This is a genomic window from Methylophaga nitratireducenticrescens (genome assembly GCF_000260985.4).
Classification (GTDB): Bacteria; Pseudomonadota; Gammaproteobacteria; order Nitrosococcales; family Methylophagaceae; genus Methylophaga; species Methylophaga nitratireducenticrescens.
The window spans coordinates 2711029-2767948 of record NC_017857.3 but is presented as its reverse complement, the minus strand read 5'-3'; the positions used below and the strand labels follow the sequence as shown (position 1 = coordinate 2767948).

The window sequence follows — 56920 nt, the reverse complement described above, 5'->3', positions numbered from 1 at the left end:
GCACCTGAATTCAATGAAGAATTTCAGGCGTTCCTGGATAATCTGGGCTACGTCCACTGGTTGGAAACCGACAACCCGGCCTATGATTTGTTTTTAAAGTGATCAATCGGTCAACGTAGTGGTGTCGCTGATCAATTGAATCTGGCCATTAACATCAACCGAGACTTTATTGCTGCCAGCTTCAAGTGCTACAGGTGCACTTTTGCTGCTCATATCGGCGGACATCATCATGCTACTTTCCATGCGATGAACCGGCGCATAGCCGCTGGTATTAACGGACATATTAACCAGGCGATAACCCGGTTCATCAAATTGCTGTTGAATTAACGATGCTTTATTACGAAACTTGCTGATAGCCTGTTTCATCAATTCGTTCTGGGTGGATTCAATTAATTCGTCAGATAATGAAAATTCCATTGATTGCACTGTGCCCAGAGATTGAATCTCACCCAATAATTCGCTCATCTGATTGAAATCGTGACTGTGTAAGCGAATTTGCTGGCTTACCTGCCAGGAGACGATCTGACTGTCTTTATACATCGGGCGGGTTTGGTAACCGATGGTTTGAGATTTGACCGCATCAAAATCTTTGATTTTTGCCAGTAACTGATTGCTGCGTTGATTGACCTGCTGGCCCAATTTAGCCGGATCCGTGCCATTAAGCATTACCTGAATCACACTGCTTACCTTATCATTTGCCACTTCGATAGCGGCTGTTGCATTGAGATTGATTAGGTTAAAGTTTAATTCTGTCTCAGCTGCAGCAGACGCGGAATAAAACAACATGACAACAATAAAAAAAGTGTTTTTCATAAAGTGATGGTTCCTGTGAGAAGTGAATTGAAGTGTTATTCGGCTTGCTGTCGGTGCAGCTTGATTGCTAAATTAGCAGGATTTGACTGACACTGTCAGCGGATTACCGCACAAAAATTATTTTAACATTGAGGATAGACATGAAAGCTGAACAAAAAATTCTGCCTGATTCTGATAGGTTGATCGAAGCCGCTGCCGAACATTTTGTGGTCACCGCCCGTTCAGCAATCGCCAAAAGGGGCGTATTTTATGTTGCGCTTGCCGGTGGTTCGACACCCAAAGGGCTGTATCAGAAACTGGCCACTTCACCTTATATTGAACAGATAGACTGGGCGCGGGTACAGATATTTTTTGGTGATGAGCGCTGTGTCCCTGCCACCCACGATGACAGCAACTTTAAAATGGCCAGACTGGCAATGCTGGATCATTTACCTATCCCGACTGAGAATGTACATCGCATGCCTACCGAAAGTGGCGATGCTGCTGAAGTTGCAACTCGTTATGCCAATACCATCAAAATGGTTATGGAAGATAATCCTTTTGATTTGGTGCTCCTCGGCTTAGGCCCTGATGGTCATATTGCTTCACTGTTTCCGGAGACTCCCGCACTGGACGTTACCGATACGCTGACAACCAGTCTGTTTGTGGAGAAATTTCAATCCTGGCGCGTAACATTGACCTATCCGGTAATCAATTCAGCCAGACAGGTGATTGTGTTTATCGCCGGTGAAGCGAAAGCAGATATTGTCAGAGATATTACCAGTGAGGCGGTATCAGGCTTACCGGTTCAGCGGCTCGCGCCGACAGGTGATTATTACTGGTTTATGGATCAGGCTGCCGCGGCATAATAATATGCAAACCCTGTTAGCTGCAGATATCGGCGGCACCAAAACCTTGTTGCAACTCAGTCATCTTGATGGTGAGGTTATCCTGCAACAACGATTAGAGAATGATGATTACGCAGATTTTGAAAGTCTGCTGACAGTTTTTTTCGCTAGTGTAGCCGTCGATTTTCTGCCAGTCAGTAGTGCATGTTTTGCCGTGGCAGCACCGTTGAGTGGATGCCGTGTGCAACTGACGAATCGACCCTGGATTATCGATAGCGATAAGCTGCAGCAGCAGTTTCCACTTGCTGATCTTTGCCTGGTCAATGACTTTGCCGCGGTTGGTCATGGTATCGGTGAACTTGAAGAAAACGATCTCATTGTGCTGCAGCAAGGTAAGCCGGAAGCCAAATCATTACGAGCAGTCATTGGTGCGGGTACCGGGTTGGGGCAGGCTATTCTGTCACCTCTGCATAAAAGCTGGCGGGTATGGCCAACAGAAGGCGGGCATACCGACTTTGCTGCTCAGGACATCCAGCAGCAAGCCTTATTGAATAAACTATTTGAACAATTTGAGCATGTCTCCTACGAGCGGGTATTATCCGGCTCCGGCCTGGTTATGCTGTACCAGTTTATTGCCGACCAGCAAGGTAATAACACTACGTTGAATTTAACGGCAGAACAGATAAGTCAGTCTGCTCTGCAAAAAACAGATCCTGCGGCAGTAAAAGCCATGCAGTTATTTATGCAGATTTACGGAGCTCAGGCGGGTAATCTGGCGCTGACGACCTTGCCCAGAGCCGGAATTTTTATCGCAGGGGGGATTGCAGTAAAGAATCTGGCCTTATTTGAACAGGGCTTTTTCATGCAGTCTTTTCTGGCGAAGGGCAGGATGCGTGGGGTGCTGGAGCAGATACCGGTGTATTTGATCAACAATCCTGATGTGGGACTCCTTGGAGCACGTTTGTTGGCTCGAAAAGCGTTGTATAATGTTGACCATGACCGATAAAAAAAATCACATTATGGTGAACGTTGAAACCACATACCTGGATCATGAATCTGATCCGGCCAGAGCAAGATATCTTTTTGCCTATACTATTACCATTACCAATGAGGGCGATACGCCAGCGCGGTTATTATCACGTTACTGGAAAATCACTGGCGGCGATGGTCATGAACAGGAAGTGGAAGGTGATGGCGTGGTTGGTCAGCACCCTTATCTGGCGCCAACAGAAACATTTACCTATACCAGTGCGGCCATGCTGGATACTCCCGTGGGTATGATGCAGGGCCATTACAATATGATGGATGACAGTGGCAGCCGTTTTGCGGTTGATATCCCGGCATTCACGCTGGCTGCCCCGCAAAAGCTGCATTAATAACCCGGCTTATAAACAGTTTCCAATTGAACCTGCTGCGCATATACGCCCATCGATCCAGATAGCTTTGTCCAATTTCGTATTTTGCAAATCACTGCCTCCCAGTTTGGCATCACGTAAATTGGCAAAACTCAAATCACTGTCGGATAAATTACTGTAAGACAAATCAGCCTGTTGCAGATTGGCTCCTTTCAAATTAGCCCCCTGAAAATTGGTATAACTCAGGTTACTGAGCGGTAAATCTGCATAGCTTAAATCAGCCTCCACCAAATCGGCATTCATCATATTCGACATGGCGAGTCCGCTGTTGCGCAGGTTGGCTCCCGTTAACGTGGCTGAAGGGATATCCATGCCGGGTTTCAGACAGTTTTCCCAATTCACCAAGGGGGCTGGAGCAGCTTCGCAATCAGCTTCAGAAATATTCGAAGGAGTTGGAAATGAAATCGCCCCTATAAATACACCCGTTAAAATCACACTGATAATAAATATCGGCCAAAAACGGGCAGGTCGTTCAGGCTTGAGTCTTTCTAATAATTGACTGCGCTGTTGGCGCTGCTGAATTAAAAAGTCCGGTTCCTGTTTACGTCGCTGTTGCCGGCGCATTTCACGTTCAGCTTCGGTAAGCGGCTGTTCATTACGTCTATCAAAACCATCACGTTCATCAAGGGGTAATGGTGGGGGAATGACGGGTTCAGCAGATTCCAGTTCGATAATATCGCCCAACGGCTGCCAATATTTCTGATCGGTGCTGACTTCTGTTTGAGCATTGATTCTGCCTAACTGCATATTACTTTTCAGCAAGGCCTTTGTGAAAGGGCCACTGATGGTCTTATCCTGGCGTGTATACCATTTTGTACTGAATTTATTCATTGACCGGTCTTTGGCAACAAGTAGGTTGCTATACTAGCATTGTGTTTAATGCTGGGTGAATTCATGCAAATACCTCAGACCTCACAGGCTGCTCAGGTCACTGTTACGGAAACTGCAAGTCGCACACTGCCACTTTCCCCCGGCCAGGTTGCGCAAGCGGTGGTGGTCTCAGCCGGTAAAGCAGGTGAAAATGTCGATATCCAGCTGGCAGGAAAAATCGTCACCATTCAGGCTGGTGTGGATTTGCAACGTGGTCAGACTATCGAGCTACAGCGGTCTGATAGCGGTGATAAAGCGGCGCTTAAACTGATTTCGGTGGCAGCCGTCCCTCCCATACCAACCGATCTGCGACCGGGGCAAACACTGTTGGCTGAGGTCGTTAAGTTGCTGCCCCAGCAATCCATCTTGCTGGCGCTGCAGCAAACCGGAAAGTTATCTGTTCCCCTGGAATTGGATATCAGCAGACTAAGTTCCAGCTTTAAACCCGGTCAGCAGCTTTTAGTGCAGATTCTGAGTAACTCGCCATTGAGTGTGGCGTTACAAACTCCCAATCAGACTTCTTCAGAAACCATGGTTTCCCAACAACGTCGGTTAATGCCAATGGTTTTAGCTCAGCCACCGCAACTACAGAATGTTATTAATGCGTTACCTGAATTGAAAAACATGGTGCCGGTGCAAAATGCTGTGAGCCAACTTTGGCAAAATATCCGGGAATTACAGACCGTCCAGCAACCTGCAAATTTACAGCAGGCCATTCAACAGTCTGGCGTATTTCTGGAACGACAGTTACTGCAACCCAATCCGAGTTTAACTGGAGACTTTAAAGCCAATTTGCTGAAACTGGCTGCAGCGCTGGAAGGGCAGATCCGGCAGACAGCAAATGGTCAAATCAATGCTCAGAATCTTCCGCCTGAGATTCGTACCGCACTGATAAATCTGCTCAATCAGCCGGCGGCTTTACAGCAACTGCCATCACATATTACCAATGCTTTACTGGCTGGCGGGCAGACGCCAGCGCAGCTGCTGACCACACTTTTGGCCGGACAAGGTTCAGTTGGCGGGACTGTCACAACAAATCAACCGATGAGTTCTGCAAATACACCTGTTCAACAAATTGCTCAGAATGCCCAATTTCAGGCTGGTGTTACCGAGTTGGCCAGATTGCAGGTGTTATTGCGTGAAGTGGAAACCGCGCTTGCCAGAGTGCAGATGAACCAACTGAACATGGTAAGGGAGGCGGATAGCCCAACCCAACAGCAGGTCTGGTTAATGGATTTGCCACTACGGGACAAACAACAGTTACAGTGGATGCAGTTACAGTTTCAGCAGGGGGGCAAGCAGAACCAGCAAGATGAAGAACAATGGCAGGTCACACTGAATCTGGAAACGCAAAACCTTGGTAAACTTCGGGCATCGATAGGCTTGCAATCAAGTGTCGTCAGTGTGGCATTAACGGCAGAAGATCCCATTGCGGTAGCCTTGCTGGAGGAAAATATCGATTTATTACGTGAAAAATTAGCGGCACTTGATCTACAGGTGCAGCAATTAAGTTGTCACTGTGCCCCGGTGAAATGGTTAACGCCGCTGACGCAGACAGCCAACTCAGATGCATTACTGGATATTTCGGTATGAAACAGCAATCGCAGCCACTACGAGCAATTGCATTGCATTATGATGGTGATAATGCACCGACAGTGACCGCCAGCGGTGAAGGCGATATTGCCGCTGAAATTATCCGCATTGCCAAACAGCACAATATTCCGCTTCGTGAAGATGCAGCGTTAGCGGACATGCTTAAAGATATGCAGCTGGGTGAAGCGATACCCGAAGCTTTATATCGGGTAATCGCTGAAGTGATTGCCTATGCCTATATTGTTTCAGGAAAGTTTCCCAAAGAAAAAGATTAAATTCCTTTTTCAATCATCTCTATCGAACCATTATTATGGAGGTGACAAACGCTTTAATTTTGTTATTACTTTATAAATCGCATTATAAAAATCAGATTAAGTATTGATTTTAAAATATAAAACCGCTATTTTCATCGGCATGTATCTCCAAAACCGGTCAAAAGTAACCGCATACAGAACAGATGAATAAACTGCTAACAATTGAGTCACAGGTGTCAAAGACATCCGAGCAGAGCCTGACGGCGCCAGTATCTGCTGCGGAAGTTAATGATTTACTGGCGGCACGAATTCTGGTTAGCGGGACACGCGTTTCTGATCTGGCTTTTCTGCAAACCATGTTGTCACTTAGTGGCTTTACTAACATCACCAGTGCCAATGGTTCAGAAAAGCTGATGCAAGTACTGCGCAATAACATCAATGATGACCAATGTGATATTGATTTAATTATTCTGGATTGTCGTTTGGGTGAATGTAATGCTCGTGAACTGCGACTGAAACTGGATCAGTTTGATGAATGGCGGCGCATTCCGGTTATCGCCCTAACCGAAAAATCCCAGTGGAACCATAACCAGTTATTGACTGATTTGGGACATGGGGTGACTTCGCTTTTATATCGCCCGCTTACTGCTGAGTCATTGCCGCCTGCAGTAATGACAGCGCTGGCTTCCAAGCGCGAACGCGATCATTACTATCTCCGCCAACAACAGATTGAAGATGAAAATGCTCAATTAAGAGTGATGGAAGCCCGACTACAATTTTCGGTAAATCATGATGATTTGACAGGGCTGGCGAATCGGCGACGCTTGGAGCAAGCACTTGAAATCACCTTAACGCAGGTTAGAAATTTTCATACCAGTAGTGCTGTTTTTTATATTGATCTGGATAGTTTTAAAGTCCTCAATGATGCTGAGGGGCATGAGGCCGGTGATAGTTTATTGGTACAGGTTGCGAATTCGTTGCGGGGCTTTTTTAAAGTTCGCGACACGCTTGTCCGAATAGGTTCTGATGAATTTGCGGTATTAGTCGACACTATCGATCCAGAAACTGCTGTGGCCCGCGCAGAAGGTTTACGAGATTTGTTTGATGGCTACAGTTTTACGTTCCATGATCATCAATATCATTTATCTGCCAGTATCGGTGTTAAATGTATTTCCGAAGCGGATGCATCGACGGTAGGTGAAATTCTTTCTCATGCTAATCAGGCCTGTTATACCGCCAAAAAACGTGGACGGAATCGTGTTCATGTCTACAGTCCTTCTGATCGCGAAATGTATGTGTTAAGACATAGTGTTGAGTGGGCACCCAGAATTCGTGCTGCATTAAAACAAGAGAATTTTATTCTTGAATTCCAACCTATTTACTCGCTCAAAGAAAAAAAAATCAACCATTATGAGTGTTTAATCCGCATGCGGGGGCAGGGGGATAAACTGTACTATCCGCAGGATTTTATTCCAGTCGCTGAGGCAATGGGATTGATACACCAAATTGATTTATGGGTGGTCAATCATGCATTTGAATTGCTAAGACACATACCAAGTGATACAGCATTGGCAGTTAATTTATCGGGCAATATTTTCCTCGATCAGAATTTATATCCTCTGGTGGAACGCAAACTGCTGGAAACCGGTGCCGATCCTTCACGTCTGGTGTTTGAAATTACTGAGACGTCAGCCATATCCAATTTTGAACAAACCAAACAGATGGTGGATCGTCTGCGACATTTGGGGTGCCGTTTCGCACTGGATGACTTTGGTGCCGGTTTCAACTCTTACAGCTATTTAAAACATTTCCCGGTAGATATATTGAAAATTGATGGTGGGTTTATCACCAATTTACATAATGATCCTGTCGATCAATTATTGGTGAAATCGATGATTGATATTTCACACAGTCTCGGCAAAAAAACGGTAGCTGAGTTTGTTGAAGACAGGGAAACGCTGAAGATGTTGCAGGAATTCGGTGTGGACTTTGTGCAGGGATATTTGATTGGTAAGCCGCAACGGGCGCTACCTAATAAATCATAGCTTTAGTCATACCCACAAAAAGATAAACAAGCCTTAGTGTAAATCGGTTACGGACTGACGCTGCGCCCCATGCAAACGGGTAATCAACAACGCTTCTTCCTCACTCAGGTTGCAATTATCAATCAGCTGATTGATATCAACCCCTTTTCTTGCCAGACGAATGGCATGCTCATAACTTTGTTGTTGAGGCTGTCCCAAATCCATACTGTTTTGCTGCTCACGTATCTTCATCAGGGTTTGTTCAAAGCGAACAATTCGTTCATCCGAACCTACTGCAGCACTGCATAAAGCAGATAACTGTTGTTGCAGAGTACTGATTTGGCTGGCCTGGGAGCGGCTCAATCGATAGAAACGGTAGCTGGTGAAAAGTAGAACAATCCCAAGCAATCCCACTAAACTGTATAAGCCATATAACATCATGATATATCTCCTGAGATATCACACATATTCATCAATAATGCCGGTTTTTGGTGGCCGTTTTGGCTGTTTATTTTCTTTTTCATTATCGTCGGCATGATTATCGTCCTGCTCGTTCTGTTTATGGCGGCGTTTTTCATCTGCAGGAACATCCACTCTTGTTGTAGGAACAAGTGGTTGAGCAGGATGAATTTCGTCAGCCATGTCACATCAGAAACTGGCGATATCAGCGATTTCGTCATCGTTCAGCAGTTTATTGACGTCAACCAGAATCAATAATGTTTTATCGCGGTTGCATACGCCTTGAATAAAACGCGAACTATCGTCACTGCTGACATTAGGTGCAGTGTCAATTTCTGATTGATGTAAATAAACGACTTCAGCGACGCTGTCGACTAACATGCCAATAACGTTACCACTGACTTCGGCAATAATAATGCGCGAATCTTCGTCAGCTTCGCGGGAAGGCAGACCAAACCGTTTGCGAGTATCAATGACGGTCACCACATTACCGCGCAGATTGATGATGCCCAGCACATAATCAGGTGCTCCAGGTACTGGAGCTATTTCAGTTGGGCGCAATACTTCCTGAACCTGCATCACATTGATGCCATAGACTTCCTGTTCCAAATGGTAGGTAACCCATTGCAGAATAGGATCATCTCCGGCCTGATTATCTTGCTCGCTCATGGTTTTTCCTTATTCAAAAAATTGACCAAGTTTAATGCCAATTTTATGACGCTATTTTTATATATTCATCAAAGCACAGTCTGTGCCAATTTTACTTGTTATCGTAGTATTTTTAACAGTTCGGGTAACGAAATAATACTACTCAGTGGAGACATTAACATACCCGCCAGCCAGGGTCTCTGACCTGGTTCACGCCGCCAACGCACATTATCACCCTCAAGCTTGACCACATGACGTATCGCAGAGACGGCCAATCCCAATTGTTTATTATCTATTAATAATATGTATCGGTTGTTATCTGAATTACTTGATTGATTGGTGATCAATGTTGTCAAATCAATCACTTGGGTATGTTGTTGAGGTCGGCTCAGGGTACCAACAACATAGCTTGGATGGCCGGGAATTTGCGATAAACCATGCTCTGGCCAGTTTTCAATGCCATCCAGTTCATCCAGACTCAATGCAAGCTGCATTCCGGCCACCTCAAATAATAATGCCTGCATATGTTTGTCAGGCGAATTTTCGATGCTGGCGAAGCTTTCGGCTTCGGCAACAGGAAGTGTCTGGTCTATTTCAGCAGCTACCTGTTCAAGTGTTTCTGGTTCACTGTCCAGCAATAGCTCCTGCAGATAAGCTGCTAACGCCTGTTTTGGTTCTTTTATCTGTGTTGGCTTAGACATTCTTATCTGACTTTGCCACTGCTGCGGGTTTGGTGAGTTTTTTCATTAGACGTTCATATGCCATGCTGCCCCGACTTTCAGGATTGAGTGCAGGCAGGGGGATGCCTGATTTGCTGGCATCACGAAATTGCGTATCAATCGGAATCGCATCCTGCCAAAGATTATCTTCATAGTCTTTTTGCATTTTTTGTAATGTCTGGGTACCAGCCCGAGTACGACGATCATACATGGTCGGCACAATCAAATAGGGCAATTTGTGCTGACGGGAATGGTTGATCAAGTGCAGAGTGTGCAACATGCGTTCTAGCCCTTTTAAGGCCAGAAATTCAGTCTGGACCGGTATTAACAGCTCATCACATGCAGCCAGTGCATTCACCATCAACACCCCCAGCATTGGAGGGCAGTCAATCAGTACATATTCAAAACGGTCTTTAAGTTGCTGTAGAGTTTTTTGTATCACTAAACCTTTGCCACTTTGAATGCCCAGTTGGCGATCCAACGTTGCCATCGCAGTGGCAGCCGGTAATATGTACATATTTTCCTGACTGGTTTTCTTCAGCGTTTTGAATATGGCATTCAGTGGTTGTTGTTCTGCGTGTTGGAATAAGGTGTAGATACTGTTTTCGATATTGTCCGGATCAAAACCAAAATAGGTTGTTAATGATCCATGTGGATCCATATCCAGCAGCAACGTCGAATGGCCCTTCAACGCCAGATGGCTGGCCAGACTCACCACCGTAGTGGTCTTGCCTACGCCACCTTTCTGATTGGCAATCGCCCAGACCGTCATAGAGATGCTTCACCATTATCGGCGGGCACCATCAACGGCGATGACAAGGTGTCAGTAATGGGACTACTTGAGTTTTCTGGCTCTGTCGCAGAGCGATTAAATTGATCAAACACTTCAAGTGTCCTCCGACTTTCCGAGCTGCCCAGAATAACCAGAACAACCCGACGGTTTTTTTGACGGCCCAATTCCGTTTCATTATCGGCTATCGGTTTGAACTCTCCATAACCAATAGCTGACATTCGCCCCGGCTCAATGCCAAAACGATCCAGTAAATTCACAACGCTGGCGGCCCTTGCTGCAGACAACTCCCAGTTTGACGGAAATCGTGGCGTATTGATCGGCTGATCATCAGTAAACCCCTCTACCTGCAGAGGGTTGGCAACGGGTGAAAGTACATCTGCAATCTGACCAATCACAGGCACGGCTTCACGTGCCAAACGCGCATCCCCGCTGGCAAACAGAAAATTGGAATTGATTTCCACCTCCAGCCAGTCTTCAGTTTGTTTGATGCTGACATCTTCGTTGGTAATCAAATCGGCCAGTGCACTGCTGAGTTGCTGCGAAATATCATTAATCGTTCGTATGCTCTGTTCGGAAACTGGTGGTCGTTCCTGGGGAAGTTCCGGTAATTCAATTTCAAAGTCGGGAAGTTCTGGTTTACCCGGTGAAGCTACTCGTTCGCCTTGTCCGCGGCTGACTTCACCAATCTGAATGGGGTCCTCACTGCGGGTTGGTTGTGAGAAAACGCTTTCCAGCGTCTCTGATAACACCCTATATTTACCTTCATTAACTGAAGAAATGGAATACATCACCACAAAAAAGGCAAACAGCAGGGTGATAAAGTCAGCATAGGAAACCAGCCAGCGTTCATGGTTTTCGTGTTCTTCATGACGCTTTCTCCGAGCCATAGAATTAACCCAGATATGCCTGCAGACGGCTTTCGATATTGCGTGGATTGTCACCATCAGCCACACTGATCAAGCCATCAATTAACATCATTTGTAATTGTGTACGGCGTTGCACCAACGTCTTGAGTTTGTTCCCTATTGGTAAAAACAATAGGTTAGCCAGCCCGACACCATAAATGGTGGCAACAAAAGCAACGGCAATGCCTGAACCAAGTGAGGAAGGATCTGCCAGATTTCCCATGACATGAATTAACCCTAACACCGCACCAATGATACCGATGGTGGGTGAATAACCTCCCATGGCTTCATAGACTTTAGCGGCCTGCAGATCATTGTTCTCCATGATATCGAGATCTGTCTCCAGAATTTCACGAATGATTTCCGGCTCAGCACCATCCGCAATGAGTTGCAGCCCTTTTTGGGTAAAGATATCGGTTTCTTCCATGGCTATGGCCTCAAGGCGAAGTAACCCCTCACGCCGGGCGATTTGATTCCAGTCAAGAATCTTTTCCAGTAAACGTTTGGCCGATTGCTGGGGGGGCTTGAATATCCACACGGTCATTTTCAATGCACGCAGGAATGTATTCATCGGCGTCTGTAGCATGACGGCTCCCAGTGTACCGCCTAATACAATTAATAATGCCACCGCATTAAGAATAGTATCGAGATGGCCCCCTTCCAGATACTGACCGACAATAATGGCACCAAACCCAATCAGTAAACCCAGAATGCTAAGGATATCCATAGCTTATTTAAGTGCCGTCAGTAGTTTGCCGATTTCAGCTAGGCTAAGAATTTTATCAGCTACACCTGCCTTGGCGACGGCCATTGGCATACCATATATGGTACTGGACTGTTGATCCTGAGCCCACACGGTTGAGCCTTTCTGATGCATTTTTATTGCCCCATCACAACCATCAGCCCCCATACCGGTGAGGATTACCGTCAAGGTCTGTGCTGGGCAAATCTGAGCAACTGATTCCAGTGTGACATCAATACAGGGGCGATATGTGGCATTTTCGGCACCAGCCTCAACCTGCAGATAAAGCTGTCCTCGACGACCTTTAAGCAGTAATTGTTGTCCGCCTGGAGCAAGGTAAGCTACTCCCGGTTTTAATGAATCATTTTGCTGAGCTTCTTTAATTTTGATCCGGCACTGTGAATTCAACCGTTCAGCAAAGGAGGGGGTGAATGTCGCAGGCATATGTTGCAATAGAAGGATCGGAAACGGAAATTCCGCTGGTAGTTGAGACAGTACATTCTGCAAGGCCACCGGACCACCGGTTGATGTGCCGATAACCACCAGTTCAATTTTTTGCTTCTCAGGTGGTGTTCCGCTTACTGGTGGTGCTGATGTTTTGATGATGGATTTATGTTTTTCAGGATTTGAGTGCGTCGCTAGAAAATTAATACGGTCACATAATTTTTGCCGAGCACTGGCTTTGTCCTGAGCCAGATCCTCAAACCGTTTTGGCAGAAAGTCCATAGCCCCGGCATCTAATGCCTCTAGTGTGGCCTTGGCGCCATCCGTGGTCCAGGTGGAAAGCATGAGTACTGGAGTAGGACGGCGGCGCATGATTTTTTTAACTGCTCCAATGCCATCCAGTAAAGGCATTTCCAAATCCATGGTAATAACATCGGGTCTGTAGCGAGATACCAGTTCGACGGCTTCCACTCCATCAGCGGCACTGGCGATAACTTCAAGCCGTGGATCGGCATTAATAATTTCAGTCAGTCGCCGGCGGAAAAATGCTGAATCATCAACAATCAGTACCTTAACAGTCACAAATATCCTTAATAATTTCGATGTGCGTAGGTATTCATTAACTCTGGAAAATCAAGAATCAGTGCAATACGTCCATCTCCCGTTATGGTCGCTCCTGCAAAGCCTTTGGTGCCATGTAGCAAGGCGCCAAGGGGTTTAATAACCACTTCCTCCTGTCCAATTAACTGGTCAACAACGAACCCCACTTTCCGTGTACCGACATTGACAATAACGACGTGTTCTGTCGTTGCTTTAGGGTCTGCAGTATTATTTTTATTGAGCCATTTACGTAAATAAAATAATGGAAGTGCTTTATTTCTTACAATAACTGTTTGTTGACCATCAACGGTATTGGTTTTATTCAGATCCAGATTAAAAATTTCATTCACGCTGACCAGAGGAAATGCAAATATTTGATTGCCGAGCATCACCATCAAGGTGGGCATGATCGCCAGAGTTAATGGAACTTTGATTGAAAGAGTTGTGCCTTTGCCTATTTCCGATTGAATATCAATGACACCATTGAGTTTGGAGATACTGGTCTTGACCACGTCCATACCGACACCGCGACCGGAGATATCAGAAATATCCTGTTTCATCGAAAAGCCTGGTGCAAATATCAATGCAAAACATTCCGATTCGGTCAGACGTGAGGCAGCTTCTTCATCCATCATGCCTTTTTCAACGGCTTTGCGGCGTAATACTTCAGGGTTCATTCCGGCACCATCATCTGAAATAGTCAACAGAATATGGTCACCTTCCTGAGCAGCGGCGAGCACGATTTGTCCTTGTTTCGGTTTGCCTGCAGCTTCACGGGCATCGGGCATTTCAACACCATGATCGACTGCATTACGAACCAGATGCACCAACGGATCGGCCAGAGCTTCTACCAAATTTTTATCCAAATCAGTTTCTTCGCCGCGTAATTCAAGATTGATGTCTTTTTTCAGGCTGCGAGCCAAATCACGTACCACACGAGGGAAGCGGCCGAATACCTTTTTGATCGGTTGCATTCGCGTTTTCATGACCGCGGTTTGCAGGTCACCGGTCACTACGGCCAGATTATTAACGGCTTTGGCCATTTCCTCATTTTCAAAGGCCGCTTCAAGCGTATTAATACGATTTCGCACCAGAACCAGTTCGCCTACCATATTCATGATGTCGTCCAGTCGGGACGTATCGACGCGTACACTGGTCTCTGCTGGAGCTTTCGCTGCTTGCGGTGCAGCTGCAGCAGCTGCTGGTTTTACCGCTGTTACCACATCCTCATCGTCAGCAGTTTTCGGTGAAGATTCAGGTTCTGCGGGACTGACAGGTTTAGCGGCTTCGGCAGCAGGTTTTACTGCGGGCGGAGGCGTGGTTTTAGGCGCTGGTTTCTTTCCCTGTAATTCATCCAGAAGTGCTTCAAATTCTTCTTCTGAGATTTCATCATCACCAGGGGATTTGGCTGGTTCAGCTTTAGGCGGATCTTCAGGTGGGGTAATGCCCGGAGCTGCATTTCCATGCAATTGGTCCAGTAGTGCCTCAAATTCGTCATCCGTTATGTCATCACTGGCCACATTGTTTTCAGCAGACGGTGGGCTCACTTCTGGTTCAGGCTCTGGTTCTGCAGCAGCAGGCGGCGCTTCACCAGATAAATAAGCTGCCAGTTGATCGATTATGATCGGATCAGCTGCCGTTGGATAGGAGCCGGCTTTGACCTCAGCAAACATACTGTTAAGAATATCCAGTACTTTGAGAAACGTATCCATCATGTCTGCATCAACCAGGCGTTCGCCCTGACGCAGCAGGTTAAATACATCCTCGCCTTTATGACACAGGTTTACCATAGCTTCGAGACTTAAAAATCCAGCGCCACCTTTAATCGTGTGAAAGCCCCGAAAAATGGAGTTAAGTAAATCTTTATCCTGTGGCTGTGTTTCCAGAGCAACCAATTGCTCATTCAAGCCATCCAGTATTTCTTCTGCCTCAACCAGAAAATCCTGCAGAATTTCATCATCTGTATCTAAGGCCATGCTCCTGTCCTTCTAAAAACCAAGACTGGATAACAAATCATCCACATCATCCTGGTTGTTGACCACATTCGGTTTATTTTTAGCATTTATCTGCGGTCCTTCTGCTTTTAATGGATCGACTTGTTTCGTTTCTCCACTTTGCTGAGATTGTCCTGCCACCTTAACCAGTTTTACCAGATTTTTTACCAGATTGTTTTCAACTTCTTCGACCAGTCCAATGACCTGGCGTAAAACTTGTCCGGTTAAGTCCTGAAAGCCCTGTGCCAGCGTCATTTCAGATAAGTTATTGTGGATCTCCCCAGCATGCGTATTCACCACAGGTAAGTAAGCTTCAATTTCCCGGCTCAAATCACGGAATTCTGTTGCTGACATCTCCCGATTTCGAAAGCGTTGCCAGCTTTCATTGAGCTTAGCGGCAGTTTGTTTCAATTCATTAGCCAAAGGCAGGGTTTTATCGATATAACCTAATGTTTTGTGTGCCGCTTCTTCAGTGGTTTGAATAACGTAGTTCAGACGATCCCGGGTATCCGGCATATCGTTGTGCGTCAGATCGACCAGTCGGGCATCTACTTTGAAATTATTTAATGCTTCGTGCAGCTCACGAGTCAATTTGCCAATTTGCTGAAATAATGCACTTTCGCGAGCATTGGTGAGTGCCATTAATTCAGTTTTAATACGATCTTCGTCATCCTGCTCAATCGCATTAATAAGGGCCCGGGCGGCTTCTAGTTGTTCTGCTTTATTCAGAGCTTCCATAAATTCCTTTCCAGCGGATTATTGTGCGTTAATTCGTTCGAATATTTTTTCGATTTTTTCTTTTAATGTTGCAGCGGTGAAGGGTTTAACAATATAACCATTGACGCCAGCCTGGGCAGCTTCAATGATTTGTTCCCGTTTTGTTTCGGCAGTAACCATTAACACGGGTAAAGTCGCTAATTTGGGATCGGCTCGCACAGTTTTGAGCAAGTCAATTCCTTGCATTCCGGGCATATTCCAGTCGGTTACCAGGAAATCGATACCACCTGCGTTTAATATGGGCAGGGCGGTTAAACCATCATCTGCTTCAATGGTGTTATTGAAGCCAAGATCACGTAATAGATTTTTGATAATCCGTCGCATTGTAGAAAAGTCATCCACAATAAGGATTTTCATATTTTTATCCAAGGTATACCTCCCAAAATTACTGCATCCAATCGCGAAGTTTACTACGCAATCTCACCACGGTTTGTGTGTGGATCTGACTAACACGTGACTCACTGACGCCGAGTACTTCACCAATTTCTTTTAAGTTTAATTCTTCATTATAATATAGGCTCATTAATAGCCGCTCACGTTCGGGCAGACCGTCTATCGCTTCTGCAAGAGCGCGTTCAAAATTGTTATTCTCGGTGATTTCAGCGGGGCCGACATCATCACTACCGAAAGAGTCACCATCGGTCAGTTGATTATCCGTCATATCATCCAGACTGAATACCTGGTGTCCTGATGCATCCTGTAATTGCTGGTGGTACTGATCAAGTGTCATTTCCAATGCATCAGCCACCTCTAAATCCATTGGTGAACGGCCAAGTTGCTGTTCTAGCTGGTGCATGACTTCAGCAATTTCACGAGCTTTGCGGTGTACCGAACGCGGTGCCCAATCATTGCGCCGAATTTCATCAAGCATCGCACCACGGATACGAATACCCGCATAGGTTTCGAAGCTGGCGCCCTGGCTGGCTTTATACTGGTGGGAAGCGTCCAGCAGGCCAATCATGCCGGCCTGGATTAAATCATTTACTTCAACAGTGTGGGGTAAGCGGGCCACCAGATGATAAGCGATACGTTTAACCAGGCCGCCATGCTGTTCAATCAGCTGATGCTGAGTGAGTTCCGATATTTGGCTGGAATACATGCTTACTCCAATCATCCTAACCTGCTTCCAGACTGGCCTGTATCAGACGTTCAACAAAGAATTCCATATTTCCCCTCGGTTGTTTGGCGACTGGCCAGTAATCGATTTTTTTTGCCAGATGCTGAAATGCCGTAGCAGATTTACTGCGTGGTAAAAACTCGACCACTGAACGTTGCTTTTTCACTGCCCGACGAAGATCTTCATCAAAAGGCACAATTCCCATAAAATTTAACGTTACATCCAAAAAGCGATCGCAAACCAGTGAGATTTTATCGAATAATTCACGACCTTCCTGAATACTGCGTCCCATATTGGCAATAATATGGAATCGTTCAACCCCATGTTCACGACTCAGTAATTTGATTAATGCATAGGCATCAGTAATTGAGGCAGGTTCATCACAGACAACAACGATGACTTCCTGCGCCGCTTTGGTAAAACTGACGACGCTGTCAGCAATACCTGCTGCGCTGTCGATAAGCAGGATATCAATGTGATCATCCAGTTCACTGAAAGCTTGAATCATACCTGCATGTTCAGCCGGGCTGAGTTCAGCCATTTTCTTTACGCCGGAAGCCGCCGGAATAATCTGTAGTCCTGACGGTCCATCGACCATAATTTCTTTCAGGCTTTTATCTCCCTCCAGAACATGCAATAGATTGAATTGCGGGTGTAAGCCAAGCATCACATCGATATTGGCCAAACCCAGGTCAGCGTCGAGTAGAACGACTTTTTTCCCTTGAGTAGCAAGTGCCACACCAATATTCACTGTCACATTGGTTTTACCCACACCACCTTTACCACTGGCAATAGCGATTACTTTTACCGGCTTCGGAATGTGAGTCATTTTTCGCAGACCACTTGCTTGGTCCAGGGGTGCATCAGCCATAAGCGGCAAAACCTCCGTAACTGGATACTGTATGAGGATCCAGTGCTTGTTGTTCAGATTGCATCAACTCGCTGGCCTGATTCACCAAACTGTTAGGTCGTGCCAGACCGAGATCTTCAGGTACTTGCTGACCATCGCAGATATAGGCCAAAGGCAGTTGATGACGAATTATTGCAGAGATCGCGCCTCCCAGACTGCTGCTTTCATCCGTTTTAGTCAGAATGCATCCGCTTAATTTAAGGTGCGAAAACGCCTTAATGATATCATTCAGAGCAGAATTTTGGGTGGTTGCAGACAGCGTGAGGAAATGTCGGATGCGGGGAGAATGCTGAGTTAACATAGCTATTTTTTGTGTTAATTGCATATCACGCGGATTCATACCTGCAGTATCGATCAGTATAAAGCGCCGATCAAGCATATCGTTCAGTGCTTCACCAAGTTCCTGATGGTTTCGTGCGACACGTAAAGACACTCCCAATATACGGGCATAACTTCGCAGTTGCTCCTGACCGCCGATTCGGTAGCAGTCAGTGGTAATCAGGCCCACTTGGCGTGCACCATGTTTCAATGCACAACGCGCCGCCAGTTTGGCAATGGTCGTGGTTTTACCGACACCAGTCGGCCCGACCAGCGCCATAATGCCGCCTTTTTCAATAATGTCCTGATCTGATAATGGGATCTGCGCAGCCAGTTTGCCTAATGATTGACGCCAGGCAGTTTCCAGATCATCAATTCCCTGACTGGCTGTAACCAATTGTTTCGCGAGTTCAACATCTGTTCCCATGCGCATATGCCGTTGCAAAACCTGCATCTGGGTTGGACTTTGTCTTGCCATATCCTTCCAGGTTAAATCAGATAGCTGGTTTTGCAGCATATCCCGCAGACTGGCAATTTCCTTGCGCATCTGAACCAGAGTGGGTTCCTGCGACCAGATATTTTGTTGTGGGGCAACGTAAGCAGGAGCTTGCGGTTGAACAGGATCGATTTCAATTTTGGGTTCTTCTGTGACGGCTGCGGGACGGGGAACATTATTCTGACGACGGAATTGCGTCTCATCGTAATCTGTAGCCGCCACAATCTCTACGCCACCATCAACGCGAGTATTAGAGAGGATAACGGCATCCGGACCCAGTACTTCACGTACTTCGCGGATAGCCTGACGTACATCTGCCGCCTGGAAACGTTTAATTTTCATCACATCACCTTCTTGTTATCGACCCACATTTGCCACAATGCGTATTTGTTTATCATCTGGTATCTCGTTGTAGGAAAGCACATGCAGTCCTGGAATTGCGTGACGGATAAAACGGGAAATCCAACCCCTTAAACCCGTCTGAACCACCAAAATCGCCGACTCACCCGACATTTCCTGTCGTTGAGCTGCTTCTTGCAGATTTTTATGCATATTCTCTGCGAGTCCCGGTTCCAGACTTGCGTCACCTTCTCCAGATGCCTGTAATGTTTTTAGCAATATCTGTTCCAGCTCTGGATCCAATGTGATGATAGGCAGGTCTGGCTGAGTGCCATTAATGTGCTGCACGATGGAATGGGCCAGCGCCATACGTGTCGCAGCGGTGATTGCCTCAGGATCTGGGTTGCGAGCTGCCTGTTCGGCAATGGCCTCGCTGATGGTGCGGATATCACGAATCGGAATGTTTTCCTGCAGCAGGTTTTGCAGCACTTTTTGCACCGTACCTAATGGGACGGTATCGGGTACCAGACCTTCCACCAGTTTTGGCGCTGTTTTGGCAAGATTGTCCAGCAGGTGCTGAACTTCTTCACGGCCCAGTAAATCATGCGCATGATTCTGCAGGATTTTACTTAGATGTGTAGCAACAACTGTGTCGACATCGACGACGGTATAACCCTGTGCCTGGGCGTGTTCCCGCTGGCTGGGTTCAATCCAGATGGCATCCAGACCAAAGGCGGGGTCCTTGGTACGAATACCCTCTAATTGAGCAAAGACCTGGCCGGGATTGATTGCCAGCATGCGATCCGGATAGACCTCGGCTTCACCAAAGGTCACACCAAATAAGGTGACTTGATACGCGGTGGGTGATAAATCCAGATTATCGCGGATATGCACCGGTGGAATTAAGAAGCCCATTTCCTGTGAAATCTTTTTGCGAATGCCTTTGATGCGATTCATCAATTGACCGCCCTGATTTTTGTCTACCAGTGGGATTAAGCGATAACCGACTTCCAGTCCAATCGGATCAACCGGACTTAAATCATCCCAACTCAGTTCACGTTGCTCTCGATTTGCTTCCTGTTGTGGCGGTGGAGTTGCCGCAAGTGTGGCGGCTTTTTGACGCTGTGCTATCAACCAGGCGCTGCCTGCACCGGCACCGGCTAACAGTAAAAACGGGACATTTGGCATACCGGGAATTAAACCCATTCCGCCGATAATGCCTGAGGTAATGGCCAGGGTTTTGGGTTCTTTCAATAACTGGGAGAAAATCTGCTCACCAATATCCTGATCAGCGGTAGAGCGAGTGACCAGCAAGCCAGCAGCGGCGGCAAGCAGTAATGACGGTATCTGAGCTACCAGACCATCACCTATCGTCAGCAGAGTATAGTTATGTGCTGCGTCAGAAAAGCTCAGGCTATGTTGCAGAACACCAATAACAAAACCACCGATAATATTGATAAACAGAATCAGGATCCCGGCAATCGCATCACCGCGAACAAATTTACTGGCACCATCCATAGAACCGTAAAAATCTGATTCCTGCATGATTTCTTCGCGACGACGGCGGGCTTCATCCTGATCAATCAATCCTGCATTCAAATCAGCATCAATTGCCATTTGTTTACCGGGCATTGAATCCAGGGTAAAACGGGCACTAACTTCAGCAATACGCGTAGCACCTTTGGTGACGACCACGAAGTTGATAATAACCAGAATGGCGAAAACGACCAGACCTACCGCATAGTTACCGCCAATAACAAACTCACCAAATGCTTCGATAACCTGTCCGGCGGCAGCTGTCCCGGTGTGTCCTTCAAGCAGAACAATACGGGTAGAAGCGACATTCAAAGCAAGTCTTAGCAGAGTTGCTAACAGCAGGATGGTTGGGAATGCAGCGAACTGTAAGGGTTTTCTCACATAAACACTGGCCAGGACGATGGTCAGTGATAAGGCGATATTAAAGCTGAATAACATATCCAGCATAAACGCAGGGAGGGGAATGACCACCATGGCCAACAATGCCACCAGGAACATTGGTGTCGCGACATTACCGTTTAACACTCCACCTAAACGGCTTGTCAGGCTTGTATTCTCCATTGACTACTCATCTCGTTTAAATTCATCCGGAATTGGCAAGTCTTCCGTATTGAGATTTGGCTTATTACCGCCCGTATTTTTATAACGTCTCAATTGGAAGACAAACGCCAATATCTGAGCTACTGCAATATATAGACCAGATGGAATTTCCTGACCGATTTCCGTGCTGTAATAAACGGCTCGGGTCAGCGGAGGAGCAGAGATAATGGGCACTTCGTGGTGATCAGCGACCATTCTGATTTGTTGCGCCATCAGATCGGTGCCTTTAGCCAGGACAACAGGGGCGCCAGATTTGGATTGGTCGTAACGCAGAGCCACTGCATAATGAGTCGGGTTGGTAATGATAACGTCGGCTTCGGGTACATCCTGCATCATGCGTTGTTGTGATAACTGGATCTGCATTCTGCGAATTCGGCCTTTGACTTCCGGGCTACCTTCAGTTTCTTTATTTTCGTCTTTAAGTTCCTGTTTTGTCATGCGTAATTGTTTAGTGTGATTCCACAGCTGGAAAGGCACATCAATCAACGCAATCAAAATCAGACTGGCACAGATCGCTAAAAATCCCCAGAGCACAATGAATCCCAGCTCTGTCATGGCCACTTCAACTTCCTGCCGTCCCAGTGTCAATAATCGGTCACGCAGGCTCCACAGAATTAAGGTGCCTATGCTGCCCACAAGTAAAAACTTGCCTAGCGCTTTACCAAGTTCAACCAGACCCTGAGTGCCAAAAATACGCTTAAGACCACGAAGCGGGCTCATCTTTTCCGGTTTGACGCCCATGGCCTGCGTGGAGAAGTTCCAGCCGCCAATCAATGCCGGGGCTGCTAATGCAGCTATCAGCGTAATCGCCAGAAAACTACCGACATCAACAGCCATGATTTTCAAGGCGACAATCAGCTGCTGCGCCATCATATGCGGATCCATGATCAACTTGCGATTCAGCGAAAAGGATTGGGTCATTACCTCGCCGAGACTGCTGACCAGATTTCCACCCACAAACAGCATCGCCACCGCACTGGAAATCAATACCACTACTGTGCTTAATTCCTGGGATCGGGGGACCTGACCCTTCTCCCGTGCTTCATCAAGGCGTTTACCCGAGGGGTCTTCGGTGCGTTCCTGACCGCTATCCTGTTCAGCCATTGTTCAATACCAGCATTCGTGTCATTTGCAGCATTTGATCCGAAAAGTCGACCAGATGATTGCCGACAGCGGGCAGGGTGATATAAATGATCACAAAACCCAACCCGATGGTCAGTGGAAAACCGATAGAAAATGGGCTGATTTGCGGGGCAGCTCGCGACAAAATCCCAAACGCCAGATTGACCATCATTAAAGAGCCAATAGCTGGTAAGGCAATAATAACGCCGGCGGCATACATCCAGCTGGCCAGGCCGGCGATATCACGAAAACTTTCGATTGAAATACCTCCAGCACCAATTGGCAACGTGATAAAGCTCTCCGCCATCACCTGGATCAGCACTAAATGCCCATTAATACTGAGAAACATCAGCGTGATGAAGATTAGATAAAACTGACTGATTACCGGCACCGTAGTGCCATTCTGAGGATCGACCATTGAGGCAAAACCAAGCCCCATCTGCATCGCAATAATCTGACCGGCGACGATGAAGGCATTCATCAATAGTTGCAACATAAACCCCATGCAAATGCCAATCATCACCTCTTGAGCAATAAGCAGGATGCCTTCACCACTGAGCGGCGAGAATACCGGGGTTGGCGTATTGATGGTTGGAACCACCACGAATGTAATGGCCAGAGCAATGATCAGTCTGGTACGAACATTGACAAAATTACTGCTAAAAATCGGTGCAACCATCAGCATGCCGCCAATTCGAAATAGCGGCAGAATATACGCACCGAGCATCGCACTGATTTCTGCGATCGACAGATTCATCGCTAACCTATCAGGTAGGGAATGTTTTCAAACAGTCGAACGGTATAATTGGTGACCAGACTCAACATCCATGGGCCGGCTACCATCAATACCAGAATCGTCACCAGCAATTTCGGAATGAAACTTAACGTCTGTTCATTGATAGAGGTAGCCGCCTGAAACATGCTCACTATCAAACCGGCGATTAATGCCGGAATTAATATCACAATAATCAGCAAAGTAATCACTTCGAGAGTTTGCTGCATGACAGTTAAGACGGTTTCAGGAGTCATGGCTAGATATAAAAGCTGGAAGCCAGCGTTCCCATTAACAATGCCCAGCCATCAATCAACACAAATAACATCAGTTTAAAGGGCAGAGAGATCAACATGGGTGACAACATCATCATACCCATTGCCATCAGAACCGAAGCGACGACCAGGTCAATAATCAAAAATGGTACGAAAATCAAAAAGCCGATTTGAAAAGCAGTTTTTAACTCGCTGGTCACAAAGGCTGGCAGCAGCAGGCTGAAAGGTACGTCGTCAGGGCTTTCAATGGCGGAATAACCACCAATTTCAGCAAATAAAGCAATATCACTTTCTCTGGTCTGAGCCAGCATAAACTCACGAAAGGGTTGACTGACCTGTTCAATAGCAGCAGTAGCTTCGATATCGCCGTCCATATATGGCTGGACGCCATTTTCATAAGCTGTGCTGAACACTGGAGACATGATAAAAAAGGTCAGAAACAGCGCCAGACCAATCATAATCTGATTGGAAGGCGTGGACTGCACGCCCATTGCCTGACGTAAAATCGCCAATACAATAATGATCCGGGTAAATGAGGTCATCATTAACAATGCTGCCGGCAACAGCGTCAGTACCGTCATCAGTGCCAGGATCTGTAAGGTCAGCGAATAACTTTGTGAGCCATCTTCGCCAGTAGACAAGGTCAATGCCGGAATACCGGGCTCGGCTAAAACCAGTCCTGGCAGCAGTATCAGTAATAAAAACAGGCCCATGCTACGCATTATTTATTGCCCCGTTGCTGCATCATCTGTTTCAGCCGATCAGCAAATGACTCACCCTCAGCGGGTTGGGAAATTTCACGAATAGGAAGAGGTTCGGATAGCGTATGCAAAGTGCTGATATGTTGAGCAGTGACACCAATTAAAAGCTGTTGTTCACCCACTTGTATCAACACAGCTTTTTCCCGCGTACCCAAAGAGAGCGAGCCTAAAACCTTTAACTGGCCATTATGAGCTGCATGAAAAAATTGACTGCGTTTAAGCATCCAGCCTAAAAACACAATTATCGCCAGCACCACAACCAAACCAAAAATCGTCTGTAAGAGCGTACTGGCATTGACCGGTGTGGAACTCATGGTTTCCGCGTTGACCAATAGTGGAAACAACGCAACAGAGTTCACCGAAATGACTTGCCAATATTTCATCGCAGTTTTTTAATCCGCTCTGCGGCGCTGATAACATCGGTTAAACGTATACCGAATTTGTCGTTCACCACGACTACCTCACCATGGGCAATCAAGGTGTCGTTTACTAATACGTCCATCGGTTCGCCCGCCAGCCGATCCAGTTCAACTACCGAACCCTGACTTAATTGCAGTAAATTACGGATGCTGATTCGAGTACGGCCAATTTCCATAGAAATGGTCACCGGAATATCCAGAACCATGTCCAGATCTACATCGGTACGTGGTTTACCTTCATCATCCAGTTTATTCAGTGGAGCAGGGCTGGGCTGGGCCGCTGAGGATTCAGCATCGGCCTGCTCTTCAAGCGCCGCTGCCCAGTCATCCTGGCCGCTATCGTCATCGACCTGTTCTTCAAGTGCAGCCGCCCATTCGTCAGCCAGATCCTGATCGGATTGTTTTGTATCTTCACTCATGATTTTTTAGCCTTTGTCAGCTGGTAACTCGGTGTATTGTCTTTGGGATGTTCAATAATTGAGGTGATTTTCAACGCTGCTTTTTCATTATGCTCACCATAGCTTGCACGGAATATCGGGATATTTTCTACCATTGTGGTCACCGTTTTGGGCATGCTGATAGGAATAATGTCACCCACTTTTAAAGAACGGACGGCTTCCAATGTAAGTTTGGTTTGTGCCAGTGTTGCAGATAAGGTGACATCCGCTAGCATCAGCTCTTCACGCATGGATTTGGCCCAGCGACCATCATCAGCCGAGCGATCACTTTGCAGGCCGGTATCGAGTAACTCGCAAATCGGTTCCAGCATCGAGTAGGGCAAGGTGATATGTAAATCACCGCCGCCGCCATCCAGTTCAATGTGGAAAGTCGAAATGACCACCACTTCGCTGGGACTGACAATATTGGCAAATTGTGGATTTACTTCATGACTGACAAATTCAAATTGAACCGGCATCACTGGTGACCAGGCTTCGGTTAAGTCGGTAAAACACAAATTCAGCACCATTCGAATGACGCGTAACTCGGTTGCAGTGAATTCCCGGCCTTCTATACGTGCCTGAAACCGGCCTTCACCGCCAAAGTAATTATCCAGAATGGTAAACACCAATTTGGGTTCAAAGACGATAAGTCCGGTGCCACGTAATGGTTGTAGCTGAATCAGATTCAGACTGGTCGGAACAAACAATGTATGAACGTATTCAGAGAACTTCATCACCTGAACGCCACCCACCGAAATCTCAGCGGACCGGCGCAGCATATTAAACAGATTAATTCGTAAATAGCGGGCGAAACGTTCGTTGATCATTTCCAGCGTCGGCATGCGACCACGAATAATGCGTTCTTCGTTACCGAAGTCATAACGCCGTGGTTTGCCGAATTCATCCAGCTCAGGCTTTTCCTGCTGAATATCATCACCGCCAAGACCATTTAGCAGTGCGTCGACTTCATCCTGTGACAATATATCGTGAACGGCCATAACTATTGCATTACCAAACTGGTGAAATAAACCGCTTCAAGCCCGGTGATATCACTATCCTGCTGTTTAAGGAAACTATTAATGGTTTCCAGTGATTCCTGCTGTAAAGCCTGTGTGCCCTCAGTCGTACTGAGATCGTCATAATTTTGACTGTAAAACAACATCAGCAATTCATGAACCAGTGCGGGTTCATGTAAAGCAAACAGATCAATGGATGCCTGATCACGTGCCATCACTTTCATCTTGATTTGCAGATAGCGGACCCTATCATTGCTTTGCTCTGAGAAATTGACAATAAAGGGGGCTGTCACTTCATGATAAACCGGAGTGGCTTTCTCTACAGCTACCTCGGCATCCTCTGTTGACTCATCCGAGGCTGCATCTTTAGACAGCCACCAGTAAACACCTGCACCTATGACAGATAACAGCACTACAATCCCAATAATCATGATGATTTTGGTTTTTTTGCTCATGCCTTGTTTGAGTTCGATATCTTTTTGTATTTCAGCCATGTTGTCTATGTCCTATCGATAAATTGTTCAAAGCAAATACCGTGCCTGTTCATTGCCATAGAAAGGTATTGAAATACACTGCTTCAAGATTACTGTTACCTGTTTCTTCTTCAAAAATAGCCTTGAGTCGTTCATAGGCTTCATCTTGGAGCTGGCTGCGGCCTTCGAGACTTTTGACTGTTTGCATGTCCTGTTCAGCGAAGAGGATTCGCAGCGTATCCTGAATCATTGGCAGGTTGCTTTCAGCACTGGTCAGAATGGCAGGATCGCTTGATTTTAACGCTACCTTGATCTGCAGATATCGCGCCTGCTCATCACTTTGTCGTAAAAAATTAATGGTAAAGGGCTCATCAATAACGTAATACAACGATTGATTCGGCTGGCCACCACCCGCATAACTTACAAAGCTGGTAAAACTGAGTAATACGACTGTTAATGCGTTCAGCAGATTTTTCATGACTTGGTATACTCCTTTGCGGAATAAGCTGGTTAGATAAGCGACTGATTATGACAAGCTTGAGTAACACGTGAAAGGGGAAAAATTGTCTAATAATGAACCAAAACAAACTCGGGTATCGGGAACAAGCAAAAAAGATTTCTGGCTGACCCTACCTCAGTACTGTTTGCCGCAACACTTATTATCACGACTGATGCACCGAATCTGTCGATTAACCATACCCTGGTTCAAGAATCGAATAATCTCAATCATTATTCGCCAGTACAAGGTGGATATGACGGAAGCGGTAAATCCAGATATTAATTCGTATCAACATTTCAATGCTTTTTTTACCCGAAAAATCAAAGCCGAAACCAGACCAATTGCTGTTGGTAATGATGTGATTGTGTCACCAGTTGATGGCTGTATCAGTCAATTAGGTTTTATTGAAAAAGGTAGAATTGTACAGGCCAAAGGCCATGATTATTCAACATTGGAGCTATTAGGTGGCGATCCAGCATTAGCGGCACAGTTTGATGGTGGACAATTTGCGACAATTTATCTGTCGCCGCGTGATTATCATCGAATCCATATGCCTGTGTCAGGAAAGCTGATGCGTATGCGTTATATACCGGGTAAATTATTTTCGGTTAATCCACTTACTGTTCGCGGTGTACCGCGATTGTTTGCCAGAAATGAACGGGTTGTCACGGTTTTTGAAACAGATTCTGGACCGATGGCTTTAATTCTGGTTGGCGCTATTTTTGTTGGCAGTATGGAAACGGTATGGCATGAAGGAGAGATCACTCCTCCGTATACCAAAGGTATTCTCGATTGGCATTATGCTGATGCTCATATTCGTCTTAATAAAGGCGAAGAAATGGGGCGTTTTAATATGGGGTCAACCGTGGTTTTATTACTTCCACCGGATGCACCAACCTGGACAGATAAATGGAAAGCTGAGATGAAGATAAAACTCGGTCAGGCATTAACCTGACAGGTTTAGTTGTTTAATCTAATGACCCAAAAAAACCGGACGACGTCCGGTTTTTTTGGTTAGCATTCAAAAGCTAGACATTATTGCGCCATGCGTGACATGGATTGTCCTGCAGTCGTTTAACTTCTTCAGGACCCCAGGTACCCGCTTTGTAGGTATGTACAAAATTCTGCTCTTCAGCCCATTTTTCTAGAATCGGATCAACGACTTTCCAGGCCAGATTGACTTCATCGGCACGCAGAAACAATGAACGATCTCCTTGAATGGCATCCAGAATCAAGGCTTCATAAGCGTCAAGCTTGTGTTTGATATCATCTGTTTCCATTGTTTCCAGACCAACAGTATGCGCTTTCATTTCCAGACCGGGTTGTTTGGCCTGTAACTCGATACGTAACGTATTGTCTGGTTGCAGACCCATGACAATCCAGTTGGCATGGCTGTCACCTACTTTGGTGTCCTTGAATAATTCCAATGGTGGTTTTTTAAAGCGGATAGCGATCATCGCTTTGGATTCCGGCATACATTTACCGGTACGTAAATAGAAAGGCACACCATGCCAGCGCCAGTTATCAATATAGACTTTCATCGCAGCATAAGTTTCGGTCACACTGCCTGCTGGTGCATCATCTTCTTCCAGATAACCTTTGACCGGTTTGCCATTGATTTCACCTGCCGCATATTGGCCGCGGAAAGCATGTTGATCAACAATATCTTTCGTGATTGGACGAATTGATTTCAGCACTTTTACCTTTTCATCGCGTAATGATTCATCATCCATATCTGCCGGTGGTTCCATTGCGACCAATGCCATCACTTGCAATAAGTGACTTTGAATCATGTCACGTAAAGCGCCTGAACCATCATAGTAGCCAGCGCGACCACCAACCCCTTGCTGCTCGGCATGGGTGATTTGCACGTGATCGATGTATTTATGATTCCACAATGGTTCTAACAACAAATTGGCAAAACGGAAAACAAAAATATTCTGAACCGTGCCTTTACCCAGGTAATGATCAATCCGGTAAGTCTGTTCTTCAGTAAAGTTTTTGCGCAGGATACGTTCCAGTTCAGCAGCACTTTTCTGATCATAACCAAACGGTTTTTCGACCACCAGATGACGCCAGCCATCAGTTTCCTGATTTAACCCAACGGCAGAAAGCTGATCGCCCACTACGCTGAACAGAGAAGGACTGATTGAGAGATAAAAAACAATATTTTGAGAGAAATTATTTTCAGGAGTAGTAATCAGTTCTTTCAGTTCAAGATAGCTGGATGCTTCGTTGATATCACATTTGAAATAATGCACTTTCTCTAAAAAGGTTTGCAGTAGAGCATTATCAATACCACCACGAACTCGAGGAGTAACGTATTCTGTGACCAGATCCTGCCATTCCTGCTGGGTGCTTTCTTTGCGGCCCATACAGATGATGCGAGTGTCTTCTGTCAGACGATTTTCCGCTTGAAGGTGATACAAGGCCGGAAGCAGTTTTTTCTGGGATAGATCGCCGGTGGCGCCGAAGATAACAATAGTACAAGGTTGCATGGTTTCTCCCGTTACAAGGCTGTGACTATGCCTTTGAGCGTATATAATTGGGTAATTGTACAATTTTGGGAGAGCATAGTGCGAAAAATTCTGTTTGCCAGCAGTGAAGTGCATCCGTTGATAAAAACTGGTGGGTTGGCGGATGTCTCAGCCAGTCTGCCATTGGCCCTTTCACAGATGCAGCAGGATATTCGTATTATCATGCCGGCATATCGTGCCACACTGCAGCAATTAGGCGAATGTCCGCTGATTGCCACGGTAAAACTGGAGGGCTATCATCAGCCTATCCATCTTTTGCAAGCACAATTACCGGAGAGTGATGTTGCCGTTTTGCTGGTGGATTCTCCTGAACATTTTGATCGTGATGGCGGACCTTATTGCGATACACAAGGGGGAGACTGGGCAGATAATGCGGCGCGTTTTGCGTTATTTTGCCGCGCAGTTGTAGCAGTAGCCACTAATCAGGCAGGATTAGACTGGCAACCTGATGTAGTGCACTGTAATGACTGGCAGACAGGTCTGATCCCGGCGTTACTCAGTTTGGAAAAGCCGCGCCCGGCTACTGTTTTCACCATTCACAACATGGCCTACCAGGGGGTGTTTTCCCGTGAAGTCTTTGAGATGCTCGATTTGCCTGAAGCGTTATGGCAGATTGAGGGCATTGAATTTTACGGCATGATGTCGTTTATGAAAGGTGGCCTGGTTTATGCTGACCACATCACCAGCGTCAGTCCCACCTATGCGCAGGAAATCTGTCATTACGAATACGGTTATGGCCTGGAAGGTTTACTGGCCTTGCGTTCAGAACAATCACGACTCAGTGGTATCGTGAATGGTATTGATACTCAGGAATGGAATCCGCAAACCGATAAATTCATCAGCCATCATTACAGTATTAAAAATCTGCGACCCAAATCGCTCAATAAAAAAGCATTGCAGCAACATTTCTTTCTTCCCGAATCAGCTGAAACATTGATGTTTGGCATGATTAGTCGGCTGGTGTCGCAAAAAGGTGTTGATCTCACGATTGATGCGATTCATCGTCTGCTGGCAGAAGGCAAAGACATCCAATTGGTTTGTCTGGGAAGTGGCGAAGCCGGATTTGAACAGGATTTGCGTGTTCTACGCGCCAGATTTCCTGACAGGGTGGGTATTCAATTTGGTTATGATGAAGCATTGGCGCATAAAATTGAGGCGGGTGTTGATGCGTTTTTGATGCCATCACGATTTGAGCCCTGTGGGTTAAACCAAATGTATAGCCTGCGCTATGGTACGTTACCTGTCGTCAGAAACACCGGTGGCCTGGCCGACACAGTAGTCGATGCTAGCGAAGAAAATCGTAAGCAGATGTTGGCAACAGGCTTTAAATTTACCAAGCCCACTGTCAAGGATTTGTACGATACTCTGTTAAAAGTAAATGAATTATTTTCACATCCCCGGTTATGGCGACGGATGATGCTGACTGCAATGGTGCAGGATTTTAGTTGGATAAATAGCGCGCAAGCCTATTTGCACCTTTATCAGCAATTAGTGGATAACTCATGACAACACGGCAAGTTGATTTCAGTAGCGCTGTGGCGCTTGAATTACTTACGGACAAAGATTTACGTTCACACGTCCGTTTTCTGGTGAATTTATTGGGCGAAGTCATCGCTGAACAGTCCGGGCCTGAGGTTTATCAGGTGATTGAGCAGTTACGCAAAGGATTTATCCGACTGCGTAAGGAAGATGATGTCGAGCTGCGTCAAACTCTCAAGGATAAAATTGAATCGTTGGATGAACTGACATTACGTGAAGTTATCCGCGCTTTTAATCTGTATTTCAGTCTGGTCAACACTGCTGAAGAAGCCTATCACCACCACAATCGACAAATTCAGCTGCGCAACGGCGGAAATCTCTGGCATGGTTCGTTTCTGGATACTCTGACTCAGTTCAAAAATGAAGGAGTGTTAGTCAAACAGTTACAGGATTTGCTGGAAAAACTGGTCTTTATGCCGGTATTTACCGCCCATCCGACAGAATCCAAACGACGCACCGTGATGGAAATGTTACGTCGTGTGTTTTTGCTTGATGAGAAACTGACTGAAGGTCTCATAACACCGTTTGATCAACAGCAGATTCGTAACCAGTTGAAACGTCAAATCCAGCTGCTCTGGTCAACTGATGAAGTAAGAGCGGTTAAACCATCGGTACGCGATGAAATCAAAAACGGCTTGTATTATTTCAATGTCAGTCTGTTTGATGCGGTGCCACGCACTTATCGTAACTTTGAGAATGCTCTGCGACGGGTTTATGGTGATGAACTGGATCCGGAAACACCGATTGTGGTGCCGGATTATTTACGTTTTGGTTCATGGATTGGTGGCGACCGTGATGGCAATCCATTTGTCACTGCACAAACAACGGAAATGGCGATAGCGCTGCAAAAGCGCACGGTAATTCGACGTTATCTGGAAGATGTGACCAAACTCAGTTTTATTCTGACGCAGTCGCAGCCACTCTGCGAGATCAATACTGATCTGGCTACCGATATCGAACAGAGCGAACAACGTTTTGCCGGAGCATTTTCAACCAATCCGCAACGGTTTATTAATGAGCCATACCGACGCAAGCTTTATATGATGCGCTATCGGCTCAAAGATAATCTGGCGGTTCTGGAAGAATTCTTCCGCCCGGATCTGCAAATTGAAAGTCTCGGAGTGGCTTATCATAACGAAGATGAATTTCTGGCAGATTTGTATCTGATACATAAATCACTGGTGGATAATGGTGATATCGCGATAGCTGCCGCGGAACTCACTGATCTGATTCGGCTGGTCAAAACCTTTGGGTTTTATCTTTATAATCTCGATATCCGTCAGGAATCGTCAAAGCATACCGATGCGGTGGGCGAGATATTAGCGCTTACCGGCCTCAATCGCCATTATCTGCAAATGGATGAAGCCGAGCGTCAGACGTTGTTAACGGATTTACTGGCGGCCCCAAGATTGCCAGAAATTTACGGCGATTTGCAGCCAGACTCGCTGGAAATTCTCAATGTATTCAGATTAATCGCCCGACTGCGGGTAGAGGTCAGTGAAAAAGCATTTGGTAATTATGTGATTTCCATGACCCATCAGGCCAGCCATATTCTGGAAGTGATGCTGCTGGCCCGGTTTGCCGACTTAATCGGCCAGGATGAACATGGCTGGTTTTGCCATATCCGGGTAGCACCATTATTCGAAACCATTGAGGATTTGGAACATATCGAGCCGGTAATGTCTGCTTTGCTGGAGAACAGTCAGTACCGCACCTTGCTGAGTACTTCCGGCAATATGCAGGAAGTCATGCTGGGCTATTCGGATTCCTGTAAGGATGGTGGCATTCTGGCATCAGCATGGAATTTATATCAGGCGCAGAAAACCGTCAGTCGACTGTCAGAACAATATGCGATTGGCTGCCGGATGTTTCATGGGCGTGGTGGCACAATCGGCCGTGGCGGTGGCCCGACGCATGATGCGATTCTGGCTCAACCGGTCGATACAGTACACGGTCAGATCAAATTTACCGAACAGGGCGAAGTGCTGTCATTTAAATACGGTAATACTGAAACCGCGGCCTATGAATTAGGTATGGGGGTCTCAGCATTGATTAAAGCCAGCAGGGGACTGGTAACTGATTCGGCTCAGGAAAAACCCGAATACCTTTCTATCATGCAGCAATTGGCACAGTTGGGTGAACAACAATATCGCCAATTGACTGAGCAGACACCCGGCTTTCTCGACTATTTCTACGAAGCCTGTCCAATCAGTGAAATCGGTTTGATGAATATTGGCTCACGGCCTTCACATCGTAAGATCGCCGATCGATCCAAGTCCTCCGTCAGAGCAATTGGCTGGGTGTTTGCCTGGGCACAATCAAGACATACCCTGCCAGGCTGGTATGGAGTTGGCAGTGCGATTGCCACGTGGATTTCTGACGATCCTGAAAGACGTCAAATACTGCAAAAAATGTATTTTGAATGGCCGTTTTTCCGGGCAATGGTCAGTAATACACAGATGTCTCTTTCCAAGGCCGATATGGATATCGCGGCAGAATATGCAGATTTGTGTATCGATAAACTGCAGGCGCAACAGGTACTTTCTGTTATACGTACTGAATATCAGCAAACAGCCAGTCAATTATTACAGCTGACAGGAGCTGAGACGCTAATGGCAGAAAATCCGCAATTAGCCTTGTCTTTACGAAGAAGGCAGGCTTATCTGGATCCTCTGAATCATATCCAATTACTGTTATTGAAACGTTATCGGCATGGCGACTACAGTGATGCGGAAACGGCCAAATGGCGCGATCCGTTGTTGCGCAGCATCAGTGCTATTTCACAGGGAATGCGTAATACCGGTTAATCGTCTTTAACGGCACGATCTTTTTTGGGAATATAACGCGGCTTATCTTCCTTGCTTTTAGAGCGTGCCTTGTTAGCCTTGGCCTTAGGCGCAAGCCCCTTCAATTTACGGATGGGCAAGCCGTGGCCAAGGTGATATTCAATGCGTTCCAGATTTTTTATATCATGCGGTTCGACCAGATTAATCGCTGTGCCATGTTTATCTGCCCGACCGGTACGGCCAATACGATGAATATAGTTATCACCGCGAAATGGCAGATCGTAGTTTATGACATGAGTAATATCCGCTACATCCAGACCCCGGGCAGCAACATCGGTGGCTACCGTGACCTTGATTTGGCCGGCGCGGAATTTACGAATCCGTTCACGGCGTACAGATTGATCAAAATCACCATGTAACAGCTGAGCAGAGATATTCTGTGACTGTAACCAGTCGCAGACTTCTTCAGCACGAATTTTTTTATTACAGAATACTAAGGCGCGTTGGCAGGCCGGTGCGTTGATAAATGCCAGTAATAAAGCCTGTTTATGTTCACGGTTATCAGCCAGGTAAACCTGCTGAGTAACATTCTCTGCCAGTTGATTGGCCGCATTAATATGAATTTCCTGCGGGTCGGTAAGCAATTCGTCAGCAAAAATTCTGACACCACTGCCTGCCAAGGTTGCCGAGAACAGTCCGGCCTGGAATTTGGATTTAATCGCAGCGAGCGCCATCAGCACATCCGGTCCCTGTCCCATATCGAGCATGCGATCGGCTTCGTCAATAATGACCAGTTCAACTGCTGATAAATCGACTGATTCATCATTCACCAGACTTAACAGACGACCGGGCGTAGCGATAATAATGTCGCATTGAGCAGTAGCATGCTGGACCTGTGCCCAGGGCGAGGCACCGCCGGTCAACATGGCGATGGTTGGTTTAAAGGCTTTACCGAGTTGATGAAACACATGCTGGATCTGAAATGCCAGTTCGCGGGTGGGAGCGAGGATCAGAATACGAGCCTGATCGTGTTTATGGCGTTCATCATTGAGGCGTTGCAGGATTGGTAGGATAAAGGCCGCAGTTTTCCCGGTACCGGTAGCGGCACAGGCCAATACGTCCTGACCGGCCAATAATGCTGGGATCGCCAATTGCTGGACCTCAGTCGGTTTTTCAAAACCACTGTCGCGCACAGCAGCAATCAATTCATCATCAAGGAATAAATCGTCAAATGTCATGGTGTTTATCTTATCAGTCGAAAGCGCCTGCGGGATCACAACAGGCAAAGAAGTGGCGGGCAATATAACACACTATGAAAAGTAACTCTGAACAAGCCCTAGGTCGTTAACACCAGCAAACAGCCAGCAATCATCACCACGCAGGCCGCTAATCGGCGAATAATATGTTTTTCATGAAAAATCCGGTAGCCGAGAAACACCTGTAACACCATACTGAGTTGGAATAACGCCAGCGAATAGGCCACCAGTAATTGCGAAAAAATCAGCATGGTGGTGTATTGCATCAAAAAAATAAAACCACCTAGCCACAGAAAATGACTCCGATGTTCTCTGGCTGCTTGCCAATCCATTTGCCAGCGTTTGCCACCAAACCAGTAATACAGACCAATCGATAATGGCAGGCCAAATAAACACCAATACACGGTGGTTGCCAAAGCACCCCCACTCAATACGGCATTTTTAAGCGGCAAGGTGCCAATGGAAAATAACAATATGGATAAAAATCGATATTGCACGCCGCGTTGCATGAATAATTGCGACAGTCGGTTTGCAGATGCTGTTGTAGCGGGTGGGAATAACAAAAAACTGCCAAGCAGAATGATTATAACGCCGCTGAGCCCCTGAAAACTGGGTACTTCGCCCAGAAAGATCAGCGCGAGGATCATTGAAATTACAACTTTATAAGCGTTAAGCGGGCCGAAAACAGATAAATCGGTTTTGGATAATGACAAAACCAGAAATAAGGTGCCCGCCATATCCAGCAGGGCAGCCAGTAAAATATTGATCCAGAAGCTATGATCAATAGCGTTATATTCCACCAGTATTAATAATGGCAGACTGATGCAGGCCAGAACGAGATAGGACAGCATCACAATAAACAGTGAATGCAGACCTTTGTGAGTAAACTGTTTTTGGAAAACGTTAGCCGCGGCGGAGGAAAATACCCGCCCAAGGACGATCAGTAGTTCCATTACTCAGCAGAGTTTAATGGCAGATAATTATTTTCAGCGTTGGTTTGATAAGCATTAAACATCTGGTATTGGGCATCCTGATCAAAACTGAAGACGATAAAATGATCCTTGCGTGAGCCCATTTCCATGCCTGGTGTGCCGACTGGCATCTGCGGAACCGACAAACCTTCGATATGAGCAGGTTGATCGATCAGTAATTGCTTAATATCATCAGCCGGCACATGCCCTTCGATCACATAATCATTAATAACGGCAGTATGACAGGAGGCCATGTTATTGGGCACGCCCAGTTTTTGTTTAATTGTCGCCATATCATTACTGATCTCATCAATCACCTCAAATTGATGTTTTTCGAGATGCTCAATCCATTTATGGCAGCACTGACAATTGGCGTCACGGTATACGGTAATCGTTTGTAGTTTTTCCAATTGTAGACGAGCCTGATCCCATTCGCTGGCGTGGAGAGTAGAGGCTAAAGCCAGACTTAGCAGTAAAGTCAGGCCAAAATTTAGCATTTTATTAAGGGCACTCAATCATAATCTCCTGATCCTGGCTGTTTTTCTCGACATATTCCAAAGCCCACAATGTCGACTTATTATTTTCAACATCAATCATCTGCGGCAATTCAACACAATTGATGCCTTGGCTTTTAAATTGATCGATTTCAGCTTCTGTCAGCAGTTTAGGGTTATGCCAGATCGCCGAAATATCATCACTGATTTCAGCCTGAAAAGCTTCCAGACCCTCACGAGTAAAAATAATAAGTACCATGTTTATGGGATATCCAAATAGGCTTTTTCAGAAATAGTCGCCCAATCTTCATCTTGTTCACGGAAGTTTTTATAGGCTTGATGAACACGATTGAATTTGGGATTGTCAGCAGCTTCTTCTGCCAGAGTCTGTTCAGTAATTTGTTTGAGTGTGTTCAATACATCCGCTGGGAAGGGAACGATATTGATGTCTTCGCGCTCGCGTAACTCTGCCAGTGCAGCCACATTCTTCTGTTCCATTTCAGATGCCATTAACAGATTTTCTGCTTTAGCTGCATTTTCGATAATAGCTTGCAAATCAGGTGGCAATAAATCCCAGGCACGTTTATTGATGCTGAGCTCCAGCACAGCGCCTGGTTCCTGCCAGCCCGGATAATAATAAAATTTGGCTGCGCGATGCAGACCCAGACGCTGATCGTGGTAGGGCGCAATCCACTCAGTGGCGTCAATGGTATTGCGTTCCAGCGCGGTATAAACTTCGCTGCCAGCAAGCAAAATGGGATTACCACCGGCTTTGGCGAAAACTTTGCCTCCTAAGCCGGGGATACGCATTTTTAAGCCTTGCAAATCCTCCATCGAATTGATTTCTTTATTAAACCAACCCCCCATTTGAATGCCGGTATTGCCTAACGGAAAAGGCACAATATTGTAGGGCTCATAGACTTCACGCCATAAATCCAGTCCACCACCATGATATAACCAGGCATTCATGCCTCGTGGGGTCATGCCAAATGGGACGGTAGAGAAAAACTGTGCTTCAGGGACTTTACCTGCCCAGTAATAGGCGCTGCCATGGCCCATTTCAACGGTCCCCTGGGAAACGGCGTCAAAAGTCTGCAAAGCCGGAATCAATTCACCACCGGCAAATACTTTAACCTTGAGGCGACCATTGGACATGGCTTCCAGATTGGCAGCAAAGCGTTCAGCCCCTTCCTGAAGCACTGGGAAACCTGGTGGCCAGGCGGTCACCATTTTCCATCGATAGATTTTACTGGTATCAATTTCTTCTTTGAACGGGCCAGTGTCATCAGGACCACAGGCGGAGAGTAAGCAGATGCTTACCAGCAATGCCACGCGTCGTATAAATACGGATAAATGCATTATCGTTTTCCTGAATTACAAGGTTTCAAGTTTGGCATAGGCCAAGACCAGCCATTTACTTCCGGCTTGTTTGAAATTCACATGGACCCGAGCGTGACTGCCATTGCCTTCAGTGTCAATAATCACCCCTTGCCCAAATTTCTGATGCATCACCTGTTGCCCGGTTCTGAAACCGTTATCATCAGCTGATTGTGATCGACTGGCAAGTGCCGTCAGACCCGACGCAGCCATATTCTGTGGAGAACGTACCTGATGAACTCGTTCAGCAGGGATTTCACTTAAAAAGCGCGAAGGGCGGGGATGCATTTCCTGCCCATACAAATAGCGTGATTCGGTATACAACAGATAGAGTGTTTTACGGGCCCGGGTCATGCCGACATAACAAAGACGGCGCTCTTCAGCCAGCCGCAGTGGGTCATCCGCTGATTTCTGGCCGGGGAAAAGGCCTTCTTCCATCCCCACCATAAAGACGATGGGAAATTCCAGACCTTTGGCGGAATGCAGGGTCATTAACTGCACGCAATCCTGCCATTGATCACCCTGATTTTCGCCAGCTTCCAAAGCGGCGTGCGCAAGAAAAGCATCCAGTAACGGCATCTCTTCTTCATCGTCAGCGCGCATAAATTCCCGGCTGGCATTAATCAGTTCGTCCATGTTTTCAATACGACCCTGACCTTTTTCGGTTTTATCCTTGGCGAAGTGCGTGCGTAGCCCACTTTCATCAATCACTAATGCCGTGAGCTCATGTAACGACATAGTGTCGTCTTCTGGTGTTAATGAATCGATCAATGTCAGAAAAGCCGACAAAGCATTGGCTGCGCGTGCAGGTAATATTTTTTGCTGCAGAAAATCCACGGCAGATTGCCACATGGTCTGGTTGGTTTCGCGGGCATGTTGACGCAACTGGGTTAATGTTGCTGCTCCAATACCTCTGGTAGGCGTGTTCACTACCCGTTCAAATGCCGCATCATCACGTCGATTACTGATTAGCCTGAGATATGACAATACATCCTTGATTTCAGCACGTTCAAAGAACCGTAGACCGCCATAAACCCGATAGGGCACAGCCGACTGCATCAAGGCTTCTTCAATGACCCGTGACTGAGCGTTGGAACGATACAGCACGGCAACATCACTGCGCTGACCACCCTGATTCATCCAGTTACGTACTTCCTGCACCAGGTAGGCGGCTTCATCGCGTTCGTTATAAGCGTTATAAAGCTGGATAGGCTCACCATCGGCATCTTCGGTCCACAGCTCCTTGCCAAGACGTTCACTGTTATTCGCGATAACCGCATTGGCGACGGCCAAAATATTGCCGGTAGAACGATAGTTTTGCTCCAACCTTACGGTGCTAGCATCGGGATAATCTTTATGAAATTTCTGGATATTCTCGATTTTGGCGCCGCGCCAGCCGTAAATTGACTGATCATCGTCACCGACAATAAACAGATGTCCAGTTTGACCGGCCAGCACTCTTATCCAGGCATACTGAATGGTATTGGTATCCTGAAACTCATCGACCAAGATCTGCGAAAAACGTTGTTGATAATGCGCCAGAATATCAGGGCGTTTCAGCCACAATTCATGGCTGCGCAGCAGTAACTCGCCAAAATCGACCACTCCGGCACGTTCACAGGCTTGCTCATAAGCCAGATAAATTGCCAGCATGTTTTGTGAATAGGGATCTTCCCCGGCTTGCAGATGTGCGGCACGAAGACCTTCATCTTTCTGGCCGTTGATATACCACTGAGCCTGCTTGGGGGGCCACTGAGCTTCGTCCAGTGACATGCCACGGATAATGCGTTTGATCATGCGTAATTGATCATCGCTGTCGAGGATCTGGAAACCTTGCGGCAACCCAGCCTCTTGCCAATGGGAACGCAGTAAGCGGTGCGCCAGACCATGGAAGGTACCAACCCACATACCGCCAATAGGATAGCCGAGCATCTGTTCAATACGCCCACGCATTTCTGCGGCAGCTTTATTGGTGAAAGTAACAGCAAGGATGTTTGCCGGTGATAAGGCTTCTGCCTGAATCAGCCAGGCAATTCGATGTACCAGAACACGTGTTTTACCACTTCCTGCACCAGCAAGAATGCGCGTATGCCCCAGCGGTGCGGCAACAGCTTCACGTTGTGGTTTGTTCAGATCATCAAGTAGTTCAGATACATCCATTAGTTTCGTAACATTTCGGAGTGGTGGCCCGGAAAAGCATCAGCTGGAAATAATATGCGATGCAGTGGGTTAAGGCATCTATAGATACAACTATCCCCACAGATAGTGGGGATAGCATTGCATTATGGATTTAGATGTTGCTGTCGAGAAACGCAGCCAATTGTGATTTGGTCAAAGCGCCGACTTTAGTGGCTTCCACTTCACCATCTTTAAACAGCATCAATGTCGGGATACCACGAATACCATAACGAGGTGGGGTATCTGGATTTTCATCGATGTTCAGTTTGCAGACTTTCAATTTTCCTGCATATTCAGCGCCAATTTCTTCCAGCACCGGCGCAATCATTTTGCATGGACCGCACCATTCAGCCCAGTAATCAACCAATACAGGCATATCAGACTGTAGAACCAGGCTGTCAAAGTCGCCATCGGTCACATTTGTGACGTTTTCGCTCATGTTTTATCTCCAGTGGTATCTAAAGTATTGGACCGCTATACTCGCAAGCCAACATTGAGTAACATTTTTTCTTATCAGTAAAGGTAATGCAAGTATTTATATGAGTGCTCACCTCACCGACACGGCATTTTCATCGCTGCCACTCCATCCGCTCCTGCAGAAAGGCTTGCAGCAAGCCGGTTTTGAATTTTGCACGCCAATTCAGGCTCAGTCTTTACCTTTATTGCTGGCAAACCACGATGTCGCGGGTCAGGCACAAACAGGCACCGGAAAAACCATCGCCTTTTTATTAGCCACATTTCAACGCTTATTAGCGAATCAGGATGCGCAAAAATCGACTTCAAAGCAACCTCGCGCGTTAATATTGGCACCCACTCGGGAATTGGCAATTCAGATTGTAAAAGATGCTGAATTACTAAACAGTCATGCCGGATTGCGCATTGTGATCGCGCATGGCGGTAAAGATTATCAACGTCAACGTGATGCAATCGATGACGGTTGTGATGTTTTGATTGGTACACCGGGACGTCTGCTGGATTTCCATAAACAACGGGTGTTTAACCTTAATAAAATTGAAGCAGTGGTGCTGGATGAAGCAGACCGAATGTTTGATCTGGGCTTTATTAAAGACGTGAGATTTTTCCTGCGCCGCTTACCCAGTCCTGAAAAGCGTTTAGGCATGCTCTTTTCTGCCACACTTAGTTATAAAGTGACTGAGCTGGCTTACGAACATATGAATAATCCGGAGAAAGTGCAGGTCGAGCCGGAAAAAATGATGGGTGATCGGATTGAAGAATGGGTTTATTACCCTTCAAATGAAGAAAAAATACCGTTACTGCTGGCATTAATAAAGCGAATTCAACCAGTCCGTAGCATTGTTTTTGTCAACACAAAACAAGTCGCCGAGCGGGTATGGGGCTATCTGGAAGGTAACGGCTACAAAGCCGCTTTATTATCTGGCGATGTACCGCAGAAAAAACGTGAAAGCCTGTTAAAACATTTCCAGGATGGTGAGTTTCCGTATCTGGTGGCAACCGATGTGGCCGCTCGTGGGTTACATATTCCTGAAGTCAGTCATGTGTTCAACTTTGATTTACCGCAGGATGCTGAAGACTATGTGCATCGTACGGGGAGAACTGCGCGGGCGGGTGCCAGTGGTATCGCCATTAGTCTGGCCTGTGAGGAATATGCGTTTTCGTTGCCAGATATAGAGCACTATATCAAACATAAATTGCCAGTAGCGCAAAGCACTGATGAGCAGTTGGAAACACCTCAGCCCAGAATCAAAGCTGAACGAAATCCGGCCCCACGCCATAAAAATAAAGCTCGTGGAGATAAAAGCCATAACAATCGTCCACGCGACGGCAAGCGTAATAATGGCCACAATAAACCGGTAACTTCGGATGCAAATCAATAGTAACCTACCGGTACTTTTTACTCCGACAAAACCACCGGATGAGTCGTCTGTTCGACTCCCAGTGGGGCTGGATAAACAATCTGATTTCAATAATGTAAATCGCCAGCCTGTTATCAGCCGTCCGGTCATTGGGGTAACCAATGAAAATGATAGTCAACAAGCACGTTATATTCGTAATTTCAGTCTGACTAATCGTGAAACTGAGCGTGAGGATACTGTCCAGAACAGATTGCCAGCCCAAGTACAGGCCTACTTGCAGGTTGAGGCCCTTAGGGATGTTCCGACTCAGGAGAGATTATTTGATGCAATGGCTTAAGCTTGTCCTGCTTTGCAGTGTTTTCGGTTTATTTTCAGCTTGCGCGGCCAATTCGAGTGACGGTCCACCCAACCTTTCCAGCTTTGCCAAAAGTAACATTGATGATGTGATCGAACTGCATCAGCAACGGGTTATGCAGGATTTGAAAACGTTAACTATCAAACTTTATCAACGCAATCCCAATCAGCGTCATGATCGTCATATGCGCACACTGGAAGACAGCGTAGCCAGATTATTTATGTATCCGGCGGATGTCGGTTTTGCCAAATGGGATGGGTTTGAACCGACCGAGATTATACGTCTGGCTCTGACGGATGATTATGATGGAGACAGAGTACTGGCCTTTACTGTGGGCATGCGGCGGATGTTAATGGCGTCGTACAACAATCAGTCAGAATTTTATTATCTGTCATCTATTGATCAGCAAAAACTTTATAACAGCGCACGAAATATCGAAATTGCGGCGTGGATGCTGGCGGAAAAGCGTGATGCAAAAGGTAAGCGGTTATTACTCAGTGACAGCCTGCAGGATGAGTCCAGGAACTTGAGTTTTCAACGTATTATTGGTGGCATGATCGCGACTCAGGATAATATTTCCGCCATCATTGCACAGAAAAACGGCCGATTAGTAAAAACGGTGGTGGTGCAAGCGGCCTCGATGATGTTTTTACCCATCTGACAACTTATTTTGCGCCAATCGCCTGCAGCATAATACGTTTTTTCAACCACTGAGATTTGTTGACCTGCTTCATTCCGGCTGTTCTCAACCAGCTGACAGGTGTAGCAGACTGGGTAAACAGTCGATGAAAACCATCCATACTGAACTGCATCAGCAGATTTTCCGCTAAACGACGGCGTTGATATTTTTTTAACGTATGCAAACTGCCAATCTGACGTTGATGCTGTACTGCCCAGGCAAGGGTTTCTGCCAACGCCCTGGCATCCTGCAGACCTATATTCACACCTTGTCCGGCTAATGGGTGAATGGTGTGCGCCGCATCACCCAGTAAGGCAAACCCGGGTTTCACATATTCTCGGGCATGCGCTAATGCCAGCGGGAAGCTGGCTCGTTCAGAAACCAGCTCAACTTTGCCCAGTTGATGATCAAATGCTTCAGCCAGTCTCAATTCAAAACTGTTTTTGTTGAGCGCTTTAAGTTGTTCTGCCTGCTCAGTTGGTAAGGACCAGACGATCGAGCACAAATGTGTATCATTTAATGGTAAAAAGGCGAGTGGGCCACCGGGTAAAAAACGCTGCCAGGCGGTTTTCTGATGCGGCTGTTCAGTATGTATTGTCGCGACCAGGCCATGTTGGTGGTAAGCCCAGCCCCGGCTGTTAATACCGGCTTGCTCGCGTAATAAGGAATGTGATCCATCGGCAGCTACAATGAGGTCAGCGGTTAAAACTTTGCCATTTTTCAGAGTGATTTGACCAGTCTGATAATGTTGTGGATTTTCGGGACAGATTAAATCAATTTGCTGATGGTTGGCGGCTAAAGCGATTGCCTGATGCTGAATAAGCTGATTTTCAACAATATGGCCAAGATAGTCGATGCCGATTTCAGCTGCCGAGAATTGCAGAACACTATCGGCTGTCTCCCAAACCTGCATTTTTTCAAAGGGACCCAGTCGAGAGGTATACAGATTTTGCCAAACATTTATCTCTGTCAGGATTCGCTGGCTTGAAGGGTTAATCGCACTGACACGTTGCGATGGAGCATCATCAACCGCCAGTTGTTCTGTTTGATGCGCTTCAACTAAGGCAATCTTTAAATCAGTTTGCTTTGCCAGTAACAGGGCAAAGGTGGCGCCGACCATGCCACCACCGACAATAATTACCTCATAGTGGTTTTTCATAATGGCAGTCCCCGACTAAGTCTGGACTGTTTTCCGCTAAGTCCCATGCTTGTTTTAGCCAGCTGATTTTTTAATCTCGGCAGTCCATTAAGTAACGCAAGACTGAGCGAACGACCATGTCCAAGCAGAAAATGGTTATTGCTGAAGGTATTCACAAGGAAATCCGTAGCATTGACCACTTTATCCTGATCCTGTTGCTGCCAGTTGGAATAATCCTGTAACAGACTGGCATGACCACAGTCTTCAGGACGGGCGGCGATCAACTCTGCCAGGACCGCTGCATCACGTAATCCAAGATTAAAGCCCTGCCCGGCAATGGGGTGCAGACTGTGAGCTGCATTGCCAATTAACACGACTCGATTTTGGACAGGCTGATTGGTTTGCATTAATCCTAATGGGTAGCTGCTTCGCTGACCGATTTTTTCAAAATGTCCGAGCCGGTAGCCAAAGGCTTTTTGCAGCTGTTCAGCAAATTGCTGTTCGTTACTTAATAACAGGGCCTGTTCTTCACCTGTTTTCACCGTCCATACCAAACTGCAACGACCCTCGGACATCGGCAATAAGGCTAACGGGCCATGTTCAGTAAATCGTTCGTAAGCCCAGTTTTGATGGGCTCGTTCAGGTATTACATTTGCAGTGATGGCGGTTTGTTGATATTCACGCTGCCAACTGGTTAAACCCAACAGGTTGCGAATGGTGGAAAATTGGCCATCGGCACCGACCAGTAATCTGGTTGTGAGTTGCTGGCCATCAGATAAATTTACACTGACCGATGTCGCGTTTTGCTCCAGGCTGTTAACGTGAATCGGTGTCAGAATGCTTAGCGTTGGGTGTTGCTGTAATGCCTGATTTAATTGAATACCCAGATGTTTTGCAGTCATCACCTGACCTAATGCCGGCACTTTTTCTGTTTGGGCATTAAGACGTGTTACGCCAAAATGCCCCCGATCTGAAATATGAATGCCGTGAATCGGCGTGGCTTTATCAGCCAGTTGAGACCAAAGTTGCATGGTTTCAAAAATGCGTTGGGAGCCATAAGACAAGGCAATACCGCGATCATCAAAACCGGGTTGATGATGCTCCAGCAGATCCTGAGCTTCTACCAAAGCAATGCGTAAACCGATATTTTGTAGTGCAAGGGCCAAGCTCGAGCCTACCATGCCCGCGCCAACTATCAGTAAATCAAAATCGGTTTTCACGATATTAGTGACCTCCAGCCATCAGGGCTTCAATATCGTTAATTTCTTTCGGCGCGCCAGCAGATAATACTTCGTGACCCTCTTTGGTCACCAGCACATCATCTTCAATACGAATCCCAGTGAAATGCCATTTTTTATCAATATGCTCCGGATCGCGAATATACAAACCAGGCTCGACGGTCAGCACCATGCCGGGCTCCAATAAGCGCCAAGTATCACCAATTTTATAATCGCCGACATCATGCACATCCATTCCCAGCCAGTGGCCGGTACGGTGCATATAGAATTCACGATAAGCCTGATCCTCAATTAACTGATCAACATTTCCCTGCAGCAAACCAAGTTTGACCAGGCCTTCCGTGAGAACCTGCACAGCCACTTCGTGCGGTTGATTCCAGTGGTTTCCGGGTTTGACTGCCTCAATAGCGGCATATTGCGCATCCAGCACGATTTGATACAACTCCCGCTGGGCCGGCGTAAATTTGCCATTCACCGGGAAGGTCCGAGTGATATCTGCGGCATAACATTGGTATTCGGCACCGGCATCAATTAACAACAGATCATTGTTTTTCAATTTACTGTTGTTTTCGATGTAATGCAGAATGCAGGCATTTTCACCGCCACCGACAATAGAAGGGTAGGCCGGACTGCGGCAGCCATGTTTCATAAATTCATGAATCAGTTCCGCTTCGACTTCATATTCGAACTTACCCGGTTCAGTGAACTGCATCGCCCGGATATGCGCTTTGGTTGACGCCTCGGCCGCATAGCGCATGTTCTTGACTTCCTGGCTGCTCTTAAACAGTCGTAACTCATTGAGGCAATGTTCCAGTTCGATGATTTCAGTAGGTGAGTGTTTGCCGGAGCGGGAGGCCTGACGAAGATGATTTAGCCAGCCGACCATATGCTGATCAAATGCAGGCTGGTTGCCCATGGTGTAATAGACTTTTTCCTTGTCTTCCATCAAGCCCGGCAAAATATCATCCAGATCGGCGATAGGGTAAGAATCATCTGCGTCATATAACGCAATGGCACCTTCCTGACCGGCACGATAACCATCCCAGATTTCCTTATCGAGATCGCGTTCCCGGCAGAACAGGATGAATTCGCCGTGTTCCCGTCCCGGGATCAATACCAAGACTGACTCTGGCTCATCAAAACCACACAGGTAATGAAAATTACTGTCACTGCGAAATGGAAAATCGACATCGCGGTTACGTGGATGAACCACGGCGTTCGGTAACACGGCAATACTGTCCGGACCCATGATTTCCATCAATCTCTGGCGCCGTTTGGCGAATTCTTTTTTAGTCATTAATGCTCAATTATCTTGTCTTCGGGAGTCGTCGGATTTAACTCACCATAAAGCAGGAACAGGCCCATTCGGAGATATTCCACTAATTCTTCGTAGTTATTATCGTCATCGTCACTGGGCTGCAATTCAATATCATCAACCTGACTGATTTGTAACACATCTGTCAGATATTCCTGACAATCTGCCGGCAGTTCAGTTTCGTTGGTCAGACCAGAAACACCCAACCCGTAAACCAGACCCTGAGACCAATCGCTTAAAGCAGCAAGCCGTGAGCCCAACGGCGCGTCATCATCCGGCAGTTCCAACTGAAAATCGAAATCAAGGCTGTTAAGGGACTGCATCGTTTCGTCAAACAGACCCAGCAGGTTTTGTTTTTCTTCTTCGCCAGGGTGGTAGTCCTCAAATAAATCGCTATACCAGGTATTACGATTGGCCTGAGAATTCATACACAACAAACCGCATAATGCGCCCTGCAACTCGGCTGTGCTGGCAGGACCATCAGCGGTCACGTTTTCCGGTGACAGGGATGGAAAATATAATTGAGACATAGAGATACAACCTGAAATTAAAAAACACATCATGCAATTGTTGACCGGGTCAACAGGGCACGTCTATAGTTAGCCATTATTCTCGCATAGCCAAGACGCATATTAATGGATAAAAACCCGATTCAACAATTGGAACAGCAGCTGGATGAGCTGCTACGGGCCAGCAGACGCTTGCGTGAAGAAAATATGTTACTTCGTTCTCAGCAGGCAGCCTGGCTTAGTGAGCGCGCGCAATTGGTTGAAAAAACTGAAATTGCCCGTACCCGCATCGAGAATATGGTTAACCGTCTGAAGCAGCTGGATGAAGAACTATGACCGTACCTGTTCACGTCACAATCCTTGGTAAAGATTATCAAGTTGCCTGTCCAGAAGATCAACAGGATGCGCTAATTGCCTCTGCGCGCATGGTGCATCAGAACATGGAAAAAATCCGTAACACCGGTAAGGTAGTGGGTGTTGATCGGATTGCAGTAATGGCGGCTTTAAATATTGCGCATGAATTGCTCACCCTGCAACAGGATGAAAGCCAGGACATCAAAAAAGTGAATGAAAAAATTTCTCTGCTTAAAGAGCGGGTTAGTGCATTTATTAACGAAGATAGGCAGTTGGAATTATAAATTTCTGACGACTTGACGGTTAAAGTTGCGTATCATTTAACTAACCCTGCGGTGAGCGATAGCGACATGTGTTGTCTTGAGCCGATAAGCAAATGCTTTAGGAAACCAAATTTACGGGGTTGAAAAACAAGCCCGCTCCGACGGGAAGTTTGCCATCCCCATGCGGTTTCCCACTTGAACCAACAGGTTCAAGAACCCCGTTCGTAACGCCACCGTGGGGCCTTTATTTTAATTTTATGAAATCTTCCTGAATTAACGAATTCCTGCCTGATTCAATTTCATTAACAGTTTATTGAGCGTCTCACGTTCGTCGCTGCTTAATGCATCACTGAGCTGCTTTTCATGCCTTGTGAGAACAATCTCTAACGCTTCATCAATCAGCTTTTTCCCTTTATCGGTCAGTTTCACCAAGCGGCTACGCTGATCATCCGCACATTGGCGACGATTGATTAAGCCGTTTTTTTCCAGACTGTTGAGCACTTTGGTTAACCCGCCTGAGCTCACCATATTGGCCTGACAGATATTAGATGGTGTTTGCTCGTAAGGAGCGCCTTGCAGGCGTAGTGATGCCAGAGCATCGAACTCACCGACACTCAGATTAAATTGCTCCATCACAATTTTTGCATCAGAAAAGAACAATTCGCGGGCACGAAACAGACGTTTGACTGTTTCAGCTGCGGCAATATCCCCTTTCCAGCAACAACGCATCTGCTCTAGTATTTCTTCAATATTTAATATTCGATCTGCCAAGTGATGTCCTCCCGAGATGACAGAATTATGACAAAAAAATTAACTTGCACGTAAAAGAATCTTGCATTAATCTTTCTGGAAACCTTTCTAGAAAGAATTATAGTCTATTCCACTCGCTTTTATCAGCGATTAACAAAGGACCTGTCATGCGCGATAACTCATTTGATGCGAAACCCGGCTATCTGCGGGCTTTGGCAATCACCGCTTTTTTCTCGTTAAGCCTTCTGTCTCATTCCGTCAGCGCTGAACAAAACCTTCCCAGGGTTCAGGTGGTGGAACCTGAAGTCCGCACGTTGACAGAGTGGAAAGAATTTACCGGCCGTTTTGAAGCCGTTGAGATGGTTGAATTGCGCGCCAGAGTTACAGGCTATCTGGATAAAGTGCATTTCGACGATGGTCAGATGGTAGAAAAGGGCGACTTATTATTTGAAATTGATCCTAGACCTTATGAAGCGGCGGTGGCCAGAGCTGAAGCGGAGTTGTCACGAATGGACAGTCAACTGAAATTGGCTGAACTGGATACCAAACGGGGTGAACGTTTATTAACCCAGAGTGCGATTTCTCAGGAAGAGGTTGATACGCGTCGTGCACGTTTTCAGGAAGCTAATGCCAATGTGGCATCCGCTGCTGCTGCCCTGAAAACAGCCAGGCTGGATTTAGAGTACGCCAAAATTACTGCTCCGGTAAGTGGACGGATTTCAAATCGCCGTGTTGATGTTGGTAATTTAATCGGTAGTGGTGATACCGGTCAGGTTTTGACAACAATTGTCTCTTTAGATCCACTACATTTTGTGTTTGATGTATCAGAAACAGAATACCTGGAGTTGATTCGCTTACCTGAGGGGCAGGAGCAACTGATTAATGGCAGAACCATGCCAACAGAACTCAAATTAATTGATGAAAAGGACTGGACGCGTGAAGGTCGCATCGATTTCGTTGATAACCGGCTGGACGAAAATACCGGTACCCTGAGAATGCGTGTGGTAGTAGACAATGCCGATGGTGTTTTACGTCCGGGACTTTTTGCCCGCTTGCGTTTGCCGACCAGTCAAAATGCAGAAGCGATGCTGATTCCGGATAAAGCGATTGTTACTGATCAGGCTGCCAAAGTGGTGATGACGGTGGATGACGAAGGAAAAGTCATTCCTAAACCTGTTGAGCTTGGCACATTGCAGGGAGATATGCGGGTAATCAGAAGTGGATTAACTGTATCAGATCGAATTATTGTTGAAGGCTTGCTGAGAGCTCGTCCGGGTACCAAAGTGAATGCTGTTTCATATCAAGCTGATGAACAGGCTAATGATGACGGACAAGACTCATGAAGTTCACCCATTTCTTTGTTGAAAGACCTATTTTCGCGACCGTTATTTCGGTCCTGATTGTCCTCGTGGGCACTATTGCCTACAGCAATTTGCCTGTTGCACAGTACCCTGAAATTGCGCCGCCCAGTATCGCGGTCACTGCTACCTATCCCGGTGCAACAGCCGAAACCGCTGGTAATACTGTAGCGACAGTATTGGAACAGCAGATCAATGGTGTAGAGAACATGCTCTACATGAAATCTGAAAATACCTCAGATGGCCGCACCTCACTGAATATTACGTTCAAGCCGGGTACCGATTTGGATACAGCGCAGGTGCTGGTGCAAAACCGCATTGCCATTGCCGAACCTTTACTTCCAGAGGAAGTGACTCGACAAGGTATCGATATTCGTAAAAACTCACCTGATTTGATGATGGTTATCCATATTCTGTCTTCAGATGGCAGTCGCGATAACCTCTATGTTTCAAATTATGCCAGAACCCAGGTAGTCGACCGATTGGCACGTATAGACGGAGTAGGTGAGGCGCGGATTGTTGCAGAGCGGGCTTATGCAATGCGGATCTGGATTGATCCGGAACGTGCTCAGGCGTTTGGTTTAACAGCGAATGAAGTGGTAGCCGCTTTACGTGAGAACAACACCCAGATTGCTGCCGGTACTATCAACAGGGAACCGATTGAAACCAAAGGCGGTTTTGAGTTGAGTGTGGAAACGCAGGGCCGACTGCTGGAAGAAGAAGAATTCGGCAATATCATTGTAAAACGTGGCACTGATGGCCGGACCGTCAGGTTACGGGATTTAGCCAGAGTCGAGCTGGCAGCTCAGGACTACAATAATATCGGTTATCTGGATGACAATCTGGCTTTGCCGGTCGTTATCTTCCAACGCCCGGGTTCCAATGCCTTGGAGACTGCTCAGGCGTTACGAGCAGAGATGAAAGATATTGCTCAAAGTATGCCTTATGGCGTCGAATACCAGATCATTTACGATCCAACCGAATTTATCGCCAAATCCATCGAGAAGATTTATCACACCATTTTAGAAGCCATCCTTCTGGTTATTTTGGTAGTGATGTTGTTCCTGCAAAGCTGGCGAGCTTCGATTATTCCTATTTTGGCTATTCCAGTGTCACTGATTGGTACGTTTGCCGTCATGTCAATGCTCGGAGTGTCATTAAATAACTTGTCGTTGTTTGGTTTGGTGCTGGCCATTGGTATTGTGGTGGATGACGCCATTGTTGTGGTTGAAAACGTAGAACGTTATATACGAGATGGATTCAGCCCTCGTGAAGCGGCACATAAAACCATGGATGAGGTCGGTGGAGCCTTGGTGGCTATTGCCATCGTATTGACTGCCGTATTTATTCCGACGGCCTTTATCACAGGTATTTCCGGAGCGTTTTATCAGCAGTTTGCCTTGACCATTGCCACAGCAACCATTATTTCGCTGATTGTTTCTTTAACGTTATCTCCAGCTTTATCAGCGTTGTTATTAAAGCCACATATGGAAGGCCATGAGCCCAGTGGTATTTGGGGCAAGATCAGTTATCCATTTCGTGCCTTTGGTAATGGCTTTAATCGTGCCTTTGAGTGGATGGGTGATCGTTACTCGGCAATGACACGCAAGTTGTTACGCATGATGGCGGTTATGCTGCTGATTTACGTCGGCTTAATCATGTTGACTGGCTATCAGTTCAATAAAGTACCAACAGGGTTTATTCCTGAACAGGATCAAGGTTATTTGATCAATGTCCTGCAGTTACCCCCTGGCGCCACGCTGGAAAGAACGGATGCTGCAGCACGCGAAGCTTCGGCACGTTTAAGAGATGTTCCCGGTGTTGCGCATGCTGTTTTGTTTGTCGGTCTGGATGGACCTACTTTTACCAATGCGTCTAACTCAGCGGTTATCTTTACACCGTTGGATTCGTTTGAAGACCGCATTGCCGCAGGCATTACCATCGACGATATTGTGGCAGGGTCACAACAGGCCTTGTCGCAGGTAGATGCGGCGATGGCTTTTGCTATCAGGCCACCTCCGGTGCGTGGGATGGGAAACTCCGGCGGTTGGAAACTGTATGTTCAGGATCGCGGTGGGCTTGGTTTGGAAAGGTTACAGGCTGTCACCAATGAGGTGATTGGCGCAGCGAATCAAACCGATGGTTTATCAGCAGTATTTACCTTCTTTAACTCTGGAACTCCCAGAATTTACGCTGATATCGATCGAACACGTGCGGAAATGCTTAATGTTCCGGTTGGTAATGTTATCGATACCTTGGAAATCTATCTTGGCTCACGTTACGTCAACGATTTTAACTTCTTGAATCGGACTTATCGAGTGGTGGCGCAGGCAGATGGTTCTTACCGTGATGAGATTGAAGATATCGGTAAATTACGCACCCGCTCTGATAATGGTGCGATGGTGCCCATCGGGACTATAGCTACGTTTGAAAATATCACGGGGCCAATACGTCTGCCGCACTACAATCTGTACCCTGCGATTGAAGTACAGGGCAATACCGCACCGGGTTATTCCAGTGGTGAATCGCTTGCGATTGTGGAAGAACTATTGAGCGATACTTTGCCTGAAGGAATCAGTTTTGAATGGACTGAGCTGGCCTTGCAGGAGAAGTTAGCCGGCGACACAGCATTTCTCAGCTTTTCACTAGCGGTTGTGTTTGTATTTCTGCTGCTGGCAGCATTATATGAAAGCTGGTTATTGCCCCTTGCAGTAGTATTGATTGTACCGATGTGTTTACTGGCCGCGATACTTGGGGTGAGTTTGCGCGGTATGGATAACAACATTCTGGTGCAGATTGGTTTTGTGGTGTTGATTGGTTTGGCGTCAAAAAATGCGATATTGATTGTTGAGTTTGCCAAGCAAGCTGAAGATCGTGGTCTGAGTCGCCTGGATGCTGCGGTTGAAGCAGCACGTACTCGTCTGCGTCCTATTCTGATGACGTCCTTTGCCTTTATTCTAGGCGTGGTACCATTGGTACTGGCCTCTGGTGCTGGCGCCGAAATGCGTCAGGCCTTAGGAACGGCAGTATTTTTTGGTATGCTTGGTGTGACCTTCTTCGGACTGATATTTACCCCGGTCTTTTATGTTTTCTGTCGCTGGCTGGCTTCATTAAGAGATAAACATGAGCTGCAACAAACCGCTGATGAAGTGCATTAAGTTCAGCAGACTTAGCTGGTTTGATCATTGAAACTCCATGGTTTCAACCGAGTCCGATTAAGAGTCACACTATTTTTGGAGGGATTATGAAACTATTGACGTGCATAATGATTGCGCTGACATCTTCGGTAGCATTTGCTGATACACAGATCGAGCTTTATGAAGTGGATAAACAGGGAACCGGCAAAAGTCTGGGAAGCGTAGCAGTACATCAATCAGCATTTGGTCTGGTTTTTACCCCAGATTTGAAATCGCTAACACCCGGTTTGCATGGCTTTCATGTGCATCAGAATCCAAGCTGTGATGCTGCTGAAAAAGACGGTGAAATGGTGCCTGCATTGGCCGCTGGCGGCCATTATGATCCCTACAATACCGGTAAGCACGACACCCCCTGGGGCAGTGGACATGCTGGTGACTTGCCACCATTGTATGTAGCCGATGATGGAACAGCAACTCATCCAGTGCTTGCACCACGCTTGACGCTTAAAGATTTACAAGGGCGTTCGTTAATGATTCATGCTGGTGGTGACAATCACTCTGATCACCCTAAACCCTTAGGTGGCGGTGGTGCCCGAGTCGCCTGCGGTGTAACCGATTAATCTCCGTCAACTATAGAAATTAGTAATCAGACCGGAAGCAGGATTGAAATATTAAGTCCGCCTTCCGGTCTGTTTGTTGCAATAATCTCACCGCCGTGAATTTCAATAGCACGATGGGCAATCGTCAGCCCCAGACCGATACCGTTCTGCTGGTGATTGTCACGACTACGAAAGAACGGTTGAAAAACCTGCTGTAAATCCTGTTCAGCAATTCCCGGCCCCTGATCTTCTATAGTGATTTGCCAATGACGGGATAATTTTTCAGTAGTTAGTTGAATCACCCCATTCTCAGGTGAATACTTAATCGCATTACGCAAAACATTTTCAATAGCACTATGAATAAGCTCAGGGCGGGCAAACACATTGATTTGATCAAAAGCATTGTGCGTTATCTGAATATGTTTATTCTGGGCTTCAAAACGAGCGTCCTCAATAATATCCAGCAGCATTTCTGTTAAATCGAAAAGTTGTCTGTCATCATTTTCAGTTGTCGGATTTTCCAGACGAGATAAATTTAGTAACTCACCGATAAGATGATCAATACGCTCGGACTCACGTTCAACCCGATCCAGCATTTTGGCGGTTTTATCCGGGCTTTGCTGTGCCAAACCAATCGCAGCCTGCATCCGTGCCAAAGGTGAACGTAACTCATGAGAAACGTCGTGGAGTAATCTTTTCTGTGCATTCAGCAACTGGCTTATGCGAACGGTCATATAATCGAAGTTTTGCCCCAGTTCAGCCAATTCATCACGACGTTTTCCCATTGCCGGACGGATTCGGGTATCCAGTTTGCCATCTGCAACATCATTAAAGGCTTTTTTCAGAATACGGATGGGCTTAGTAAACCACCAAGCCAGCAAGCCACTGAATAACAATCCCGAAATCAACCACATACCCAGTAGTAATAATAATGGTGGTTTGGGAGGTTTGGGCCGATCCAGCTTCTGACCGAGTTTTTCAGGGGAGGGGATAAATAACAGCAGGGCTCTGCCATCTTCCGAGATCACTTGTCGAACGGAGCGTATTCTTTGATTTTCAAATAATAATTGTCGCGTCGTTGCCAGCAACTGCGGATCAACATTCCGTTGCAGAATATCCTGATTATCCTGATTAACGGCAAAAAGCTTAATCTCATTGCGTTGTTGTTCAAGCAGATATTTTTTTAACGGCTCGATACCGGCATAACGCGCTATATCAGCGGCACTGTCGACAAGATCTGCCGCTTTCCAGCCCATTTGTACCGGAATTGTTTCGAAGGCCTGACGCTCTGCATTATGGCGTAACCACATACCACTGGCGACACCAATACTGGTCAGTAATAAGGCCAGCAAAAAAGCGAAAAAGAATTTCCAGAATAAACTTCGCATTATTTAATCAACTGATAACCTTTACCGCGGACTGTCTGGATATAAGAATGACCGTCCTGCTGTTGTCCCAGCTTATGCCGAATACTGCTCATATGCACATCAATACTGCGATCAAAGCGTGCCAGCGGACGACCCAGTGCTGCTTCTGATAATGCATTTTTACTGACGATCTGTCCGGCATTTCTTGCCAGCGATTCCAATAGGCTGAATTCGGTACTGGTCAGTTCCAGCGCAGTATCAAACCATATGGCTTTACGTTGTTGAGGCCAGAGTTGCAACGGACCGGTTTGTATAACTGTTTCATCCTGTTGCTGCTGTCGGGTGATTTCACTACGACGCAAAATGGCTTTAATGCGAGCAATCAGTTCGCGAGGGGTACAGGGCTTGGGTACATAGTCATCAGCGCCAGATTCCAGTCCCATGATGCGATCAACATCGTCACCCTTTGCGGTAAACATTAAAATGGGCACATGGCTTTGCTGACGGATAGCTTTTAGTACCTCAGTGCCACTCATATCAGGCAACATTACATCCAGAATGACAATATCGAACTCTCCCTGCAAGGCAAGCTGCAGGCCTTCTGTTGCTGTATCTGCAGTGCGAACCTGAAACTTCTCTTCCTCCAGATAGTCTTGAAATAGACCAGAAAGAATCACATCATCATCAATAATTAATACTTTGCTCACAGAGATGTCCTGTTATTTTGTAAAGTAATGATACGTCCCCAAATATTAATCAGCTAATTGTAAATCCGTGTTTTACCTGAATTTACATATCAAAACAGTCATTAACAGTTAATCCGTCAATACTGTCTGCAACCTGTCGATCGACAGTATTTCGTTAAAAAATAACCTTCTTAGGAGAACACCTATGCGTAGCAAATTAATGGCGCTCAGTTTGATTCCGGCTTTATTTTTAGCAGTACCTGCCATGGCCGATAAACATAAAAGTTGTGGTGAAGGAGAAAAATATGGCGAGATGAAGAAAAAACATAAAGATAATGATGGCATTCCACGCGTGTTGCAGGGCGTTGATTTAACCGAAGCGCAGAAATCAGAAATAAAAGAATTAGTTGAACCCCAGCAGACAGACAAAAGAAACGATATGAAGTCGCACTGGGAGTTGCACAAGCAATTAAACCAATTGGCTTTTAATGATCGTCTGGATCAAAACAAGCTAGAAGCCATAATCAATGAAGCCACAGAATCTCATGCCGACAGGTTAGCTAAAAAAGCTAAATTGAATAATGCGGTTTTCAATGTGCTAACAGCAGAACAAAAACAGCAGCTGCAGCAGAAAATGGCCGACTCTGAAAACCGTAACAAGCCTTGAATAAAATGACTTACCTCATCCTGACAATGAGTGCAGGATGAGGTTTTTTATGGGCGTTGATCAGGTTTTATTGTGAAGCAGTGATATTACTGAAGCTGTTTGCGGACGCACACCACGCCAGAGATAAAAGGCTTCTGCGGCCTGCTCAACCAGCATGCCCAGCCCATCAATGGTTTTTTCGGCTTTTTGGGCTTTAGCCCATTGAATAAATGCCGTATCAGTGTCGCTGTACATCATGTCATAACAACAGGCGCCACTTGCCAGTACCTTATCAGGCAAAGGAGGCACTTCGCCCTGTAAACTGGCTGCGGTGGCATTAATCACCACATCAAATTCACCGGCAATGTCATGAAATCCACCGCCATGAACATTGCCCAGATGGGCGAACAGCTCTGCTAGATGACTGGACTTGGATGCTGTTCGATTGGCAATAAATATTCCGAGCGGTTGGTATTCAAGTAAAGGCGCGATCACGCCACGTGAAGCGCCACCGGCTCCCAGTAATAAAATTCGTTTGCCAGCAAGCTCCACCTGATGATTGATTACTAAATCACGGCAAAGA

At 46.4% G+C, this 56920-nt stretch carries 61 protein-coding genes and 1 other RNA gene (2 of these 62 running past the window's edge); 20 read left to right on the top strand and 42 right to left on the bottom strand.

Annotation, left to right across the window (positions count from 1 at the left end):
* Positions 1–102, top strand: partial view of a threonine ammonia-lyase, biosynthetic gene (gene ilvA, locus Q7A_RS13160; protein ID WP_014708102.1) — the end only. It extends 1413 nt beyond the left edge of the window; the window shows 102 of its 1515 coding nt (coding positions 1414–1515); the start codon falls outside the window, past its left edge; its stop codon occupies positions 100–102.
* Here ilvA and Q7A_RS13155 read toward each other — a convergent pair whose 3' ends face one another.
* Complete coding sequence (locus tag Q7A_RS13155; protein ID WP_014708101.1) at positions 103–813, bottom strand: SIMPL domain-containing protein; 711 nt, start codon at positions 811–813, stop codon at positions 103–105.
* Between the two features lie 140 nt (positions 814–953).
* Between Q7A_RS13155 and pgl the strand changes: the two genes are divergently transcribed.
* The 3 genes from pgl to apaG are packed head-to-tail and all read left to right on the top strand — an operon-like array spanning position 954 to position 3016.
* Positions 954–1661: a 6-phosphogluconolactonase gene (pgl, locus tag Q7A_RS13150; RefSeq protein WP_014708100.1), complete on the top strand. Its 708-nt coding sequence runs from the start codon at positions 954–956 to the stop codon at positions 1659–1661.
* A gap of 4 nt (positions 1662–1665) precedes the next feature.
* Positions 1666–2646, top strand: coding sequence for a glucokinase (locus Q7A_RS13145; protein WP_014708099.1), 981 nt, complete (start codon positions 1666–1668; stop codon positions 2644–2646).
* Positions 2636–3016 carry a Co2+/Mg2+ efflux protein ApaG gene (gene apaG / locus Q7A_RS13140; protein ID WP_014708098.1) on the top strand — a complete coding sequence of 127 codons (381 nt, stop codon included), beginning with the start codon at positions 2636–2638 and terminating at the stop codon, positions 3014–3016. The genes Q7A_RS13145 and apaG overlap by 11 nt, the downstream gene beginning before the upstream one ends.
* A gap of 9 nt (positions 3017–3025) precedes the next feature.
* Here apaG and Q7A_RS13135 read toward each other — a convergent pair whose 3' ends face one another.
* Positions 3026–3886 (bottom strand): pentapeptide repeat-containing protein, encoded by an 861-nt coding sequence (locus tag Q7A_RS13135; protein WP_048481001.1) that lies wholly within the window; start codon positions 3884–3886, stop codon positions 3026–3028.
* Positions 3887–3949: 63 nt separating this feature from the next.
* On the opposite strand from Q7A_RS13135, the gene fliK reads away from it, so the two are divergent.
* The 3 genes from fliK to Q7A_RS13120 all read left to right on the top strand — a co-directional run bounded on the left by fliK (position 3950) and on the right by Q7A_RS13120 (position 7817).
* Positions 3950–5518: a flagellar hook-length control protein FliK gene (fliK, locus tag Q7A_RS13130; protein WP_169712032.1), complete on the top strand. Its 1569-nt coding sequence runs from the start codon at positions 3950–3952 to the stop codon at positions 5516–5518.
* Positions 5515–5793, top strand: coding sequence for an EscU/YscU/HrcU family type III secretion system export apparatus switch protein (locus Q7A_RS13125; RefSeq protein WP_014708095.1), 279 nt, complete (start codon positions 5515–5517; stop codon positions 5791–5793). Before fliK ends, Q7A_RS13125 begins: the two co-directional genes overlap by 4 nt.
* A gap of 212 nt (positions 5794–6005) precedes the next feature.
* Positions 6006–7817 carry a putative bifunctional diguanylate cyclase/phosphodiesterase gene (locus tag Q7A_RS13120; RefSeq protein WP_238595918.1) on the top strand — a complete coding sequence of 604 codons (1812 nt, stop codon included), beginning with the start codon at positions 6006–6008 and terminating at the stop codon, positions 7815–7817.
* Between the two features lie 33 nt (positions 7818–7850).
* Here Q7A_RS13120 and Q7A_RS13115 read toward each other — a convergent pair whose 3' ends face one another.
* The 24 genes from Q7A_RS13115 to Q7A_RS13000 form a co-directional block, all read right to left on the bottom strand.
* The gene (locus tag Q7A_RS13115) at positions 7851–8237 is read right to left on the bottom strand and encodes a DUF2802 domain-containing protein (protein WP_014708094.1); all 387 of its coding nucleotides are present in this window, start codon (positions 8235–8237) and stop codon (positions 7851–7853) included.
* Between the two features lie 18 nt (positions 8238–8255).
* Complete coding sequence (locus Q7A_RS13110) at positions 8256–8438, bottom strand: hypothetical protein (RefSeq protein ID WP_014708093.1); 183 nt, start codon at positions 8436–8438, stop codon at positions 8256–8258.
* Between the two features lie 6 nt (positions 8439–8444).
* Positions 8445–8924 carry a chemotaxis protein CheW gene (locus tag Q7A_RS13105; RefSeq protein ID WP_014708092.1) on the bottom strand — a complete coding sequence of 160 codons (480 nt, stop codon included), beginning with the start codon at positions 8922–8924 and terminating at the stop codon, positions 8445–8447.
* Between the two features lie 98 nt (positions 8925–9022).
* Positions 9023–9604: a chemotaxis protein CheW gene (locus tag Q7A_RS13100; protein ID WP_014708091.1), complete on the bottom strand. Its 582-nt coding sequence runs from the start codon at positions 9602–9604 to the stop codon at positions 9023–9025.
* Positions 9597–10394: a ParA family protein gene (locus tag Q7A_RS13095; protein ID WP_014708090.1), complete on the bottom strand. Its 798-nt coding sequence runs from the start codon at positions 10392–10394 to the stop codon at positions 9597–9599. The genes Q7A_RS13100 and Q7A_RS13095 overlap by 8 nt, the downstream gene beginning before the upstream one ends.
* Complete coding sequence (gene motD / locus Q7A_RS13090) at positions 10391–11302, bottom strand: flagellar motor protein MotD (RefSeq protein ID WP_014708089.1); 912 nt, start codon at positions 11300–11302, stop codon at positions 10391–10393. Before motD ends, Q7A_RS13095 begins: the two co-directional genes overlap by 4 nt.
* A 4-nt stretch (positions 11303–11306) precedes the next feature.
* A complete protein-coding gene (locus Q7A_RS13085; protein WP_014708088.1) occupies positions 11307–12047 on the bottom strand; it encodes a flagellar motor protein in 741 nt (246 codons plus the stop codon).
* Positions 12048–12050: 3 nt separating this feature from the next.
* Positions 12051–13088 (bottom strand): protein-glutamate methylesterase/protein-glutamine glutaminase, encoded by a 1038-nt coding sequence (locus tag Q7A_RS13080; RefSeq protein WP_014708087.1) that lies wholly within the window; start codon positions 13086–13088, stop codon positions 12051–12053.
* Positions 13089–13096: 8 nt separating this feature from the next.
* Positions 13097–15082: a chemotaxis protein CheA gene (locus Q7A_RS13075; RefSeq protein WP_014708086.1), complete on the bottom strand. Its 1986-nt coding sequence runs from the start codon at positions 15080–15082 to the stop codon at positions 13097–13099.
* Positions 15083–15094: 12 nt separating this feature from the next.
* Positions 15095–15838, bottom strand: coding sequence for a protein phosphatase CheZ (locus tag Q7A_RS13070; RefSeq protein WP_014708085.1), 744 nt, complete (start codon positions 15836–15838; stop codon positions 15095–15097).
* A gap of 18 nt (positions 15839–15856) precedes the next feature.
* Entirely contained in the window at positions 15857–16234 is a 378-nt protein-coding gene (gene cheY / locus Q7A_RS13065; protein ID WP_014708084.1) for a chemotaxis response regulator CheY, read from the bottom strand.
* Between the two features lie 28 nt (positions 16235–16262).
* The gene (locus Q7A_RS13060) at positions 16263–16976 is read right to left on the bottom strand and encodes an RNA polymerase sigma factor FliA (RefSeq protein WP_014708083.1); all 714 of its coding nucleotides are present in this window, start codon (positions 16974–16976) and stop codon (positions 16263–16265) included.
* 16 nt (positions 16977–16992) lie between these two features.
* Complete coding sequence (locus tag Q7A_RS13055; RefSeq protein WP_014708082.1) at positions 16993–17865, bottom strand: MinD/ParA family protein; 873 nt, start codon at positions 17863–17865, stop codon at positions 16993–16995.
* The gene (gene flhF, locus Q7A_RS13050) at positions 17858–19060 is read right to left on the bottom strand and encodes a flagellar biosynthesis protein FlhF (protein ID WP_014708081.1); all 1203 of its coding nucleotides are present in this window, start codon (positions 19058–19060) and stop codon (positions 17858–17860) included. The genes Q7A_RS13055 and flhF overlap by 8 nt, the downstream gene beginning before the upstream one ends.
* 15 nt (positions 19061–19075) lie before the next feature.
* Positions 19076–21154, bottom strand: coding sequence for a flagellar biosynthesis protein FlhA (flhA, locus tag Q7A_RS13045; RefSeq protein WP_014708080.1), 2079 nt, complete (start codon positions 21152–21154; stop codon positions 19076–19078).
* Positions 21155–21157: 3 nt separating this feature from the next.
* Entirely contained in the window at positions 21158–22297 is a 1140-nt protein-coding gene (gene flhB, locus Q7A_RS13040; protein ID WP_014708079.1) for a flagellar biosynthesis protein FlhB, read from the bottom strand.
* Complete coding sequence (fliR, locus tag Q7A_RS13035; protein ID WP_014708078.1) at positions 22290–23072, bottom strand: flagellar biosynthetic protein FliR; 783 nt, start codon at positions 23070–23072, stop codon at positions 22290–22292. Before fliR ends, flhB begins: the two co-directional genes overlap by 8 nt.
* A gap of 2 nt (positions 23073–23074) precedes the next feature.
* Positions 23075–23344: a flagellar biosynthesis protein FliQ gene (gene fliQ / locus Q7A_RS13030; protein ID WP_014708077.1), complete on the bottom strand. Its 270-nt coding sequence runs from the start codon at positions 23342–23344 to the stop codon at positions 23075–23077.
* Between the two features lie 2 nt (positions 23345–23346).
* On the bottom strand, positions 23347–24084 hold the full coding sequence (gene fliP / locus Q7A_RS13025; RefSeq protein WP_014708076.1) for a flagellar type III secretion system pore protein FliP: 738 nt from the start codon (positions 24082–24084) through the stop codon (positions 23347–23349).
* Positions 24084–24506, bottom strand: coding sequence for a flagellar biosynthetic protein FliO (gene fliO / locus Q7A_RS13020; RefSeq protein WP_014708075.1), 423 nt, complete (start codon positions 24504–24506; stop codon positions 24084–24086). Before fliO ends, fliP begins: the two co-directional genes overlap by 1 nt.
* The gene (gene fliN / locus Q7A_RS13015) at positions 24503–24961 is read right to left on the bottom strand and encodes a flagellar motor switch protein FliN (RefSeq protein WP_014708074.1); all 459 of its coding nucleotides are present in this window, start codon (positions 24959–24961) and stop codon (positions 24503–24505) included. Before fliN ends, fliO begins: the two co-directional genes overlap by 4 nt.
* Entirely contained in the window at positions 24958–25980 is a 1023-nt protein-coding gene (fliM, locus tag Q7A_RS13010; protein ID WP_014708073.1) for a flagellar motor switch protein FliM, read from the bottom strand. The genes fliN and fliM overlap by 4 nt, the downstream gene beginning before the upstream one ends.
* 2 nt (positions 25981–25982) lie before the next feature.
* Complete coding sequence (locus Q7A_RS13005; RefSeq protein ID WP_014708072.1) at positions 25983–26492, bottom strand: flagellar basal body-associated FliL family protein; 510 nt, start codon at positions 26490–26492, stop codon at positions 25983–25985.
* 49 nt (positions 26493–26541) lie between these two features.
* Positions 26542–26949 carry a flagellar basal body-associated FliL family protein gene (locus Q7A_RS13000; RefSeq protein ID WP_014708071.1) on the bottom strand — a complete coding sequence of 136 codons (408 nt, stop codon included), beginning with the start codon at positions 26947–26949 and terminating at the stop codon, positions 26542–26544.
* Between the two features lie 85 nt (positions 26950–27034).
* Here Q7A_RS13000 and asd point away from each other — a divergent pair, with 85 nt between their 5' ends.
* Positions 27035–27925, top strand: a complete 891-nt coding sequence (gene asd, locus Q7A_RS12995) for an archaetidylserine decarboxylase (RefSeq protein WP_238595917.1) — start codon at positions 27035–27037, stop codon at positions 27923–27925.
* 73 nt (positions 27926–27998) lie between these two features.
* On the opposite strand, the gene zwf is transcribed toward asd, so the two are convergent.
* On the bottom strand, positions 27999–29468 hold the full coding sequence (gene zwf, locus Q7A_RS12990) for a glucose-6-phosphate dehydrogenase (RefSeq protein ID WP_014708069.1): 1470 nt from the start codon (positions 29466–29468) through the stop codon (positions 27999–28001).
* 78 nt (positions 29469–29546) lie between these two features.
* On the opposite strand from zwf, the gene glgA reads away from it, so the two are divergent.
* Positions 29547–31013: a glycogen synthase GlgA gene (gene glgA / locus Q7A_RS12985; protein ID WP_014708068.1), complete on the top strand. Its 1467-nt coding sequence runs from the start codon at positions 29547–29549 to the stop codon at positions 31011–31013.
* A complete protein-coding gene (gene ppc, locus Q7A_RS12980; RefSeq protein ID WP_014708067.1) occupies positions 31010–33853 on the top strand; it encodes a phosphoenolpyruvate carboxylase in 2844 nt (947 codons plus the stop codon). The genes glgA and ppc overlap by 4 nt, the downstream gene beginning before the upstream one ends.
* On the opposite strand, the gene Q7A_RS12975 is transcribed toward ppc, so the two are convergent.
* The 7 genes from Q7A_RS12975 to trxA all read right to left on the bottom strand — a co-directional run bounded on the left by Q7A_RS12975 (position 33850) and on the right by trxA (position 40547).
* Positions 33850–35070, bottom strand: a complete 1221-nt coding sequence (locus Q7A_RS12975) for a DEAD/DEAH box helicase (RefSeq protein WP_089418547.1) — start codon at positions 35068–35070, stop codon at positions 33850–33852. The genes ppc and Q7A_RS12975 overlap by 4 nt on opposite strands.
* A gap of 98 nt (positions 35071–35168) precedes the next feature.
* On the bottom strand, positions 35169–36041 hold the full coding sequence (locus tag Q7A_RS12970; protein ID WP_014708064.1) for an EamA family transporter: 873 nt from the start codon (positions 36039–36041) through the stop codon (positions 35169–35171).
* Positions 36041–36574: a DUF411 domain-containing protein gene (locus tag Q7A_RS12965; protein ID WP_014708063.1), complete on the bottom strand. Its 534-nt coding sequence runs from the start codon at positions 36572–36574 to the stop codon at positions 36041–36043. The genes Q7A_RS12970 and Q7A_RS12965 overlap by 1 nt, the downstream gene beginning before the upstream one ends.
* Positions 36561–36812, bottom strand: coding sequence for a hypothetical protein (locus tag Q7A_RS12960; protein WP_014708062.1), 252 nt, complete (start codon positions 36810–36812; stop codon positions 36561–36563). Before Q7A_RS12960 ends, Q7A_RS12965 begins: the two co-directional genes overlap by 14 nt.
* A gap of 2 nt (positions 36813–36814) precedes the next feature.
* Positions 36815–37912 (bottom strand): TRAP transporter substrate-binding protein, encoded by a 1098-nt coding sequence (locus Q7A_RS12955; protein WP_014708061.1) that lies wholly within the window; start codon positions 37910–37912, stop codon positions 36815–36817.
* Positions 37913–37927: 15 nt separating this feature from the next.
* Complete coding sequence (gene uvrD, locus Q7A_RS12950; protein WP_014708060.1) at positions 37928–40090, bottom strand: DNA helicase II; 2163 nt, start codon at positions 40088–40090, stop codon at positions 37928–37930.
* Positions 40091–40220: 130 nt separating this feature from the next.
* On the bottom strand, positions 40221–40547 hold the full coding sequence (gene trxA, locus Q7A_RS12945; protein WP_014708059.1) for a thioredoxin TrxA: 327 nt from the start codon (positions 40545–40547) through the stop codon (positions 40221–40223).
* A gap of 100 nt (positions 40548–40647) precedes the next feature.
* On the opposite strand from trxA, the gene rhlB reads away from it, so the two are divergent.
* From rhlB to Q7A_RS12930, 3 genes are read left to right on the top strand one after another with little or no spacing between them, the layout of a single operon-like run.
* Positions 40648–41964: an ATP-dependent RNA helicase RhlB gene (gene rhlB, locus Q7A_RS12940; protein WP_014708058.1), complete on the top strand. Its 1317-nt coding sequence runs from the start codon at positions 40648–40650 to the stop codon at positions 41962–41964.
* Positions 41951–42280: a hypothetical protein gene (locus Q7A_RS12935; protein WP_041354708.1), complete on the top strand. Its 330-nt coding sequence runs from the start codon at positions 41951–41953 to the stop codon at positions 42278–42280. The genes rhlB and Q7A_RS12935 overlap by 14 nt, the downstream gene beginning before the upstream one ends.
* Positions 42267–42959 carry a hypothetical protein gene (locus Q7A_RS12930; RefSeq protein WP_014708056.1) on the top strand — a complete coding sequence of 231 codons (693 nt, stop codon included), beginning with the start codon at positions 42267–42269 and terminating at the stop codon, positions 42957–42959. The genes Q7A_RS12935 and Q7A_RS12930 overlap by 14 nt, the downstream gene beginning before the upstream one ends.
* Before the next feature lie 4 nt (positions 42960–42963).
* Here Q7A_RS12930 and Q7A_RS12925 read toward each other — a convergent pair whose 3' ends face one another.
* The 4 genes from Q7A_RS12925 to Q7A_RS12910 are packed head-to-tail and all read right to left on the bottom strand — an operon-like array spanning position 42964 to position 47198.
* The gene (locus Q7A_RS12925) at positions 42964–44136 is read right to left on the bottom strand and encodes a UbiH/UbiF/VisC/COQ6 family ubiquinone biosynthesis hydroxylase (RefSeq protein ID WP_014708055.1); all 1173 of its coding nucleotides are present in this window, start codon (positions 44134–44136) and stop codon (positions 42964–42966) included.
* Positions 44133–45335, bottom strand: a complete 1203-nt coding sequence (gene ubiH / locus Q7A_RS12920; RefSeq protein ID WP_014708054.1) for a 2-octaprenyl-6-methoxyphenyl hydroxylase — start codon at positions 45333–45335, stop codon at positions 44133–44135. Before ubiH ends, Q7A_RS12925 begins: the two co-directional genes overlap by 4 nt.
* A gap of 4 nt (positions 45336–45339) precedes the next feature.
* Entirely contained in the window at positions 45340–46650 is a 1311-nt protein-coding gene (pepP, locus tag Q7A_RS12915; protein ID WP_014708053.1) for a Xaa-Pro aminopeptidase, read from the bottom strand.
* Positions 46650–47198 (bottom strand): UPF0149 family protein, encoded by a 549-nt coding sequence (locus tag Q7A_RS12910; protein ID WP_014708052.1) that lies wholly within the window; start codon positions 47196–47198, stop codon positions 46650–46652. The genes pepP and Q7A_RS12910 overlap by 1 nt, the downstream gene beginning before the upstream one ends.
* A gap of 105 nt (positions 47199–47303) precedes the next feature.
* On the opposite strand from Q7A_RS12910, the gene Q7A_RS12905 reads away from it, so the two are divergent.
* From Q7A_RS12905 to ssrS, 3 genes are all read left to right on the top strand, one after another.
* Positions 47304–47513: a TIGR02449 family protein gene (locus Q7A_RS12905; protein ID WP_014708051.1), complete on the top strand. Its 210-nt coding sequence runs from the start codon at positions 47304–47306 to the stop codon at positions 47511–47513.
* Entirely contained in the window at positions 47510–47815 is a 306-nt protein-coding gene (locus Q7A_RS12900) for a cell division protein ZapA (RefSeq protein ID WP_014708050.1), read from the top strand. Before Q7A_RS12905 ends, Q7A_RS12900 begins: the two co-directional genes overlap by 4 nt.
* Before the next feature lie 40 nt (positions 47816–47855).
* Positions 47856–48040: non-coding RNA, 6S RNA (gene ssrS, locus Q7A_RS12895), on the top strand.
* A 27-nt stretch (positions 48041–48067) separates the two neighbouring features.
* On the opposite strand, the gene Q7A_RS12890 is transcribed toward ssrS, so the two are convergent.
* Positions 48068–48565 carry a MarR family winged helix-turn-helix transcriptional regulator gene (locus tag Q7A_RS12890; protein ID WP_014708049.1) on the bottom strand — a complete coding sequence of 166 codons (498 nt, stop codon included), beginning with the start codon at positions 48563–48565 and terminating at the stop codon, positions 48068–48070.
* A 146-nt stretch (positions 48566–48711) separates the two neighbouring features.
* On the opposite strand from Q7A_RS12890, the gene Q7A_RS12885 reads away from it, so the two are divergent.
* From Q7A_RS12885 to sodC, 3 genes are all read left to right on the top strand, one after another.
* A complete protein-coding gene (locus Q7A_RS12885; RefSeq protein ID WP_014708048.1) occupies positions 48712–49887 on the top strand; it encodes an efflux RND transporter periplasmic adaptor subunit in 1176 nt (391 codons plus the stop codon).
* Entirely contained in the window at positions 49884–53060 is a 3177-nt protein-coding gene (locus Q7A_RS12880; RefSeq protein ID WP_014708047.1) for an efflux RND transporter permease subunit, read from the top strand. The genes Q7A_RS12885 and Q7A_RS12880 overlap by 4 nt, the downstream gene beginning before the upstream one ends.
* An 86-nt stretch (positions 53061–53146) precedes the next feature.
* On the top strand, positions 53147–53659 hold the full coding sequence (gene sodC, locus Q7A_RS12875) for a superoxide dismutase family protein (protein WP_014708046.1): 513 nt from the start codon (positions 53147–53149) through the stop codon (positions 53657–53659).
* Positions 53660–53685: 26 nt separating this feature from the next.
* Here sodC and Q7A_RS12870 read toward each other — a convergent pair whose 3' ends face one another.
* Together Q7A_RS12870 and Q7A_RS12865 are read right to left on the bottom strand one after the other, a co-directional pair.
* Positions 53686–55026, bottom strand: a complete 1341-nt coding sequence (locus Q7A_RS12870; RefSeq protein WP_014708045.1) for a sensor histidine kinase — start codon at positions 55024–55026, stop codon at positions 53686–53688.
* Positions 55026–55712, bottom strand: a complete 687-nt coding sequence (locus tag Q7A_RS12865; protein ID WP_014708044.1) for a response regulator transcription factor — start codon at positions 55710–55712, stop codon at positions 55026–55028. The genes Q7A_RS12870 and Q7A_RS12865 overlap by 1 nt, the downstream gene beginning before the upstream one ends.
* 184 nt (positions 55713–55896) lie before the next feature.
* Here Q7A_RS12865 and Q7A_RS12860 point away from each other — a divergent pair, with 184 nt between their 5' ends.
* On the top strand, positions 55897–56358 hold the full coding sequence (locus Q7A_RS12860) for a Spy/CpxP family protein refolding chaperone (protein ID WP_014708043.1): 462 nt from the start codon (positions 55897–55899) through the stop codon (positions 56356–56358).
* Between the two features lie 60 nt (positions 56359–56418).
* On the opposite strand, the gene aroE is transcribed toward Q7A_RS12860, so the two are convergent.
* Positions 56419–56920: the 3' portion of a shikimate dehydrogenase gene (gene aroE, locus Q7A_RS12855; RefSeq protein ID WP_014708042.1), read on the bottom strand. Its footprint extends 320 nt past the window's final position; only the last 502 of its 822 coding nucleotides appear in the window; its start codon lies beyond the right edge, outside the window — the gene reads right to left on this strand; its stop codon occupies positions 56419–56421.

Excerpts from the sequence above, each read along its gene's own strand:
- Q7A_RS12935 (WP_041354708.1), top strand. The coding sequence starts at position 41,951 with ATGCAAATCAATAGTAACCTACCGGTACTTTTTACTCCGACAAAACCA.
- trxA (WP_014708059.1), bottom strand. The coding sequence starts at position 40,547 with ATGAGCGAAAACGTCACAAATGTGACCGATGGCGACTTTGACAGCCTG.
- Q7A_RS13095 (WP_014708090.1), bottom strand. The coding sequence starts at position 10,394 with ATGACGGTCTGGGCGATTGCCAATCAGAAAGGTGGCGTAGGCAAGACC.
- Q7A_RS13055 (WP_014708082.1), bottom strand. The coding sequence starts at position 17,865 with ATGGCTGATGCACCCCTGGACCAAGCAAGTGGTCTGCGAAAAATGACT.
- rhlB (WP_014708058.1), top strand. The coding sequence starts at position 40,648 with ATGAGTGCTCACCTCACCGACACGGCATTTTCATCGCTGCCACTCCAT.
- Q7A_RS13125 (WP_014708095.1), top strand. The coding sequence starts at position 5,515 with ATGAAACAGCAATCGCAGCCACTACGAGCAATTGCATTGCATTATGAT.
- Q7A_RS12930 (WP_014708056.1), top strand. The coding sequence starts at position 42,267 with ATGCAATGGCTTAAGCTTGTCCTGCTTTGCAGTGTTTTCGGTTTATTT.
- fliM (WP_014708073.1), bottom strand. The coding sequence starts at position 25,980 with ATGGCCGTTCACGATATATTGTCACAGGATGAAGTCGACGCACTGCTA.
- fliP (WP_014708076.1), bottom strand. The coding sequence starts at position 24,084 with ATGCGTAGCATGGGCCTGTTTTTATTACTGATACTGCTGCCAGGACTG.
- Q7A_RS13085 (WP_014708088.1), bottom strand. The coding sequence starts at position 12,047 with ATGGATATCCTTAGCATTCTGGGTTTACTGATTGGGTTTGGTGCCATT.
- Q7A_RS12975 (WP_089418547.1), bottom strand. The coding sequence starts at position 35,070 with ATGACATTTGACGATTTATTCCTTGATGATGAATTGATTGCTGCTGTG.
- flhF (WP_014708081.1), bottom strand. The coding sequence starts at position 19,060 with ATGAAAATTAAACGTTTCCAGGCGGCAGATGTACGTCAGGCTATCCGC.
- Q7A_RS12885 (WP_014708048.1), top strand. The coding sequence starts at position 48,712 with ATGCGCGATAACTCATTTGATGCGAAACCCGGCTATCTGCGGGCTTTG.
- Q7A_RS13155 (WP_014708101.1), bottom strand. The coding sequence starts at position 813 with ATGAAAAACACTTTTTTTATTGTTGTCATGTTGTTTTATTCCGCGTCT.
- Q7A_RS13110 (WP_014708093.1), bottom strand. The coding sequence starts at position 8,438 with ATGGCTGACGAAATTCATCCTGCTCAACCACTTGTTCCTACAACAAGA.
- Q7A_RS13000 (WP_014708071.1), bottom strand. The coding sequence starts at position 26,949 with ATGAAAAATCTGCTGAACGCATTAACAGTCGTATTACTCAGTTTTACC.
- fliR (WP_014708078.1), bottom strand. The coding sequence starts at position 23,072 with ATGAATCTGTCGATCGCAGAAATCAGTGCGATGCTCGGTGCGTATATT.
- motD (WP_014708089.1), bottom strand. The coding sequence starts at position 11,302 with ATGGCTCGGAGAAAGCGTCATGAAGAACACGAAAACCATGAACGCTGG.
- Q7A_RS12970 (WP_014708064.1), bottom strand. The coding sequence starts at position 36,041 with ATGGAACTACTGATCGTCCTTGGGCGGGTATTTTCCTCCGCCGCGGCT.
- Q7A_RS12910 (WP_014708052.1), bottom strand. The coding sequence starts at position 47,198 with ATGTCTCAATTATATTTTCCATCCCTGTCACCGGAAAACGTGACCGCT.
- cheY (WP_014708084.1), bottom strand. The coding sequence starts at position 16,234 with ATGAAAATCCTTATTGTGGATGACTTTTCTACAATGCGACGGATTATC.
- pepP (WP_014708053.1), bottom strand. The coding sequence starts at position 46,650 with ATGACTAAAAAAGAATTCGCCAAACGGCGCCAGAGATTGATGGAAATC.
- Q7A_RS13005 (WP_014708072.1), bottom strand. The coding sequence starts at position 26,492 with ATGGCTGAAATACAAAAAGATATCGAACTCAAACAAGGCATGAGCAAA.
- Q7A_RS13135 (WP_048481001.1), bottom strand. The coding sequence starts at position 3,886 with ATGAATAAATTCAGTACAAAATGGTATACACGCCAGGATAAGACCATC.
- Q7A_RS12870 (WP_014708045.1), bottom strand. The coding sequence starts at position 55,026 with ATGCGAAGTTTATTCTGGAAATTCTTTTTCGCTTTTTTGCTGGCCTTA.
- Q7A_RS13060 (WP_014708083.1), bottom strand. The coding sequence starts at position 16,976 with ATGTATTCCAGCCAAATATCGGAACTCACTCAGCATCAGCTGATTGAA.
- Q7A_RS12960 (WP_014708062.1), bottom strand. The coding sequence starts at position 36,812 with ATGGTACTTATTATTTTTACTCGTGAGGGTCTGGAAGCTTTTCAGGCT.
- Q7A_RS12955 (WP_014708061.1), bottom strand. The coding sequence starts at position 37,912 with ATGCATTTATCCGTATTTATACGACGCGTGGCATTGCTGGTAAGCATC.
- flhB (WP_014708079.1), bottom strand. The coding sequence starts at position 22,297 with ATGGCTGAACAGGATAGCGGTCAGGAACGCACCGAAGACCCCTCGGGT.
- Q7A_RS13070 (WP_014708085.1), bottom strand. The coding sequence starts at position 15,838 with ATGGAAGCTCTGAATAAAGCAGAACAACTAGAAGCCGCCCGGGCCCTT.
- Q7A_RS12880 (WP_014708047.1), top strand. The coding sequence starts at position 49,884 with ATGAAGTTCACCCATTTCTTTGTTGAAAGACCTATTTTCGCGACCGTT.
- Q7A_RS12900 (WP_014708050.1), top strand. The coding sequence starts at position 47,510 with ATGACCGTACCTGTTCACGTCACAATCCTTGGTAAAGATTATCAAGTT.
- Q7A_RS13105 (WP_014708092.1), bottom strand. The coding sequence starts at position 8,924 with ATGAGCGAGCAAGATAATCAGGCCGGAGATGATCCTATTCTGCAATGG.
- Q7A_RS13100 (WP_014708091.1), bottom strand. The coding sequence starts at position 9,604 with ATGTCTAAGCCAACACAGATAAAAGAACCAAAACAGGCGTTAGCAGCT.
- apaG (WP_014708098.1), top strand. The coding sequence starts at position 2,636 with ATGACCGATAAAAAAAATCACATTATGGTGAACGTTGAAACCACATAC.
- flhA (WP_014708080.1), bottom strand. The coding sequence starts at position 21,154 with ATGGAGAATACAAGCCTGACAAGCCGTTTAGGTGGAGTGTTAAACGGT.
- fliQ (WP_014708077.1), bottom strand. The coding sequence starts at position 23,344 with ATGACTCCTGAAACCGTCTTAACTGTCATGCAGCAAACTCTCGAAGTG.
- Q7A_RS13145 (WP_014708099.1), top strand. The coding sequence starts at position 1,666 with ATGCAAACCCTGTTAGCTGCAGATATCGGCGGCACCAAAACCTTGTTG.
- Q7A_RS13075 (WP_014708086.1), bottom strand. The coding sequence starts at position 15,082 with ATGGCCTTAGATACAGATGATGAAATTCTGCAGGATTTTCTGGTTGAG.
- Q7A_RS12925 (WP_014708055.1), bottom strand. The coding sequence starts at position 44,136 with ATGAAAAACCACTATGAGGTAATTATTGTCGGTGGTGGCATGGTCGGC.
- Q7A_RS12860 (WP_014708043.1), top strand. The coding sequence starts at position 55,897 with ATGCGTAGCAAATTAATGGCGCTCAGTTTGATTCCGGCTTTATTTTTA.
- uvrD (WP_014708060.1), bottom strand. The coding sequence starts at position 40,090 with ATGGATGTATCTGAACTACTTGATGATCTGAACAAACCACAACGTGAA.
- zwf (WP_014708069.1), bottom strand. The coding sequence starts at position 29,468 with ATGCAACCTTGTACTATTGTTATCTTCGGCGCCACCGGCGATCTATCC.
- Q7A_RS13115 (WP_014708094.1), bottom strand. The coding sequence starts at position 8,237 with ATGATGTTATATGGCTTATACAGTTTAGTGGGATTGCTTGGGATTGTT.
- fliO (WP_014708075.1), bottom strand. The coding sequence starts at position 24,506 with ATGAAATATTGGCAAGTCATTTCGGTGAACTCTGTTGCGTTGTTTCCA.
- pgl (WP_014708100.1), top strand. The coding sequence starts at position 954 with ATGAAAGCTGAACAAAAAATTCTGCCTGATTCTGATAGGTTGATCGAA.
- fliK (WP_169712032.1), top strand. The coding sequence starts at position 3,950 with ATGCAAATACCTCAGACCTCACAGGCTGCTCAGGTCACTGTTACGGAA.
- ppc (WP_014708067.1), top strand. The coding sequence starts at position 31,010 with ATGACAACACGGCAAGTTGATTTCAGTAGCGCTGTGGCGCTTGAATTA.
- fliN (WP_014708074.1), bottom strand. The coding sequence starts at position 24,961 with ATGAGTGAAGATACAAAACAATCCGATCAGGATCTGGCTGACGAATGG.
- Q7A_RS12905 (WP_014708051.1), top strand. The coding sequence starts at position 47,304 with ATGGATAAAAACCCGATTCAACAATTGGAACAGCAGCTGGATGAGCTG.
- sodC (WP_014708046.1), top strand. The coding sequence starts at position 53,147 with ATGAAACTATTGACGTGCATAATGATTGCGCTGACATCTTCGGTAGCA.